General features: G+C 70.1%; 55 protein-coding genes (1 of these 55 running past the window's edge). 46 read left to right on the forward strand and 9 right to left on the reverse strand.

Features of this window, described 5'->3' with window-relative positions; all coding sequences use genetic code 11:
- Positions 1-335 precede the first annotated feature (335 nt).
- The 3 genes from HPO96_RS34375 (at position 336) to HPO96_RS34385 (ending at position 5,556) form a co-directional block, all read left to right on the forward strand.
- Positions 336-2,897, forward strand: coding sequence for a preprotein translocase subunit SecA (locus tag HPO96_RS34375; protein WP_171678650.1), 2,562 nt, complete (start codon positions 336-338; stop codon positions 2,895-2,897).
- Positions 2,898-3,568: 671 nt separating this feature from the next.
- Positions 3,569-5,224, forward strand: coding sequence for a replication-associated recombination protein A (locus tag HPO96_RS39960; RefSeq protein WP_420371484.1), 1,656 nt, complete (start codon positions 3,569-3,571; stop codon positions 5,222-5,224).
- A 5-nt stretch (positions 5,225-5,229) separates the two neighbouring features.
- On the forward strand, positions 5,230-5,556 hold the full coding sequence (locus tag HPO96_RS34385; RefSeq protein ID WP_202886779.1) for a DUF4440 domain-containing protein: 327 nt from the start codon (positions 5,230-5,232) through the stop codon (positions 5,554-5,556).
- Here HPO96_RS34385 and HPO96_RS34390 read toward each other — a convergent pair.
- Complete coding sequence (locus HPO96_RS34390; RefSeq protein WP_171678653.1) at positions 5,553-5,951, reverse strand: SitI3 family protein; 399 nt, start codon at positions 5,949-5,951, stop codon at positions 5,553-5,555. The two genes, HPO96_RS34385 and HPO96_RS34390, sit on opposite strands and share 4 nt — an antisense overlap.
- 65 nt (positions 5,952-6,016) lie before the next feature.
- On the opposite strand from HPO96_RS34390, the gene HPO96_RS39350 reads away from it, so the two are divergent.
- Entirely contained in the window at positions 6,017-6,142 is a 126-nt protein-coding gene (locus tag HPO96_RS39350; RefSeq protein WP_272954774.1) for a hypothetical protein, read from the forward strand.
- Here HPO96_RS39350 and HPO96_RS34395 read toward each other — a convergent pair.
- On the reverse strand, positions 6,139-6,561 hold the full coding sequence (locus HPO96_RS34395) for a SitI3 family protein (protein WP_171678654.1): 423 nt from the start codon (positions 6,559-6,561) through the stop codon (positions 6,139-6,141). The two genes, HPO96_RS39350 and HPO96_RS34395, sit on opposite strands and share 4 nt — an antisense overlap.
- 134 nt (positions 6,562-6,695) lie before the next feature.
- Here HPO96_RS34395 and HPO96_RS34400 point away from each other — a divergent pair, with 134 nt between their 5' ends.
- The 12 genes from HPO96_RS34400 to HPO96_RS34455 all read left to right on the forward strand — a co-directional run bounded on the left by HPO96_RS34400 (position 6,696) and on the right by HPO96_RS34455 (position 18,489).
- The gene (locus tag HPO96_RS34400) at positions 6,696-7,106 is read left to right on the forward strand and encodes a DUF948 domain-containing protein (RefSeq protein ID WP_171678655.1); all 411 of its coding nucleotides are present in this window, start codon (positions 6,696-6,698) and stop codon (positions 7,104-7,106) included.
- Positions 7,103-7,342 (forward strand): DUF6167 family protein, encoded by a 240-nt coding sequence (locus tag HPO96_RS34405; RefSeq protein ID WP_171678656.1) that lies wholly within the window; start codon positions 7,103-7,105, stop codon positions 7,340-7,342. Before HPO96_RS34400 ends, HPO96_RS34405 begins: the two co-directional genes overlap by 4 nt.
- A gap of 4 nt (positions 7,343-7,346) precedes the next feature.
- Positions 7,347-10,016, forward strand: a complete 2,670-nt coding sequence (gene alaS, locus HPO96_RS34410) for an alanine--tRNA ligase (RefSeq protein WP_171678657.1) — start codon at positions 7,347-7,349, stop codon at positions 10,014-10,016.
- Between the two features lie 3 nt (positions 10,017-10,019).
- Positions 10,020-10,478: a Holliday junction resolvase RuvX gene (gene ruvX, locus HPO96_RS34415; RefSeq protein ID WP_171678658.1), complete on the forward strand. Its 459-nt coding sequence runs from the start codon at positions 10,020-10,022 to the stop codon at positions 10,476-10,478.
- The gene (gene mltG, locus HPO96_RS34420) at positions 10,475-11,668 is read left to right on the forward strand and encodes an endolytic transglycosylase MltG (protein WP_171678659.1); all 1,194 of its coding nucleotides are present in this window, start codon (positions 10,475-10,477) and stop codon (positions 11,666-11,668) included. Before ruvX ends, mltG begins: the two co-directional genes overlap by 4 nt.
- A gap of 1 nt (position 11,669) precedes the next feature.
- On the forward strand, positions 11,670-12,494 hold the full coding sequence (locus HPO96_RS34425) for a shikimate dehydrogenase (RefSeq protein WP_171678660.1): 825 nt from the start codon (positions 11,670-11,672) through the stop codon (positions 12,492-12,494).
- Complete coding sequence (locus HPO96_RS34430) at positions 12,481-13,932, forward strand: FAD-binding protein (protein ID WP_171678661.1); 1,452 nt, start codon at positions 12,481-12,483, stop codon at positions 13,930-13,932. The genes HPO96_RS34425 and HPO96_RS34430 overlap by 14 nt, the downstream gene beginning before the upstream one ends.
- A gap of 16 nt (positions 13,933-13,948) precedes the next feature.
- A complete protein-coding gene (locus HPO96_RS34435; protein WP_171678662.1) occupies positions 13,949-14,986 on the forward strand; it encodes a DUF2330 domain-containing protein in 1,038 nt (345 codons plus the stop codon).
- Positions 14,976-15,677, forward strand: a complete 702-nt coding sequence (locus tag HPO96_RS34440; protein WP_337796925.1) for an A24 family peptidase — start codon at positions 14,976-14,978, stop codon at positions 15,675-15,677. The genes HPO96_RS34435 and HPO96_RS34440 overlap by 11 nt, the downstream gene beginning before the upstream one ends.
- 89 nt (positions 15,678-15,766) lie before the next feature.
- A complete protein-coding gene (locus tag HPO96_RS34445) occupies positions 15,767-17,353 on the forward strand; it encodes an FAD-binding oxidoreductase (RefSeq protein WP_171678664.1) in 1,587 nt (528 codons plus the stop codon).
- A 47-nt stretch (positions 17,354-17,400) separates the two neighbouring features.
- Complete coding sequence (locus HPO96_RS34450; RefSeq protein ID WP_171678665.1) at positions 17,401-17,865, forward strand: hypothetical protein; 465 nt, start codon at positions 17,401-17,403, stop codon at positions 17,863-17,865.
- Between the two features lie 3 nt (positions 17,866-17,868).
- On the forward strand, positions 17,869-18,489 hold the full coding sequence (locus tag HPO96_RS34455) for a hypothetical protein (protein ID WP_171678666.1): 621 nt from the start codon (positions 17,869-17,871) through the stop codon (positions 18,487-18,489).
- On the opposite strand, the gene HPO96_RS34460 is transcribed toward HPO96_RS34455, so the two are convergent.
- Positions 18,433-19,629: an ADP-ribosylglycohydrolase family protein gene (locus tag HPO96_RS34460; RefSeq protein ID WP_171678667.1), complete on the reverse strand. Its 1,197-nt coding sequence runs from the start codon at positions 19,627-19,629 to the stop codon at positions 18,433-18,435. The two genes, HPO96_RS34455 and HPO96_RS34460, sit on opposite strands and share 57 nt — an antisense overlap.
- A 124-nt stretch (positions 19,630-19,753) precedes the next feature.
- Between HPO96_RS34460 and HPO96_RS34465 the strand changes: the two genes are divergently transcribed.
- The 6 genes from HPO96_RS34465 to HPO96_RS34490 all read left to right on the forward strand — a co-directional run bounded on the left by HPO96_RS34465 (position 19,754) and on the right by HPO96_RS34490 (position 24,351).
- Positions 19,754-19,954, forward strand: coding sequence for a hypothetical protein (locus tag HPO96_RS34465; protein ID WP_171678668.1), 201 nt, complete (start codon positions 19,754-19,756; stop codon positions 19,952-19,954).
- A gap of 84 nt (positions 19,955-20,038) precedes the next feature.
- Positions 20,039-21,244, forward strand: a complete 1,206-nt coding sequence (aroC, locus tag HPO96_RS34470) for a chorismate synthase (protein ID WP_171678669.1) — start codon at positions 20,039-20,041, stop codon at positions 21,242-21,244.
- Entirely contained in the window at positions 21,241-21,741 is a 501-nt protein-coding gene (locus HPO96_RS34475) for a shikimate kinase (protein ID WP_171678670.1), read from the forward strand. The genes aroC and HPO96_RS34475 overlap by 4 nt, the downstream gene beginning before the upstream one ends.
- Complete coding sequence (gene aroB, locus HPO96_RS34480) at positions 21,738-22,838, forward strand: 3-dehydroquinate synthase (RefSeq protein WP_171678671.1); 1,101 nt, start codon at positions 21,738-21,740, stop codon at positions 22,836-22,838. Before HPO96_RS34475 ends, aroB begins: the two co-directional genes overlap by 4 nt.
- A 117-nt stretch (positions 22,839-22,955) precedes the next feature.
- Positions 22,956-23,393: a type II 3-dehydroquinate dehydratase gene (aroQ, locus tag HPO96_RS34485; protein ID WP_171678672.1), complete on the forward strand. Its 438-nt coding sequence runs from the start codon at positions 22,956-22,958 to the stop codon at positions 23,391-23,393.
- Between the two features lie 292 nt (positions 23,394-23,685).
- Positions 23,686-24,351 carry a helix-turn-helix transcriptional regulator gene (locus HPO96_RS34490; RefSeq protein WP_171678673.1) on the forward strand — a complete coding sequence of 222 codons (666 nt, stop codon included), beginning with the start codon at positions 23,686-23,688 and terminating at the stop codon, positions 24,349-24,351.
- Between the two features lie 53 nt (positions 24,352-24,404).
- Here the strand turns inward: HPO96_RS34490 and HPO96_RS34495 are convergent, their stop codons facing one another.
- Entirely contained in the window at positions 24,405-30,224 is a 5,820-nt protein-coding gene (locus tag HPO96_RS34495) for a choice-of-anchor D domain-containing protein (RefSeq protein WP_171678674.1), read from the reverse strand.
- Between the two features lie 89 nt (positions 30,225-30,313).
- Here HPO96_RS34495 and HPO96_RS34500 point away from each other — a divergent pair, with 89 nt between their 5' ends.
- The 15 genes from HPO96_RS34500 to HPO96_RS34570 all read left to right on the forward strand — a co-directional run bounded on the left by HPO96_RS34500 (position 30,314) and on the right by HPO96_RS34570 (position 45,838).
- The gene (locus HPO96_RS34500) at positions 30,314-31,000 is read left to right on the forward strand and encodes a Pvc16 family protein (protein WP_171678675.1); all 687 of its coding nucleotides are present in this window, start codon (positions 30,314-30,316) and stop codon (positions 30,998-31,000) included.
- Entirely contained in the window at positions 30,997-32,997 is a 2,001-nt protein-coding gene (locus tag HPO96_RS34505) for an ATP-binding protein (RefSeq protein WP_171678676.1), read from the forward strand. The genes HPO96_RS34500 and HPO96_RS34505 overlap by 4 nt, the downstream gene beginning before the upstream one ends.
- A 129-nt stretch (positions 32,998-33,126) precedes the next feature.
- Complete coding sequence (locus HPO96_RS34510; protein ID WP_171678677.1) at positions 33,127-34,683, forward strand: phage tail sheath family protein; 1,557 nt, start codon at positions 33,127-33,129, stop codon at positions 34,681-34,683.
- A gap of 27 nt (positions 34,684-34,710) precedes the next feature.
- On the forward strand, positions 34,711-35,160 hold the full coding sequence (locus HPO96_RS34515; RefSeq protein ID WP_171678678.1) for a phage tail protein: 450 nt from the start codon (positions 34,711-34,713) through the stop codon (positions 35,158-35,160).
- Positions 35,160-35,597, forward strand: a complete 438-nt coding sequence (locus HPO96_RS34520; protein ID WP_171678679.1) for a hypothetical protein — start codon at positions 35,160-35,162, stop codon at positions 35,595-35,597. The genes HPO96_RS34515 and HPO96_RS34520 overlap by 1 nt, the downstream gene beginning before the upstream one ends.
- Entirely contained in the window at positions 35,543-35,752 is a 210-nt protein-coding gene (locus tag HPO96_RS34525) for a DUF6760 family protein (RefSeq protein WP_171678648.1), read from the forward strand. Before HPO96_RS34520 ends, HPO96_RS34525 begins: the two co-directional genes overlap by 55 nt.
- A 2,090-nt stretch (positions 35,753-37,842) precedes the next feature.
- Positions 37,843-38,133 (forward strand): hypothetical protein, encoded by a 291-nt coding sequence (locus HPO96_RS34530; protein ID WP_171678680.1) that lies wholly within the window; start codon positions 37,843-37,845, stop codon positions 38,131-38,133.
- A gap of 16 nt (positions 38,134-38,149) precedes the next feature.
- A complete protein-coding gene (locus HPO96_RS34535) occupies positions 38,150-38,587 on the forward strand; it encodes a phage tail protein (RefSeq protein ID WP_171678681.1) in 438 nt (145 codons plus the stop codon).
- A 452-nt stretch (positions 38,588-39,039) separates the two neighbouring features.
- On the forward strand, positions 39,040-39,753 hold the full coding sequence (locus HPO96_RS34540; RefSeq protein ID WP_171678682.1) for a LysM peptidoglycan-binding domain-containing protein: 714 nt from the start codon (positions 39,040-39,042) through the stop codon (positions 39,751-39,753).
- A gap of 1 nt (position 39,754) precedes the next feature.
- A complete protein-coding gene (locus HPO96_RS34545; protein ID WP_171678683.1) occupies positions 39,755-41,587 on the forward strand; it encodes a VgrG-related protein in 1,833 nt (610 codons plus the stop codon).
- Between the two features lie 26 nt (positions 41,588-41,613).
- Positions 41,614-41,889 (forward strand): PAAR domain-containing protein, encoded by a 276-nt coding sequence (locus tag HPO96_RS34550; RefSeq protein ID WP_171678684.1) that lies wholly within the window; start codon positions 41,614-41,616, stop codon positions 41,887-41,889.
- A gap of 1 nt (position 41,890) precedes the next feature.
- Positions 41,891-42,313 (forward strand): GPW/gp25 family protein, encoded by a 423-nt coding sequence (locus HPO96_RS34555; protein WP_171678685.1) that lies wholly within the window; start codon positions 41,891-41,893, stop codon positions 42,311-42,313.
- Positions 42,310-44,256, forward strand: a complete 1,947-nt coding sequence (locus HPO96_RS34560; protein WP_171678686.1) for a putative baseplate assembly protein — start codon at positions 42,310-42,312, stop codon at positions 44,254-44,256. The genes HPO96_RS34555 and HPO96_RS34560 overlap by 4 nt, the downstream gene beginning before the upstream one ends.
- A 3-nt stretch (positions 44,257-44,259) precedes the next feature.
- The gene (locus HPO96_RS34565; protein WP_171678687.1) at positions 44,260-44,805 is read left to right on the forward strand and encodes a phage tail protein; all 546 of its coding nucleotides are present in this window, start codon (positions 44,260-44,262) and stop codon (positions 44,803-44,805) included.
- Positions 44,789-45,838: a zinc ribbon domain-containing protein gene (locus HPO96_RS34570; protein WP_171678688.1), complete on the forward strand. Its 1,050-nt coding sequence runs from the start codon at positions 44,789-44,791 to the stop codon at positions 45,836-45,838. Before HPO96_RS34565 ends, HPO96_RS34570 begins: the two co-directional genes overlap by 17 nt.
- Positions 45,839-45,904: 66 nt before the next feature.
- On the opposite strand, the gene HPO96_RS34575 is transcribed toward HPO96_RS34570, so the two are convergent.
- The 3 genes from HPO96_RS34575 to HPO96_RS34585 all read right to left on the reverse strand — a co-directional run bounded on the left by HPO96_RS34575 (position 45,905) and on the right by HPO96_RS34585 (position 48,847).
- Positions 45,905-47,239: a COG1470 family protein gene (locus HPO96_RS34575; protein ID WP_171678689.1), complete on the reverse strand. Its 1,335-nt coding sequence runs from the start codon at positions 47,237-47,239 to the stop codon at positions 45,905-45,907.
- Positions 47,240-47,312: 73 nt separating this feature from the next.
- Positions 47,313-47,936, reverse strand: coding sequence for an NAD(P)-dependent oxidoreductase (locus HPO96_RS34580; RefSeq protein ID WP_171678690.1), 624 nt, complete (start codon positions 47,934-47,936; stop codon positions 47,313-47,315).
- 2 nt (positions 47,937-47,938) lie between these two features.
- A complete protein-coding gene (locus HPO96_RS34585) occupies positions 47,939-48,847 on the reverse strand; it encodes an EamA family transporter (RefSeq protein WP_171678691.1) in 909 nt (302 codons plus the stop codon).
- A gap of 72 nt (positions 48,848-48,919) precedes the next feature.
- Between HPO96_RS34585 and HPO96_RS34590 the strand changes: the two genes are divergently transcribed.
- Together HPO96_RS34590 and fxlM are read left to right on the forward strand one after the other, a co-directional pair.
- Complete coding sequence (locus tag HPO96_RS34590) at positions 48,920-49,417, forward strand: MarR family winged helix-turn-helix transcriptional regulator (RefSeq protein WP_171678692.1); 498 nt, start codon at positions 48,920-48,922, stop codon at positions 49,415-49,417.
- Between the two features lie 37 nt (positions 49,418-49,454).
- Positions 49,455-50,249 (forward strand): methyltransferase, FxLD system, encoded by a 795-nt coding sequence (gene fxlM / locus HPO96_RS34595; RefSeq protein ID WP_238355836.1) that lies wholly within the window; start codon positions 49,455-49,457, stop codon positions 50,247-50,249.
- Here fxlM and HPO96_RS34600 read toward each other — a convergent pair.
- Positions 50,215-50,931, reverse strand: coding sequence for a hypothetical protein (locus tag HPO96_RS34600; RefSeq protein ID WP_171678649.1), 717 nt, complete (start codon positions 50,929-50,931; stop codon positions 50,215-50,217). The genes fxlM and HPO96_RS34600 overlap by 35 nt on opposite strands.
- 266 nt (positions 50,932-51,197) lie before the next feature.
- Between HPO96_RS34600 and efp the strand changes: the two genes are divergently transcribed.
- Together efp and nusB are read left to right on the forward strand one after the other, a co-directional pair.
- Entirely contained in the window at positions 51,198-51,761 is a 564-nt protein-coding gene (gene efp / locus HPO96_RS34605; protein WP_171678694.1) for an elongation factor P, read from the forward strand.
- Between the two features lie 6 nt (positions 51,762-51,767).
- Positions 51,768-52,178: a transcription antitermination factor NusB gene (gene nusB, locus HPO96_RS34610; RefSeq protein WP_171678695.1), complete on the forward strand. Its 411-nt coding sequence runs from the start codon at positions 51,768-51,770 to the stop codon at positions 52,176-52,178.
- A gap of 302 nt (positions 52,179-52,480) precedes the next feature.
- Here the strand turns inward: nusB and bldD are convergent, their stop codons facing one another.
- The gene (bldD, locus tag HPO96_RS34615) at positions 52,481-52,996 is read right to left on the reverse strand and encodes a transcriptional regulator BldD (protein ID WP_171678696.1); all 516 of its coding nucleotides are present in this window, start codon (positions 52,994-52,996) and stop codon (positions 52,481-52,483) included.
- A gap of 207 nt (positions 52,997-53,203) precedes the next feature.
- Between bldD and pyrR the strand changes: the two genes are divergently transcribed.
- The 5 genes in view from pyrR to carA are tightly spaced (each overlapping or abutting the next) and all read left to right on the forward strand, a layout consistent with a single transcriptional unit that may run on beyond the window.
- Positions 53,204-53,770: a bifunctional pyr operon transcriptional regulator/uracil phosphoribosyltransferase PyrR gene (gene pyrR, locus HPO96_RS34620; protein WP_171678697.1), complete on the forward strand. Its 567-nt coding sequence runs from the start codon at positions 53,204-53,206 to the stop codon at positions 53,768-53,770.
- The gene (locus HPO96_RS34625; protein WP_202886780.1) at positions 53,770-54,711 is read left to right on the forward strand and encodes an aspartate carbamoyltransferase catalytic subunit; all 942 of its coding nucleotides are present in this window, start codon (positions 53,770-53,772) and stop codon (positions 54,709-54,711) included. Before pyrR ends, HPO96_RS34625 begins: the two co-directional genes overlap by 1 nt.
- Positions 54,708-56,000, forward strand: a complete 1,293-nt coding sequence (locus HPO96_RS34630) for a dihydroorotase (protein WP_171678698.1) — start codon at positions 54,708-54,710, stop codon at positions 55,998-56,000. Before HPO96_RS34625 ends, HPO96_RS34630 begins: the two co-directional genes overlap by 4 nt.
- Positions 55,997-56,491: a PH-like domain-containing protein gene (locus HPO96_RS34635; RefSeq protein WP_171678699.1), complete on the forward strand. Its 495-nt coding sequence runs from the start codon at positions 55,997-55,999 to the stop codon at positions 56,489-56,491. Before HPO96_RS34630 ends, HPO96_RS34635 begins: the two co-directional genes overlap by 4 nt.
- Positions 56,488-57,245 carry the 5' portion of a glutamine-hydrolyzing carbamoyl-phosphate synthase small subunit gene (gene carA, locus HPO96_RS34640; protein ID WP_171678700.1) on the forward strand. Its footprint extends 364 nt past the window's final position, so only the first 758 of its 1,122 coding nucleotides appear in the window; the start codon lies at positions 56,488-56,490; its stop codon lies off the right edge, out of view. The genes HPO96_RS34635 and carA overlap by 4 nt, the downstream gene beginning before the upstream one ends.

Consider the following 57,245-nt stretch of genomic DNA (forward strand, 5'->3'; position numbering starts at 1 on the left):
CACTCGGCGGGCGCCTCGCTGCACCGGAGCCGAGCCCACGATGCTCCGCATCGCCGCCTCGTCTCCAGCGCACCGATGCACTCCGCCGAGCACCTGCTCGCGACGGCACGGGACGAGACACGCTGACTTAGGCCAACGCGTCTCGCCCCGCGCCTACTGCGCGGCACTCGGCGGGCGCCTCGCTGCACCGGAGCCGAGCCCACGATGCTCCGCATCGCCGCCTCGTCTCCAGCGCACCGATGCACTCCGCCGAGCACCTGCTCGCGACGGCACGGGACGAGACACGCTGACCTGAGTCTCGGAACGACACGGGGAGCCTGTACGTTGCCGTCATTATGGCTCTGAAAATCACCTCGCGCTTCCGTCGGCTGCTGCAGCGCCCCGGCTCGATCGACCTCGGCCCGTACGAGCGGCTCTCGCAGCTCGTGCTCGAGGCGGAGAAGACGGTCGAGCCGCTGACCGACGAGGAGCTGACCGAGTCCGTCGGCGAGCTCCGGACCACCGGCGGCCTGCACGAGGACGAGCAGATCGAGTTCCTGGCCCTGGCCCGGGACGCCGCCCGGCGGACGCTGGGCGAGTCGGCGTTCGACGGCCAGATCGTCGGCGCGCTGGCGATGCTGCAGGGCCGCGTGGTCGAGATGGCGACCGGTGAGGGCAAGACGCTGGCCGGCGCGTTCGCCGCGGCCGGGTATGCGGTCGGCGGCCGCAAGGTGCACGTGCTCGCGGTCAACGACTACCTGGCCCGCCGGGACGCCGAGTGGATGGCTCCGGTCTACGAGCTGCTCGGTGTGACCGTGGCGCACGTGGGGCAGGCGTCGACACCGGAGGAGCGGCGGGCGGCGTACCAGGCCGAGGTCTGCTACGTGCCGGTGAGCGAGGTCGGCTTCGACGTCCTGCGGGACCGGCTGGTCGCGGACGTCGAGGAGCGGGTCACCGCCGAGCCGGATGTCGCGCTGGTCGACGAGGCCGACTCGGTGCTGATCGACGAGGCCCGGGTGCCGCTGGTGCTGGCCGGTGCGACACGGACGGAGGAGCTGGACGACGACGTCGTACAGATCGTCCGGACGCTGCGCGCGGGCGTGGACTACGAGATCGACGGCGACGGCCGGACGGTCGCGCTGACCGATGCCGGCACCGACAAGGTCGAGAAGCTGCTCGGCGAGCGGGCCACCGCGGCTGCGGCCGAAGCGCCGGCCGAGACCGAAGCTGAGGATGAGGAAGCCGGCGAGGTTGAGGAGAAAGCCGAGCCGGAGGCCGTGCAGGTCAACCTGTACGACGACGAGAACCTGGACCGGCTGACGCAGATCAACGTCGCGCTGCACGCCGAGGTGCTGCTGCGCAAGGACGTCGACTACCTGGTCCGCGACGGCAAGGTCAGCCTGATCAACAACAACCGCGGCCGGATCGCCAAGCTGCAGCGCTGGCCCGACGGGCTGCAGGCCGCGGTCGAGGCCAAGGAGGCCGTGCCGGTCAGCGACTCCGGCGAGATCCTGGACAGCATCACCGTGCAGGCGCTGATCAAGGGCTACAAGTCGCTCTGCGGGATGACCGGTACGGCGGTCGTGGTCGGCGAGTCGCTGCAGGAGTTCTACGAGGTCGAGGTGGCCGTCGTGCCGCCGAACAACCCGAACATCCGCAAGGACGACGTCGACCGGCTCTACCTGACCGTCGACCAGAAGAACGCGGCGCTCGTCGAGCACATCGCCGAGGTGCACGAGACCGGCCGCCCGATCCTGATCGGCACCCACAGCGTCGAGGAGTCCGAGCAGCTGAGCGACAAGCTCGAGGCGGCCGGGATCCCGCACGTGGTGCTGAACGCGAAGAACGACGCCGAGGAGGCGGCGATCATCGCGGAGGCCGGCGTCCCGGGCACGGTCACGGTGTCGACCCAGATGGCCGGTCGCGGTACCGACATCCGGCTGGGCGGCAAGGACGAGTCGCACGACAAGGAGAAGGCGCTCGAGCTGGGCGGCCTGTACGTCGTCGGCACCGGTCTGCACGCCTCCCGCCGGCTGGACGACCAGCTCCGCGGCCGCGCGGGCCGGCAGGGCGACCCGGGCGGCTCGCTGTTCTTCGCCAGCCTCGGCGACGAGCTCGTCACCCGGTACTCCGTCTCCTCGGGCCTGCGTCCGCACCCCGACAAGACCGGCCGGCTGACCGACCGGAAGTCGATCGGCATGCTCGACCACGCCCAGCGGGTCGCGGACGGCGCCAACGCCGAGCTGCACCGGACGACGTGGCAGTACCACCGGCTGACCGGCCAGCAGCGCGCGATCCTGCTCGACACCCGCGAGCAGGTCCTGACCGAGGGGCTGGCCGCGACCGAGCTGTCCGAGCGGGTCAAGGAGCGCTACGACGAGCTGGTCGAGGAGCACGGCGAGGACGTCGTCAAGGACGCCGCCCGCCGGATCGCCCTGCACCACCTGGACCGGCGCTGGACCGACCACCTCGCCTACCTGGCCGACCTGCGCGAGGGCATCCACCTGCGCTCGCTGGCCGGCGGCATCGTGCACATGAAGCCGATCGACGAGTTCAACAAGTCCGCGATCGCGTCCTTCGACACCCTGGTCGCCGACGCCTGGACCGACGCCGCCGAGACCTTCGCCACCGCCGAGATCTCCGCCGCCGGCCTCGACGAAGCCGCCTCCGGCGTCCCCCGCCCCACCGCCACCTGGACCTACCTCGTCAACGACAACCCCTTCGGCACCGAAGCCGACCGGATCCTCGGCCGCCTCCGCAACGCCCTCCGCCCCCAGTCCGGCGCCCAGCCCGAAGAAATCCCCGACGAGCACTTCGACGAAACCGACCTCCCCGAAGAACTCCGCGACGCCGCCGACGAAGACCTCCCGGAAGAACTCCGCGAAGCCCCCGACGACGAAGACCCCAAGAAGAAGTAACCCCGCGCAACCAGGCCCCCTCGCCCCCGGCGAGGGGGCCTTCGCACGCCCACCCACCCACGCCTGGCACCCGACCCGAGCCCGACACCCAACCACCCGCCCACGCCTGGCACCCGACCCGAGCCCGGCACCCCGCCGTCGGTTGTCGGGCCTGGACGACTTCTTCTTGCGGTCGCCGGGGAGGTGAGCACCGGCGAGGTCTCCGGCCGCCGGTGCCTGCGTGACCACTGGCTGCTGGTGGAGTGCGGTGGTGGTCGGGTGGCATGTGGCGGCCGAGGGCTCGGTTGGTGGTCGAGTAGCCGGCGGCCGGAAGGCGTAGTTCGTGAGGCCTGCGAGCTGGTGGTTGGGTGCCGGGCTCGGGTTGGGTGCGCCTGCCGCCTGCCGCCTGCCGCCTGCCGCCTGCCGCCTGCCGCCTGCCGCCTGCCGCCTGCCGCCTGCCGCCTGCCGCCTGCCGCCTGCCGCCTGCCGCCTGCCGCCTGCCGCCTGCGAGGCGGACCTCAGGCACTCAGCAACTGGTGCTGAGCGTGGCGACGCAACTGGTGCTGAGCGTGGCGACCACGCCGTGGGGGCGGCGTGTCGGGGTGGGTTTGGGGAGTTGGTGAGTGGTGGGGGTTCGGGGTGCGGGGGTGAGGTCGGCTCGGGGTGTCGGTGGGGGTGGGTAGGGTTCGGGTGTGAGTGAGGGCTTGTTCGAGTTGCCGGGAGCTGCTGCGCCTTCGCGAGGGGGCGGGAGTCTCGCGGATATGGACCATACGGCGGCGCCGCTGGCGGTGCGAATGCGGCCGCGGAGTCTGGACGAGCTGGTGGGGCAGCAGCATCTGCTGGCGCCGGGCTCGCCGTTGCGGCGGCTGGTCGAGGGGGACCAGCCGATGTCGTTGCTGTTGTGGGGCCCGCCGGGGACGGGGAAGACCACGATCGCGGCCGTGGTGTCACACCAGACCAACCGGAAGTTCGTCGAGCTGTCCGCGGTGACGGCCGGCGTGAAGGACGTCCGGCAGGTGATCGACGGCGCCCGGCGCGACCTGGCCCGCGCCGACGGCTCGGTCGAGACAGTCCTGTTCATCGACGAGGTGCACCGCTTCACCAAGGCCCAGCAGGACGCCCTCCTGCCCGGCGTCGAGAACCGCTGGGTCACCCTCGTCGCCGCCACCACCGAGAACCCGTTCTTCTCCGTCATCTCCCCGCTCCTGTCCCGCTCCCTCCTCCTCACCCTCGAATCCCTCACCGACGACGACATCGCGCTGCTGCTCGACCGGGCGCTCGTCGACGAGCGCGGCCTGGCCGGCGAGTTCACGCTCGCGGACGATGCCCGCGACCACCTCCTCCGCATGGCCGGCGGCGACGCCCGCCGCGCCCTCACCTACCTGGAAGCCGCCGCCGGTGGCGCCCGCGCCAAACACCCCACCCGCGCAACCGGCACCCCCGCCTCCACTGAAGCGAAGTCGGCCGCCTCCGGCGCACCCGACACGTTAGCTTCCGGTGGCATCGGCCCGTCCGCCTCCGGTGCAGGCGACTCGGCCTCGTCCGCTGGAGCCGGCTCGGCCGCCTCCGGCACTTCCACCTCTGGGGAATCCGGTGCGGCTGCCGCCGGAGTCTCCGGGGCGTCGGCTTTCGGTACGTCCGGTTCTGGCGAGGTCGGCTCCGGTGGAGCGGCGAGCTCAGGGGGAGGGGTGGCGGACGGCGGGGGCGTGGCGGTGATCGATCTGGAGACGCTGGAGACGGCGGTGGATCGGGCTGCGGTGCGGTACGACCGGGCGGGGGATCAGCATTACGACGTGGCGTCGGCGCTGATCAAGTCGATTCGCGGGTCGGATGTGGATGCGGCGATGCATTACCTGGCGCGGATGATCGTGGCGGGGGAGGACCCGCGGTTCATCGCGCGGCGGCTGGTGATCTCGGCCAGTGAGGACATCGGGATGGGGGATCCGGCGGCGCTCGGGGTCGCGGTGGCGGCGGCCGAGGCCGTGCAGCTGATCGGGATGCCGGAGGCGCGGATCAACCTGGCCCAGGCGGTGGTCGCGCTCGCGCTCGCGCCGAAGTCGAACGCGGTGATCACGGCCGTCGACGCCGCGATCAGCGACGTGAAGGCGGGCAAGATCGGGCCGGTCCCGGCCCACCTGCGCGACGCGCACTACTCGGGCGCCAAGAAGATCGGCCACGGCGCCTCGTACCAGTACTCGCACAACGACCCGCGCGGCGTCGTCAGCCAGCAATATGCCCCCGACGTCATCGACGGCACCGACTACTACACCCCCACCCGCCGCGGCGGCGAAGCAGCCTACGCCGACCGCGTCGAGGCCATCCGCAAGATCCTCCGCGACCGCAAATGACGCCGATGAGCCGCGCAGCCGATCACGTCGAGGCCTTCAACCGCGCGGTGACCACCGGCGACTGGCCCGCCTTCGCCGAGCGGTTCGCCGCCGACGCGCGGATGGCGTTCGTCGGCGTCCCGGCCGGCCCGTACGTCGGCCGCCCGGCGATCCTGGCCGCCTATCAGGCAAACCCACCGGCCGAGACGATGGTCCTCATCGGTGCCGGCAAGCAGGCGGAGGCAGCAGCCGAGGCGGTGCGATTTCGGTGGGCAGGTGGCGGGACGGGAACGATGAGCATCGTGTGGGGGACCGACGGGCACGTGCAGGAGCTGACGGTCGCGTTCGACTAGCAGTCCTCGGGGTAGGGCATCGGACGGCGGGTGTAGGGCGAGGGGATGAGCGCGAGCCACTCGGGGTTCGACCAAAGCCAGATGTCGCCCAGTTGGACGTCGGTGCCGCGGCGCAGGAGCAGGATGCGTTCGAAGTCCTGTTGGAGCATGGCGTCGCCGGGCTCGTCGGCGAGCAGCCGGACGACGGTGCGGACGAGTTCGGCGTACTGCGGTTCCGGCTCGGCGATCTTGTCGAAGCGGAAGCCGACCGAGAGCTCGGGCTCGACGAGGACGAGGTTGGCGCGGCCGTCGGGGCGCACGGTGGTGAGCAGGCCGGTCGACGACTTGCCCTCGAGATGGGCGAACGCCTGGACGGGCGTCGTCGTGCACAACTGGAAGACGTACTCGATGGCCACGGGGGCACCGTAGGGGTTGAAAGGGGCTGGACAGGCTGCAGGCGGCCTGGGGTGAGAGGTGCTTTGTGTTCAACCTCGGTCGGCATGACCGCAGGAACGGCCGGCGGCAGCAGGATGCGTGCGCTGGGGTGATCGCCGCGGGGGCGGTCGCCGACGGGCTCGTGCAGGAGCTGACGGTCACCTTCGGCTAGTCCTCGGGGTAGGGGAGGTCGCGGCGGGTGTAGGGCCAAGGGATGAGGGCGAGGAGTTCGGGTTTCCACCAGTACCAGGAGTCGCTGAGCTGGAGGTCGGCGCCGCGGCGGAGGAGCTGGATGCGCTCGTAGTCCTGTTGCAGCATGGCGTCGCCGGGTTCGGCGGTGAGGATCCGGACGACGATCGACACGATCTCGGCGTACTGCGGTTCCGGATCGGCCACCTTGTCGAGCCGGAAGCCGACCGAGACGTCGGATTCGCCGAGCACCAGGTTGGGCGAGCTCTCGGGGTGCACGGTGATCAGGAGCCTGGTGGCGGTCCGGTGGTGGGTGAGGTACCAGACGTCCGGCGCGATCAGCCAGCTGATCACCTGCGGGTGCGTCGGCGTGCACAGGTGGAGGGAGTACTCGATCGCCATCGCCTCAGCGTAAGGGCGGGCGGGTTTGGTGGGGGACTGTTATGTGGGGGATGGTGTCCTGAGGGAATGTGCGCTATGAGCGCGCGATAGGGTCGCGGGGTCCACGAGTCGCAACGGAAGGTGGAGCTTTTTCCATGAGCGTCGGTGAAGTCGCAGGGCTGATAGCGGCCTGCGCACTGCTCATCCTGGTCGGGCTGCTCGCCTATCCGATCCTCAAACTCGGCAAGGTGCTCGACGAGACCCGGATCATGGTCAAAGGCGTCTCCGACTCCAGCGTCCCGCTGCTCGGCGAGGTGACCACGACCGTGGCCACCACCAACGCCCAGCTGGCGAAGGTGGACACCATCACCGACAACGCGGCCACCGTGAGCACCAACGCGGCGGCCCTGGTGTCGCTGTTCTCGGCGACCGCGGGCGGTCCGCTGGTGAAGGCGGCCGCGTTCACGTACGGCGTCCGCCGGGCGCTCGGTGAGAACCAGCGGCGCGACGTGGCCCGCCGGGTGAAGGACGAGATGAAGGCCGAGCGGAAGGCGCGGAAGCGATGAAGCGGATCTTCTGGCTGATCATCGGGATCGCCGTCGGCGTCTACGCCGTGACCAGGCTGAAGAAGCGGGCCCAGGTGCTCGCGCCGGAGAGCGTCCAGGAGTCGGCGGCCAAACTGGCGGCCGCCGTCCGGCACTTCGGCGACCAGGTCCGCGAGGGCATGGCCGAACGGGAAGCAGAGCTCAAGGACGCGCTGGGTATGGACGCAGCGCCGAACGAACGTGAGGACTACCGGTAACACCATGGAAACCAGTGAGATCAGGCGGCGGTTCCTGAGCTACTTCGAGGACCGCGGCCACACCGTGGTGCCGAGCGCGCCGCTCCCGTCGCCGGACCCGAACCTGTTGTTCAACGTGGCCGGCATGGCCCAGTTCGTGCCGTACTTCGTGGGTCAGCAGACCCCGCCGTACCCGCGGGCCACCAGCGTGCAGAAATGCGTCCGGACGCTCGACATCGACGAGGTCGGCAAGACCACCCGGCACGGCACGTTCTTCCAGATGAACGGCAACTTCTCCTTCGGCGACTACTTCAAGGAGCAGGCCGTCCAGTACGCCTGGGAGCTGGTCACCAAGCCCCAGAGCGAAGGCGGCTACGGCTTCGACGAGTCGGTCCTCTACGCCTCGGTGTACTACGAGGACGACGAGGCGATCGACATCTGGAAGCGGGTCGCCGGCCTGCCCGACGACCGGATCGTCCGGCTCGGCATGAAGGACAACTTCTGGTCGATGGGCATCCCCGGCCCGTGCGGCCCGTGCTCGGAGATCCTGATCGACCGCGGCCCGGAGTTCGGCGCCGACCGGGACTGGGAGGCGGGCGACCGCTACCTGGAGTTCTGGAACCTGGTCTTCATGCAGAACATCCGCGGCGAGGGCGGCGGCAAGGACGGCTACCCGATCCTCGGCGAGCTGCCGAAGAAGAACATCGACACCGGCCTCGGCCTGGAGCGGGTCGCGTACCTGCTGCAGGGCGTCGACAACATGTACGAGATCGACGAGATCTTCCCGGTGATCGAGAAGGCCTCCGAGCTGACCCAGCGCAAGTACGGCGCCGAGCACGTCGACGACGTCCGGTTCCGCGTCGTCGCGGACCACGTCCGCAGCGCGCTGATGCTGATCGGCGACGGCGTCACCCCGAGTAACGAGCAGGGCGGGTACGTCCTGCGCCGGCTGCTCCGCCGCGCGATCCGCTCGATGCGCCTGCTCGGCTACGAGGACCCGTCGCTGGTCGAGCTGCTGCCGGTCAGCCTGCAGCAGATGAAGAAGTCCTACCCCGAGCTGGAGTCCGACTTCGGCCGGATCAGCCAGGTCGCGTACGCCGAGGAGGAGGCTTTCCGGCGCACGCTGACGGCCGGTACGACGATCCTCGACGTCGCCGTCAAGGACGCGAAGGCCGGCGGCGCGCACCAGCTCGAGGGCGCCAAGGCGTTCCAGCTGCACGACACCTACGGCTTCCCGATCGACCTGACCGTCGAGATGGCCGCCGAGCAGGGCCTGAACGTCGACACCGAGGGCTTCCGCTCGCTGATGAAGGAGCAGCGCGAGCGGGCCAAGGCCGACGCGCGCGCCAAGAAGGCCGGCCACGCCGACACCTCGGGCTACCGGGAGCTGCGGGAGAAGGGCGCCACCGAGTTCACCGGCTACCAGGAGCTCAGCACCGACTCGCAGGTCCGCGGCCTGCTGCGGGACGGCGTCGTCGCGAGCTCGGCCGAGCCGGGCGAGACCGTCGAGGTCGTGCTGGAGAAGACCCCGTTCTACGCCGAGTCCGGCGGCCAGATCGCCGACGAGGGCCTGATCGTGGCCGACGGCGTGAAGCTGAAGGTGCTTGACGTCCAGCGGCCGGTCAAGGGCCTGATCGTGCACCGGGTCGAGGTCGTCGAGGGCGTGCTGCGCCCGGGGCTCGACGTCCAGGCCGAGGTCGACCACGAGTGGCGGGTCCAGGCCTGCCAGGCGCACTCCGGCACCCACGTCGTGCACGCCGCGCTGCGGCAGGTCCTCGGGCCGAACGCGTTGCAGAGCGGCTCGTACAACAAGCCCGGCTACCTGCGCCTCGACTTCGCGTGGACGTCGGCGCTCGACCAGGCCACCCGGTCCGAGATCGAAGAGGTCGCGAACCTCGCCGTCCGCCAGGATCTGCCGGTCGCCGCGCAGTACATGACGCTGCCGGAGGCCCGGGAGTGGGGCGCGCTGGCGCTGTTCGGCGAGACGTACGACGAGCAGGTCCGCGTGGTCGAGATCGGCGGCCCCTGGTCGCGTGAGCTCTGCGGCGGTACGCACGTCAAGCACTCGTCGCAGGTCGGGGCGCTGACCATCACCAGCGAGTCCTCGGTGGGCGCCGGCGTCCGGCGCGTCGAGGCCTTCGTCGGGATGGAGGCGCTGCACTACCTCGGCCGCGAGCGGTCGCTGGTCCGGCTGCTCAGCGAGAACCTGAAGACCCGCCCGGAGGAGCTGCCGGCCAAGGTCGCCGACCTCGCCGAGCGGCTGCGGGTGGCCGAGAAGGAGCTGGAGAAGGTTCGCGCGGCCCAGGTGCTGCAGGCGGCGGGCGAGCTGGCGGCCGCGCCGAAGGACGTCTTCGGCGTCCAGTACGTCGGCCACCGCGCGCCCGACGGCGTCAACGGCGGCGACCTGCGCAAGCTGGCCCTCGACGTCCGCGGCCGGATGGCGAACGACAAGCCGGCCGTGGTCGCCGTCCTGAGCGTCAACGACGGCAAGCCGGGCATCGTGGTCGCGCTCAACGACACCGCGCGCGAGTGGCGGCTGAAGGCGGGCGACCTGGTCCGCACGGCGGCCGAGAAGCTCGGCGGCAAGGGCGGCGGCAAGGACGACGTCGCGCAGGGTGGCGGCACGGACGCGGCCGGTGCGGACGACGCGCTGGCGGCGGTCGAGCACACCATCGGTCAGCTCGTCACGGGCTGACACATGAGAACCGGCGTGCGGATCGCACTGGACATCGGAGACGCCCGGATCGGCGTCGCCCAGAGCGATCCGCACGGAATTCTGGCCACCCCGGTGGAGACGATCCGCCGGGGGCCCGGTGATCTGGGTAGGATCGCCGCACTCGTCGCCGAACTGGAGGCGGTCGAGATCGTGATCGGGCTGCCGCGGTCCCTGAACGGGGGCGAGGGGCCCGCCGCGGCGAAGATCCGGGAGACGGCGGGGCAGGTGCGGCAGCTGGTGCGGAAGGACGACGCGGGGCCCGCGGTGCGGCTGGTGGACGAGCGGTTCACCACGGTCACCGCCGAACGGGTGTTGCGTGAGCGCGGTAAGAAGGGTTCGAAGCGGCGCGCGGTGGTCGATCAGGCCGCGGCGGTCGTGATCCTGCAGCATGCGCTCGATCTCGAGCGGGAGACCGGCAATCCACCGGGGAGGCCTTTGTGAACCGACCGACGGTGGACGACGACCGGACCGAGGGCGAAGACCTCGGCACCGGCCTCGGGCTGCGCCCGGAGAGCCGGGTGGAGCGCCGCGAGCTGCGCCGCAAACAGCGCGCCCGCCGCGGCCTGGGCTGTTTCGCGGTGATCATCTCGCTGCTGGTCGTGGGCTCGCTGGTCGCCGGCGCCGTGATCGGCTTCGGCAAGGGCAAGGACGCGCTGGAGAAGGTCTTCGCCGCCCCGGACTACGAGGGCAACGGCGAGGGCACGGTCTCGGTGGAGATCACCAAGGGCCAGGCGACGGCGTCGATCGCCGACACCCTGGAGAAGAAAGAGGTCGTCAAGAGCGCCAAGGCGTTCGAGCGGGTGGCCCGCGAGGATCCGCGCTCGCGGCAGATCCAGGCCGCGACGTACACGCTGCGCAAGCACATGTCCGCGAAGGCCGCGTTCGAGCTGATGCTGAACACGGCCGAGTCGATCCGGGTGCTCCGGGTCAGCGTCCCGGCCGGTAAGACCAAGGCCGAAGTGGTCGCGATCCTGCAGAACCCGCGGTTCAAGCTGCCGGCCGGGTCGGCCGCCAAGGCGATGGGGAACCCGAAGGGCCTGGGCCTGCCGGCCTACGCGCACGCGAACGCCGAGGGCTTCCTCGCCCCGGGGACGTACGACGTGCCGAAGGGCGCCGACGCGACCGCGATGATCAAGCTGATGACCGGGCAGTACGCGAAGAACGCCGCCGCGGTGAACTTCGTCAAGACCGCGCAGGCCAAGGACATCGACCCGTACCGCGCGCTGATCGTGGCCAGCATCATCCAGAGCGAGACCAACCGCCAGCAGGACTACGGCAAGGTCGCCCGGGTGATCTACAACCGGCTGGCCGCCGGGATGCGCCTGCAGATGGACTCGACCGTGCACTACGTGGCCGGCCGCGACGGCGGCGTCTTCACGACCGAAGAGCAGCGCGACATCGACTCGCCGTACAACACCTACAAGTACAAGGATCTGCCGCCGACGCCGATCAGCTCGCCGACCAAGGACACGATGCGGGCCGCGGTCAACCCGACCAAGGGCGGCTGGCTGTACTTCACGCTGGTCAACCTGGACACCGGCGAGACCGCGTTCGCGCGGACGGCGTCCGAGCACCAGGCGAACGTGAACAAGCTGCGGGCCTGGTGTTCGGCGAACAAGGGCCGCTGCTGACATGACCCGTTGTGCCGTGCTGGGTTCGCCGATCGCGCACTCGCTGTCCCCGGCCATGCACCGGGCCGCGTACGCCGCGCTCGGGCTCGACTGGTCGTACGACGCGTTCGAGGTCGGGGAGGACGAGCTGCGCGGGTTCGTCGCGTCCCTGGGCGACGACGTCCGCGGGCTGTCGCTGACGATGCCGCTGAAGCGGGTCGCGCTCGACCTCGTCGACACGGTCGATCCGGTCGCCGAGCTGATCGGCGCGGCGAACACGATGCTGTTCGAGCCCGACGGCTCCCGGTCCGCGCACAACACCGACGTCCCGGGGCTGGTCAGCGCGTTCGCCGAGCGCGGGATCACGGTCGCCGACTCGGCCGTCGTCCTGGGCGGGGGCGCCACGGCCGCCTCGACGCTGGCGGCGCTGCGCGGGATGCGGGTCAGCGAGGTGACGGTCGTCGTCCGCGACCTCGGGAAAACGGAGCGGCTGCTCGATCTGGCGGCCGAGCTAGGGTTGAAAACGTCGGTCGCCGACTTCTCCCAGGTCGAGCAGATCGGCGGGTTCGACCTGTGCATCTCGACGCTGCCCGGCGGCGCGGTGGACGCGTGGGCGGACCACTTCGCGAGTGTCGCGCCGGTGGTCTTCGACGTGGCCTACCACCCATGGCCGACGCAGCTCGCGCTGTCCGCGCACCGGATCGGTACAGAGCTGTTGAACGGGCTTGATCTCCTTGTGCACCAGGCGACCCTGCAGGTGGAGATGATGACGGGTAGGTCGCCCGCGCCGCTGGCGGCCATGAGGGCCGCCGCACGTGAGGAGCTCGACGATCGTGAGCCAGCTTGACCGCCGTACCGTTCTGAAGGCAGGCGGTGTCACCGCCGCCGTCGCGCTGACCGGCGTGACCGACGCGCTGGCGAGCAGCACCGCGGCGCCGAACTGGAACCGGTTGTCTCGCGCTCTGCAGGGCGGCAAGTTGTTCATGCCGTCGACGTCCGGGTACGCCGCGGCGCATCAGCTCTTCAACCCCCGCTGGGATGCGGTCCAGCCGGCCGCGGTCGTCCGCGCCGCCCGGACGGCGGATGTCGTCACCACGATCAACTTCGCGCGGGACAACAAACTCGTTCTGGTCCCGAAAGCCGGCGGCCACTCGTACGTCGGCGCATCCGTGCTCAGCAAGGGCATTCAGCTCGATGTCGGGGCCCTGCGTGGGATGACGTATGCGAAGAACGGCGTCCTGACCGTCGGGGCCGGGGCGCGGTTGTACGACGTGCACGCGTTCCTCGACAAGTACGGCCGCTCGCTGCCGACCGGCACCTGCCCGACCGTCGGCGTCGCCGGCCTGACGCTGGGTGGCGGGATGGGTATCCACACCCGCGCCTGGGGGCTGACCTGCGACCGGCTGGTCGGGATGAGCGTGGTGACCGCCGACGGCAAGGCGCGCGCGATCTCGGCGAACACCGATCCGGATCTGTTCTGGGCGCTGCGCGGCGGTGGCGGCGGCAACCTGGCCGTCGTGACGTCGTTCCAGTTCGCGACGATCCCGGGGCCGAAGCTCGGCTTCTTCCGGCTGACCTGGCCGGAGGCAAAGGCGGCCGCGGTCGTGGCCGGCTGGCAGGAGTTCGTCCAGAAGGCGCCGGGCACGGCCTGGGGCAACCTGCATCTCAATGCCAAGAGCAACGGAACCCTCTCGGTGCACGTACTCGGCATCTCCACCACCGGTAACGCGGCCGCCGCGGCCGCCCAGCTGGAGTCGTTCGTCGGCGCGAAAGCGTCGTCCCGCTCGATCACCGTGAAGACGCATATGGAGGCGGTGAAGTACCTCGGCGGCGGCACGACCAGCCCGCGGACGGGTTTCCTGGCCGGCTCCGACGTCCTCCGCGCCCCGCTGAACGCCTCTTCGATCAGCGCGCTGATCGCCGCGGTGAAGGCCGCGGCCCGGGCCAAGACGCCGGCCGCCGCGATCATCGACCCGCTCGGCGGGCAGGCCGCGAAACAGCCGGCCGGTGGCGCGGCCTGGCCGTGGCGCTCGGCTCTCGGCGTCATCCAGTGGTACGTCGGGACGGCGCCGAAGCCGTCGTCCGCACAGCTCAAGGCCGCGCAGACCTTCATCGACAACGGTCACGCCGCCGTCCGCTCGTTCTCGGCCGGCGGCTACGTCAACTACGTCGAGGCCCGCCGCGGCGTCTCCACCTACTACGGCGCCAGCCTGCCCCGGCTGCGCGCGGTCAAGAAGAAGTACGACCCGGCCGGCTTCTTCCACACCCCGTACACCTTCGTTTAGGCGTTAGTCTCCCGCCATGAAGTTTTGGCGGGGGATCGCGGGAACACTCGCGCTCGGGTTCGTCGGCGCCGGGGTGGTTCCGGCGTGGGCCTGCGCGTGCGGCGGCTATCTGTCGGACGCCGATTCCCGCGCGCGGGCGTACGGCGAGCAGGCGCTCGTCCGGTACGACGATGCCCGGCGGACCGAGGAGATCACGCTGTCGATGGCGATCACCGGGTCGTCGAAGAAGGCGGCCTGGATCATGCCGACCCCGGGGCCCGCGAAACTCGAACTCGGGGACGAGAACCTGTTCCCGCGGCTCGATCGGATCACTCTGCCGAAGGTCGTGATCCGCAAGACCTACTGGCCGTTCCGCGGCCTCGACCTGCTGCAGCGCGACGGTGCGTCGGCGGGTGCCGCGCCCGGCGGGGTGAACGTGCACGAACAGATGCGGCTCGGGCCGTTCCAGATCGCCCGGCTGGGCGGCGGCCCGGCTGGTGTCACCGACTGGCTCGATGCGAACGGGTACGTCGTCCCGGACGGGCTCGCAGCCAACCTCGCGCCGTACCTGACCGAGGGCTGGGAGATTGTCGCGGTCAAGCTCGCGCCCCAGCAGACCGGCGGCCAACTCGCCGGGGAGACACCGCCGCTGCGGCTCACGTTCGGGTCGGAGCAGATCGTCTACCCGATGCGGCTCAGCAAGGGCGCAACGACCGCGCAGAAGGTGACCGTGTATGTCGCCGCCCAGCACCGCGTCGACGCCAGCACCCTCCCGGTCGCCGGCGTCCAGCCCGAGCTCCTGTACGCCGGGCGCGCGCTCGACCCGGCGCTACCGGCCCCGGCCGACTACCTGACGGCGTACCGGGTGAGCTATCCGGAGCCGGCCCGGATCACCTCTGATTTCACCTTCACCAGAGCGGCATCTGATGAGCCGTTCCAGCGCATCAGGTACGTGACGCGGAACGAGCCCGGCTGGAGCACATTCGGGGTGCTGGCGGGTGGGGTGCTGCTGCTCGTCGGCGGCGGTTTGGCGCTGTTCCGGCGGCGGTCTAGGGTGCAAGACCGTGTCGAGTGAGTGGCTGGCCGCGGCAGCGGGAGTGGTCTGCTGCGGGGCGGCGGCGTCCGTACTCGCGCCCTGGCTGTTGCGGCGGATTCCGGAGCCGGTGCTCGACGAGGGTGACACGAAGGTGCTGTACGCCGAGCTGGCTGGGCCGCGGGCGGCGTACTGGTGTGGTGGCCTGGCTGCGGTTGCTGGAGGAGTGCTGGGCTGGCTGCTGGCTGAGGACGCCGCACTGATCGCCTGGCTGCTGCTGGCCGTTTCGGGTGCGGTGCTCGGGTACATCGACGCGCGGACGCGGTTCCTGCCGTCGGCGATCATCTGGCCGACGTACGCCGTGGTCGGGCTCGCGCTGGTCGGTGCGGCGCTGATGTCGGGGGAGTGGGATGCGCTGCGCCGGGCGGCGATCGCGGGGGCGATCGGGTTCGGGGTGTTCTACGTGCTGTGGTTCGCGTTTCCGCGTGGGGTGGGGTTCGGTGATGTGCGGTTGTCGGGGCTGCTCGGGCTGGCGCTCGGGTGGCTCGGCTGGGGTGAGTTCGCGGCCGGGCTGTACGGCGGGTTCTTCCTCGGGGCGGTGGTCGGGATCGTGCTGATCGCGGCGCGGGTGCTGACGCGGCGCGAGATGGTGCCGTTCGGGCCGTTCATGCTGGCCGGGGCGCTGGCCGGCGTCGTCGTCGGCGAGCCGCTCGGCCGGCTCTACGCCGGATAGGGGATAGGTCGACTCAGCCAGACGGCTGATGTGGGCGCAGGCGGTCTCTTCATAGGTTCGGGGCAGTCGAACCACGTGGGGAGAAATCGATGCCGATCAGCCGTCGAGGTCTACTGGCCGGAACCGCCGTCGCCGGAGCGGGGCTCGCCGTCCCGGTCACCACCGCCAGCGCTGCGCCGCTGTCCGTTGCTGCTGGGGAGAAGATCCGGCCGGGCGACAACCGGTACGCCGATCTGGTCCAGCGCGGCCAGAACAAACGCTTCACCGCGCGGCCGGAGTACGCGCGGGTCATCCAGTCGACCGAGGACGCCGTCCGCGCTGTGCAGGAGGCGGTTCGGGGTGGCAAGAAGATCGCCGTCCGCAGCGGCGGGCACTGTTTCGAGGACTTCGTCGACAGCTCCGACGTCCAGGTGCTGCTCGACCTGTCGACGTACGACGACGTCAGCTTCGACGAGCGGTATCGCGCGTTCTCGATCGGGGTCGGCGCGACGCTGGAGAAGGTCTACAAGGAGCTGTTCTACGGCTGGGGTGTGACGATCCCGGGCGGCGGATGTCTCGGGGTCGGCGTCGGCGGGCATTTCGCGGGCGGCGGGTACGGGCCGCTGTCGCGCAAGCACGGCTCGGTCGTCGATCACCTGTACGGGCTCGAGGTGGTCGTCGTCGACGCGCGCGGCCGGGCGCGGGCGGTGGTCGCGACGCGGGACAACGCGCACAAGGACCTGTGGTGGGCGCATACCGGTGGCGGCGGCGGGAACTTCGGGCTGGTCACGCGGTACCTGATGCGGTCGGCCGGCGCGACCGGGCGGGAGCCGGGCGATTTGTTGCCAAAGGCACCTACCAGCTTGTTGTCGAATATCATCGTCTACGACTGGAAGACGATCGGGAAGGCCGGGTTCGCGCGGGCGGTGCGGAACTTCTTCGACTTCTTCGAGGCGCACAACACGGCCGACTCGCCGTACGCCACGCTGTACAGCCCGTTCATCCTGTCGGCGTCGTCCGCGGGGAGCTTCCTGATGTCGAACCAGCTCGACGCGTCGGTGCCGAACGCGGCCGGGCTGCTGGAGACGTTCACGAAGGCGATGGTTGCCGGGCTCGACCCGGCGCCGGCGGTCTATCCGGTGCCGGAGGGGCCGTTCCTGGGGACGACGATCCAGCGGTCGATCCCGGCCGGGCCGAGCGTGACCCGGAACAAGTGGAAGGCCGGCTACCTGCGCAAGGGCTACAGCGACGCGCAGATCGAGACGATCCACGCGATGCTGACCGATACCGCGAACACCGCGCCGGAGACGTCGCTGCTGCTGATCCCGTACGGCGGCAAGGTCAACACGGTCAAGCCGGATGCGACCGCGACCGCCCAGCGGGACGTGGTCGCGAAGATGGTCACCACGGTGAGCTGGAACGACGCGGGCGAGGATGCGAAACATCTCGGGTGGGTGCGGAAGTGGTACGCCGAGCTGTATCGCGACACGGGCGGCGTACCGGCGCCGAACGCGGTCAACGCCGGGTCGTACATCAACTACCCGGATGTGGATCTGGCCGATCCGGCGTACAACAAGTCGGGCGTGCCGTGGCACGACCTGTACTACCTGGGCAACTACCCGCGGCTGCGCCGGATCAAATCGGCCTGGGACCCGCGGAACGTCTTCACCCACAAACTCGGGATCGAACCGCTGTGAAACGGCCGTGAGAGCCCGGTGAGATGCCGCCCGGCGAGAGTCGTCGTATGAACTCTCGACGGATCCCGCTCGCGGCCGCGGCACTCCTGGCCCTCACGCTGACAGGCTGCTCGGACTCCGGCACCGCCACCGAGCAGCCCACCACCCGGCAGTCCGCACCGGCACCGGACAAGGACGAACCTGCTGCCGGCGCGGGGACCAAGGAGGGGTTCTGCGCCGCGATCGCGGACGGCGGCGGCGTCGACCTCGCCCAATGGAACCAGCCCCAGGCCGACCCCGCCCTGCGCGAGAAGCTGGCCAAGCGCTTCACCGCGCTTGTCGACGCCGCTCCGGACGACCTGAAACCGGCGATGCGGGACGTCGCCGCGGGCTACGAGCTCGTCTCCGCCGGCAAGGTCGCTGAGAGCGACCAGGCCACGATCGCGAAGTATGCGACCGCCATCCAGAAGCTCAACCAGTGGATGCACGCGAACTGCCCGAACCTCAAGCTCCCGACTCCCGCGGCGGGCTGACCGATGCGGCTCAATCCCGTCCTGGTGGCCGGCTTCGAGCTCGGCCTGCTGATCACGCTCCTCACCGCCTGCGCCGACGACCGGCCGCCGGCGCCTCCGACGACGTCCGGCACACCAGCCGTCGTCCAACCGGCCACCACCGCGCCGACCGGCGCGACCCCGACCACGCCGTCCGGCACCGGCCCTGCACAGGGGAACGGGCCGTTGCCGGCGGCGTGCACACCGCAGTCCGTGCCGGCCCTCTGCGTCACCTTCAACCTGACAGGAGCCGCCACTGTGACCGGCTCGAACTGGGTGTACGCCGAGATCCCCGACCCCGATCTCCCCGACGCCACCTGCGCCGAATACGGCGCCAGCACCCTCGAGTCCGAGACCCCCGGCCTGCCCAAGGTCACCAAGGTGATCGGCGCCCAGGCCGTCGAAGCCACCTTCACCGCCGACCGCGCCGGCCCCGACGCTCCGGCCACCGGCTCCCTGACCGTCGACGACGTCACCTACGAAGCCGAAGACGCCACCCTCACCCTCAACCCCGACGGCTCCGGCAAACTCCTCATCCCCCGCCTCACCTCAGGCTCCGGCAGCCTCGCCGGCGCCATCACCTGGCGCTGCCTGGACCCCAAGTAACCCCTCCGCCAGCCCCGCCAAAACCCCCCGCCCCTCCACCCCCGCCCCCAACCCCACCGGCAACCATCCCTCCCCATAAAGCGCCCCCAAAACATTCCCCGCAATCGCCCCCGTCGAGTCACTGTCCCCACCATGCGAAACCGCCAATGCCAACCCCTCAAGCACGTGCTCCGGCCCCGGGACCACAAGCGCCGCATAAACCCCGATCGCCAACGCCTCCTCCCCAACCCATCCACCCCCCAGCTCCTCAACCCGTCCAGCAGCAAGCTCCCCAACCAACGCCGAAGCCGCGCCGTCCAGCCCGGGCCCCACGGCGTCCTGTCCGGCCGACGCCGGAGCCGCGCCGCCCACCTGCTCAACTGCGATGGGAGCCTCGTCATCCACCTGCTCTTCGGGCGCCGCTGGGTACTTGAGCCCGGCGAGGTGGCCGGCGCCTGCGGCGGACGCGACCTCAGCGGCCAGTTCTCGGGCGGCGAGTAGGGCGGCGGTGGTTTCTTGGTGGTTGGGGTAGGTGGCGAGCAGGGTGAGGACTGCGTCGAGGGCTGCGTCCAGGGGAGTGCCTGCGGTGAGGTGGTTGAGGAGAGCGGCGAGGGCGCCGGAGGACAGTTGGCCGGTGGGGTGGCCGTGGGTATAGGCGGCGGCTTCGACCGCGCCGTCGAAGGATTGGCGAGGGGGGATGTCGAGCAGGCCGTAGGGCGCGACCCGCATGACGCCGCCGCAGCCCTTCGAATCGTTCACGGCGGGGGAGCCGATGCGGCCGTCGGCGCGGGCCGTGCTGAGCGCCGAGAGGCAGGTGTTGCCGGGGGCGCGGCGGGCGTAGAGCCAGGGCTCAGCAGCCAGGCCGGACGCCGAAGCGGGCGGAGCGGGGAGGAGCTGGGTGTCGAGCCAGCGGTCGTAGGCCTCGGCGACCGCCGTGCCGCCGCCGCGGAGGATGCCCTCGATGGTGAACAGCGTCATCTGCGTGTCGTCAGTGATCGAGCCGGCCGGCCACCCCGCCGTCCCGCTGACGAACGTCCGCAACCGCTCCGGATGCGCCGCCAGAATCGACTGCCCGCTGTCGAACTCGACCGGCGCTCCCAGCGCGTCCCCGATCGCCCCGCCCAGCAAACACCCACGCACCCGCTCCGCACGAGAAGTCATGCCAGGACCCTATCGATGGTGGTGCCAGCGCTACCCCCAAGAAGGGATCCAAGGCCAGTTCGCCGGCGTCGGAGAACTTCTACGGTCGGAGTACAGGGGAAACGACCGGCAAGGAGCGCACCAGATGAACACCGGATTCCGTCGGAACGCCGTCCGGCTGGCCGCCGCCGTACTGGCCACGACCGCGCTCGGAGGCGCCGCGATCGCCGGAGCGTCGGCGGCCACCGCAGCCACCAGTTGCGACTCGTCACCGATCGTGAAGACGTTCGACACCGTGCTCAAGGTCCGCAACGGGTTCGACGCCGAGTCGCCGACCTGCCGCTGAGCCGACGAGCCCCTGCTGCTGGGCCAGGCGGACCGCGGTGAGACCGGCGTCCGGCGGCGGGGGCGGGCGTGGGAGGATGGCGGCATGCTGCGCTGGCTCACCGCCGGCGAGTCGCACGGACAAGCGCTCGTCGCCGTACTCGAAGGTCTCCCCGCTGGGGTTCAGGTCACCACGGATGACGTGGCCGACGCGCTGGCGCGCCGCCGGCTCGGTTACGGCCGCGGCGCCCGGATGAAGTTCGAGCGGGACGAGGTGACCTTCCTCGGCGGCTTCCGGCACGGCGTGACGATGGGCAGCCCGGTCGCCATCCAGGTCGGTAACACCGAGTGGCCGAAGTGGCAGCAGGTGATGAGCGCGGATCCGGTCGATCCGGAGACGCTGGCCAACCTGGCCCGGAACGCCCCGCTGACCCGCCCGCGGCCCGGTCACGCCGACCTGGCCGGTATGCAGAAGTACGGTTTCGACGAGGCCCGCCCGGTGCTCGAGCGGGCCAGCGCGCGGGAGACCGCGGCGCGAGTCGCGCTCGGCGAGGTCGCGGCCCGTTTCCTCCGTCAGGCGTACGGCGTGACGATCGTCAGCCATGTCGTCGAGCTCGGCACGGTCAAGGCGCCGTACGGCGTGCTCCCGGCGTACGCCGACGTCGCGAAACTCGACGCGGACCCGGTCCGCTGCCTGGACGCCGACGCGAGTAAGCAGATGGTCGCCGAGATCGACGCGGCGCAGAAGGCCGGCGACACCCTCGGCGGTGTCGTCGAGGTCGTCGTCGACGGCCTCCCGCCCGGCCTCGGCAGCTACGTGCACTGGGACCGCCGCCTCGACTCCAAACTCGCCGGCGCCCTGATGGGTATCCAGGCGATCAAGGGCGTCGAGCTCGGCGACGGGTTCGAGCTGGCCCGGACGCCGGGCTCCAAGGCCCATGACGAGATCGTCGCCGAAGACGGCGCCGTCCGGCGGACGAGCGGCCGTTCCGGCGGCACCGAGGGCGGGATGAGCACCGGCGAGACGCTGCGGGTGCGCGCCGCGATGAAGCCGATCGCGACCGTGCCGCGGGCGCTGCGGACGATCGACACCAGCACGGGCGAGGCCGCGGCCGCGCACCACCAGCGCTCCGACGTCTGCGCCGTCCCGGCGGCCGGGATCGTCGCCGAGGCGATGGTGGCGCTGGTGCTGGCCGAGGTCGCGCTGGAGAAATTCGGCGGCGACTCGGTCACCGAGACGGCGCGCAACCACACGTCGTACCTGGCCGCGCTGCCGACGACGATCACACCGCGGGAGTGGACCGAGCAGTGAGCCCTGTCGTCGTCCTCGTCGGCCCGCCCGGATCGGGTAAGTCGACCATCGCCGCGCTGCTCGCCGAGCGCCTCCAGGTCCCGCACCGCGACACCGATCAGGACGTCGAAGCCGGCGCCGGCAAGGCGATCTCGGACATCTTCGTCGACTCCGGCGAAGCGCATTTCCGCGCGCTGGAGCGGGCCGCGATCGTGGCCGCGCTGGCCGGTGACGGCGAGGTCCTGTCGCTCGGCGGCGGCGCGATCCTGGACGCCGCGACCCGCGCCGACCTGATCGGCCACACCGTCGTCTTCCTGGACGTCTCGCTCGGCGAGGCCGCCAAGCGCGTCGGCCTGAGCGTCGCCCGGCCGCTGCTGCTCGGCAACGTGCGGACGCAGTTGCGCACGCTGATGGAGGCTCGCCGCCCGCTGTACGCCGAGGTCGCGAAACTCACCGTCGAGACCGACGGCAAGACCCCCGACGAGATCGCCACCGAGATCCAGGAGCAGCTCGGATGAGCGCGGAAACCACCCGGATCCGGGTCGACGCCGCGGCGCCGTACGACGTGGTGATCGGCCACAACCTGCTCGGCGAGCTGCCCGGGCTGCTGGGCGACGGCGTCCGGCGGGTCGCGGTGATCCACCCGCGGGCGCTGCGCTCGACCGGCGACGCGATCCGCGACGACCTGACCGGCTCGGGGTTCACGGCGCACGCGATCGAGATCCCGGACGCCGAGGAGGCCAAGTCGGCCGAGGTGCTCGCGTACTGCTGGACGGTGCTCGGCCAGGCCGGGTTCACCCGGTCGGACGCGATCGTCGCGGTCGGCGGCGGCACCACGACCGACCTCGGCGGATTCGTCGCCGCGACCTGGTTGCGCGGGGTCAAGTTCGTGACGATCCCGACCACGCTGCTCGGCATGGTCGACGCGGCGGTCGGCGGTAAGACCGGCATCAACACGGCCGAGGGCAAGAACCTGGTCGGCGCCTTCTGGGAGCCGGCCGGCGTGCTCTGCGACCTCGCCGCGCTCGAGACGCTGCCGCGCAACGACTACGTCAGCGGGCTGGCCGAGGTCGTGAAATGCGGTTTCATCGTCGACCCGGTCATCCTCGACCTGGTCGAGAAGGATCCGGCAGGCGCCTCGACTCCGGCGTACCCCGCGACCGCCGAGCTGATCGCCCGCTCGATCCAGGTCAAGGCCGACTCGGTCGGCGCCGATCTGCGCGAGCGGACGACGGTCGCCGGCGGCCAGATCGGCCGCGAGGTGCTCAACTACGGCCACACCCTCGGTCACGCGATCGAGCGCCTGGAGCGCTACAAGTGGCGGCACGGCGCGGCCATCAGCATCGGCATGGTCTTCGTCGCCGAGCTCGCCCGCGCGGCCGGCCGCCTCGACGACCCCACCGCCGACCGCCACCGCACCATCCTCGAGTCCCTCGGCCTGCCCACCACCTACCGAGCCGACGCCTGGTCCCACCTCCAGGACGCCATGAAACTCGACAAGAAAACCCGCGCCGACCGCCTCCGCTTCGTCATCCTCGACGCCCTCGCCAAACCCACCATCCTCGAAGCCCCCGACCCCACCCTCCTCCTAGCGGCGTACGGCGAAATCACCTGACGGTCGGTAACGACATGAGGTAGTCGCGCGGCAGCCCGGCCTCCGGTGCGCGTCCGGCGTGCGAAGGGGCTCCGTCGATGCCGACGTCATGTCCTTGCCGACGCTAGGGTGAGGGGTGTGACGGAGCGCGTGCTGGTGCTGAACGGGCCGAACTTGGGGCGGCTGGGGTCGCGGGAGCCGGAGAAGTACGGGTCGGCTACGTATGCCGAGGTTGCGGCGGAGTGTGTGCGGCTCGGGGGTGAGCTCGGGTTCGCGGTCGAGGTGCGGCAGACGGATGACGAGGCCGAGCTGGTCGGGTGGTTGCACGAGGCGGCGGACGGGAAGATTCCCGTCGTGCTGAACCCGGCGGCGTTCACCCATTACTCGTACGCGCTGCGCGACGCTTGCGCCCAGCGGACGGCGCCGCTGATCGAGATCCACCTGACGAACCCCGCCACCCGCGAGGAGTTCCGGCACACCAGCGTCGTGGCCGGGGTCGCCACCGGCACCATCGCGGGTTTCGGGCTGGACTCCTACCGCCTCGCCCTGCGCGCGCTCACCACCCTGCCTGCCTGATTCGCCGATTCCGGCACAACCAACCTGCCCGTTCGGGCATCAAGGTAGGTGACGGGCAGTTCCACACGTCCCGAACGGGATGTTTCAGCGCGTCGAAAGCCAAGAGATCGGGGTGAGACGCCGGTGAAATGCCGGTGCCGCACTCTAGGTGGCGGATCGTGCTACCGGCCGTCACCGGCTCTTAAGGCTGGCTGAAGGTGCAGGGGCACGATCGGAATCGACGATTTTGGGGGTTCGTGTGACTACGGATTCGATCCGTTCCGTTCAACAACGCTCTGGGGGAGTGACCAGTATGACGACGCAGCAACGTATTCCGGTCTGGGTGAAGGCACTTGACCCGCTGTCGCAGTTCGGGCTTGTGCACGCATTACGGCAACGACCGGAAATCGCCCTGATCAGTGACGCCGAGCTGACGGCACTGACAGCGCAATCGGATCAGCGCACCGCCCCGCCAGTGGTGGCGCTGATCGCAGTGGACGCCCTGGACGCCGGAGCGGTCCAGGTACTGCGTGCGGCCACGCAACGGGGGTGTCGCCGGACCGTGCTGATCGGCAGCACGATCGACGACGACGCACTGATGACAGCGGTCGAGCTGGGGGTGTCCGGAGTCCTGAGGCGGACCGAGGCGACAGCCGAGCGCATCGTGCATCTGCTGCAGACCGCCGCCGCCGGCGACGGGAGCCTGCCGGCTGATCTGCTGGGCCGGTTGCTCGGCCAGGTGTCGCGCATGCAGCGGCACGTGCTGGCACCGCGTGGGCTGTCCCACACCGGGCTGTCGGACCGGGAGACGCAAGTACTGCGTCTGGTCGCCGACGGCAAGGACACACAAGAGATCGCCCGGGAGCTTTCCTACTCGGAGCGGACGGTGAAGAACGTCCTCCACGACGTGACCAGCCGTCTGCAGCTGAAGAACCGCTCGCACGCAGTTGCTTACGCGCTGCGTGAGGGCCTGATCTGACCAACCTTCTACCCGCCGGCCCTCGCATCCGCGAGGGCCGGTTCCATTTGCGCTCACCACCGCAGTACAAAGTTCGGCGGCTGGTAGCTGAGCGGCATCACCAGCACTGGCTTGCTCTGCACCGGCAGCGGCACTCCGGGCACCGTCCCGGTCAGAACGCGCTGACCGAGTGAATCGCGACGGAAGATCAGCACAGCGGCCGTGAACTTCCCAGTCCGGTCGGCCACGGCCTGCTGGGTGCCCAGCCCGGTGTCCCAGCCCAGAACGACCGGCCGGCCCGGCGGGAAGTTCGTGCCGGTTGCGAGCACGATTTGCCCCGGCCGCGTCACCGGCGGGTCGACGACCAGTGTCGGAGCCAGCGTCGTCCCACTGACCTTCACTGGCACCGGGAACGGTGCCACGACGCCGGTGGTCGTTGCTGCGACCTGTACGACGCCGGCCCGCGCGCCAAGCAGCTGCGGCACGAAGCGGACCGCAATCGCACAGCTCTTGCCCGGCTGCAGCGCGGCACATGTCATCGTCGGCCGGAAGTCAGTCACGGCCGACACAGCCGACAGCGTCAGCGGAACGGTGCCCGTGTTCGTCACCACGACCGACTTCGGTGCACTCGCCGTACTCAGCACCTGTGGCCCGAACACCAGCGCCTGCGGTACGACGGTCATCGACGCGACCCCCGCGCCCGGCGTACCAGTCCCGGACAGCCCGACCGTGACAGCCGCCGGACTCTTGACCGCCGGGTCAGTGGACGCCGGAGTGAACACCACGCTGCCCTGACGCGCCCCGGCCGCTCGCGGCGCGAACGTCACCGGTACGTCGCAGCTTGCACCCGGCATCACCGTCGTACACGCCTCGAGCGTTGCTGCGAAGTCCGGGCTCTTCAACGCCGCAGTGATCGTCAGCGGCACATCACCCGTGTTCTGCAGCTTCACCGGCCGCTTCGACGACGACTTGCCTACCTCAGTCGCAGGAAAGACCAGAGTGCCCGGTACGACGCTGAATCGCGCAACCGGCGTCGCAGCGGTCCCCCTACCGGTCAGACCGACAGCCGCCGACGGACCGTCCAGATAACCCTGCTTGCTCGGCAACGTCAGGGTGCCGTGGGCCGGTCCACCCGCGGTCGGTGCGAAGCGGGCGTCGATCGTGCAGCTCTGTCCCCGGTGCAGCGTGCGCTGGCAGCGGTTGGCACCGGCAACGAACGGCGCGGCCGAAGCGGACGGCCCGGCGACGACCGGTCCGTTGCCAAGGTTCTTCACGACCATCTCGCGCGCACTCGACGACTTGCCGACCTGGACCGCGCCGAAGTCGACGGTCGTGGGCGTCACGGTCAGCTGTGCGAGCCGTCGCCGGACGAAGATGTCCCGCCGGCCGTCGTCCTCGGTGCCGGCCACCAGGTCGGAGGTCGAGGTGAAGGCGGTGAACGCGCCGTCTGCGCTCAGCGTCGGCGTCTGACTCGCGCCGTCCTCCAGCACCGCGCCCTCCTCGTTGACCGAGACGCGTTCGGTGAAGCGCTCTCCCGCGTTCTCGAAGTCCGGTTCGAGGTAGCGCACGTAGACGGCCTGCTCGTCGTTACCCGGTTCGGCGACCAGATCGGTGGCGGACGACGCGAAGCCGACCGTCGTCCCGTCGTCGGACAACGCCGGGCTGCGGCTCCAGCCGTTGCTGTCCTCGCCGGGCTTGGCCGCCGACGCCAGTACGGACTTGCCGCTCGGGATGTCCCGCACCCAGATCCGGCTCGGATGCGGCACCTGATCGGCAGCCGCCTGAGCGCCGCGCTTGGCCGACTCCGGCGGGCTGACGCCATCGGTGTGGAAGGCGACCCGGTCGCCCGTGGCCGACAAGGATGCCTCGCGAGCGTCGTCGGTACCGACCTTGCCATCGGCGAGCAGCGACACGAGTGCCAGTTGACCCGCGGTCCGATCCCGCCGATAGATCTGCGTCGTCGACGGCACCTCGGGGTCAGTGCTGAGCAGGGCGCCGGTGAACGCGAGATAGCGGCCGTCGGCCGACAGCGACGGCTCGTTGCCTATGACAACTGTCCCGCCACTGTCCTTGGTCGCGATTTCCGGCGTCTCCGCGAAGGTCGCGTCCCCAGCGGTGTCGGCGCGGGTCAGCACGACGTCCTGGTAGCTGTTCCCGACGAAGCGGAGCGGAGTCGTGTCGCCCGCGCCGCCCTTGATCAGGTACGCCGACGCGACGTCCACCGTGCTCGGCCGATAACCGACGTACGCCGTACAGCCGACACCCGCGGGCAGCATCTCGCCGTTCACACAGGCCCTGGCCTCGTTGGGATCGGCCTGCGCCGGAGTCACCATCGTGAAGTCGCAGCCGCCCAGCAGGTGCAGCTGGAAGCTGCGCTCCGCGGCGGGTACCCGGACCGCCAGGTACTTCGTGGTGCCGACCAGAGTGTCGTCGGCGTCGGCCACGATGTTCCCGCCGGTCGTCGTCGCCGTCGACGGGCTCGGTGCGCGCGCCGGCGGATCGATCGGCGTACAGTCCGCGGCCGCCTTGACCTTCGGCGCGCTCCGGAGGTGGACGCAGTTGTTGTTCGCGACCAGCGCGATCGCGCCCTGCGCCTCCGGTGTCGCGCCGTTCAGCCGCAGGACGCCGTTCCCCGGGCCGGCGCACGCGTCGTACTGGACGTCGACCGTGCAGGTCGCGTCCTTCGCGAGCTCACCGTCGCAGGTGGTCGCAGCGACCCAGAACCCGGAGCCGGTGTCGATCGACGGCTTGCTCGCGAACTTCACCGCCTTGTCCGCCGTGACATGCAGCTTCTTCGTCCCGCCCCCGTTCAGGTCGAGCAGCGTCCGGACGTTGTGCAGTTGGCCGTCGAACTCCTCCAGATGCAGGCCGAGCGCGAAGTCGGTCCGCGCGTCGAGCCGGGCCGGAATCGCGATCGTCCGCCCGTCCTGGGAGATGTCCGGCCGACAGGAGCGGTCCTGGTGGCCGAAGTAGCAGGGGCGCTGGTAGCGCAGGTCGGAGGCCGTTCCAGTGACCTGGCGGCTCCCGGCCGGCGAGGCGACGAAGGTGACGTCCGACCCCAACTCGTCCGCGTTGTACACGATGCGCGTCCCGTCCCCGGAGATGCGCGGCGGACCGACCTTGAAGTGCCGCCCGACTGTGCGGATCTCACTGGTCGCCTGGTCCCGCACGTTGATCTGCGTCGGCACCGAGTCGCCCGTCGCCGTCCGCGTCCGGTACGCCGTCAGCCGGCCCGAATCGCTGATCGCCGGATCGAGATGATCGGCGCTGTTCGTCGACACATGCCGCGTCTCACCCGCCACCCGCGCGTCACTCGCACCCCGGCCGCGCAAAGAGAGCGCTATCCCGTCCGACGCCGACGTACTTGCCTGTGGCAACGACCCGCTCGACGACCGGAGCCCGATCGCCGACGGCGTGAACTTCAGCAGGAACGTACAACTCTGCCCGGGATGAATCGTCGTCCGCGTGCACTGCTCCCCGGCCAGCGCGAACTGCTTGTCGTCGTAGATGTCGGCCCGGTCGTACCGCACCGCCGTCGTCCCGGTGTTCGTCACCGTGAACGGAACCGGCGCGGACGACGTCCCCACCTTGACCGTCCCGAAGTCCACCGGCTCCGGCGCCCCTACCGCAACGCCCCGCCGCTGCGACCAGTAGACGTCCGACTCGTCATCCGCATCGTTGAACTCGTCCACCCGATCATCACTCGCAAACGTCGCCAACGCTCCGTCCTGCGTCAACGAGACAAACCGATCCGCCCGCCCCGACCCACCGCCCGACGACCGAGCCGAAACCAGCTCGTTCACCCCACGCCCGCCGGCGAAGTCCTTCGTCAGATCCCGCCCGATCACCCGCCGCCCAGCCAACGCCCCGACGCCCAGATCATCGGCAGACGAGATGTACGCAACGGTGTGCCCGTCACCCGACAACTCCGGCGCCTCCGAGCCGCCCGAGGAGGCGGCCCCGGTGGGCGTGGACGAGGCGCGGATGCTCTTCTTGGCGATCAGATCGCGGACCCAGACCTGGTCGGACTCGTTGTCGCTCCGGTTCAGACCGAACGCGATCCGGCTCCCGTCGTCGGAGATGGAGGGCTCCCAGGCTGATCCCTCCAGAGCGCCGGCGCCGTTGAACGAGACCACCGTCGTCTCGCCGGGCTGGTAGGTCCGATCGCCCGCGGCATCGGTGTCGTGCACATAGATCTGGCTCGACCGGAAGAACGGGCGCGGGTCGCCGGCGGGCCGGCCCAGGTAGCTGGTCGAGGAGTAGCCGACCCAGCGGCCGTCGGCCGAGATCGTGGGCCCGCGACCGTCCATCGGTACGCCGTTCGCTCCCGTCGTGCTGATGATCTTCGCGGGTCCGAAGTTGCCCGAGGCACTCACATCGCGCCAGGCCGCGACGACGTCGCGGGCGGCGTGACCGCCGATCCGGGACACCGTGTCGCCGAGCCGGAAGGTGCCGGCGAACGGCTCCACCTCGGCGAAGTCGTACTCGACGTAGGCCCTGCAGTTCGTCTGCGGCGCGATCGGCTGGCCGGGCCGGCAGGTGTCGTCCGGCGCTCCGTCGGGGAGCACGAACTTCAGCCGGCAACCCGGTGAGCTGAGGGTCGGGATCAGCGGTACCGACCATTCGTTGCGGATCTGCAGCGCGCGGATGCCGGGCTGACCGGCGGTGATGGAGTTCAGGACGAACCACGGCTGCGGGTGACCGGGGCCGGACTCGTTCGACGGCTCGGGCAGCGGCAGCGGGCCCTGGTACTGGCTGGGCCCGGTGCAGTTCGCGGCCGCGGCGGCTCTGGGCGGGAACGCTGAGAGCCGCGGGCACTCGCCGCCGGCGGCCAGCCGGACCGCCGTCTGCCCAGGGGCCGCGGCGGCCGGGAACCGCAGTACGCCGCTCGACTCGACGGTGCAGTCGGTTCCCGTGTACTTCACCGTCGCCGAGCAGGACGCGTTCGGGCTCAGCGTGCCCGCGCAGGTACTGGAGAGCACGGTGAACTGCGAGTCGCCCTCGAGCACCGGCCCGGTGTCGGGGTAGACCATCGGCTGGCTGCTGACGTTCTGCACCGTGACCGTCGACTCGCCCGAGGTGTTGAACGCTCCGAAGTCCATGACCGGGTAGGTCCCACGGCTCGTGTTCGTGTTCGCGCCGTCGATGGTGACCTCGAGGTCGGGGGAGTCGATCGACTGGGTGACCGGGGCGACCAGGGTCGTGCCGTCGCGGGAGAGCTTGGGGGCGCACTCGGTGTCGTCGCCGTCGTTGCTGATCTCGCAGCTCGGGAACCGTTGGTAGGGCAGGTCGTTCGGGGCGCCGGTGACCGGCTTCAGGACCGGGGCGTCCGGCGTCCGCCGATTCACGACGTACAGCTGGGGTTCGTGCAGCGGGTCCGACCAGCCACTGCCGAAGCGGCCGCCGGCGAAGGCGATCAGGCCGGCATCGCCCGACATCGTCGGCATCGCCGCGCTCATGTCCTCCAGGCCGGGCAGCCGAATGGTCTGCTGCTCGTCGAGAGTGCGCAGGAAGATGCTCCGCGTCTCGCCGACCTCGGACTCGAACGCTGCCCAGCGGCCGTCGCTGCTGACGCTGGAGCGGTGCGCCGAGCCCTGGTTGGCGTCGGCCGAGACGAGGTGGACGATCGGCGGATCGCCGTCCGCGGCGGAGGCGTCACGGCCGAGGGTCAGCACGGCGAGGCCCGCCGTGAGGACGGCGGTGACGGTGATGATCGCGGTCGGGACACGCGGGATACGGCTCACGCCGTCCAGCAAACTCGCTGCGGCGGCCGGACGGCAGAGCGCGACGTGCGGCTCGGCGGGCAGCACCGCATGCCCGAGCGCGCATCCCGGCTCCTCGGCGCCGCGAGCTCTGGAAACGACATTCGGACTGGCTGCAGCCGATCCGGCCACGATGCTGCCTGAACGGGCAGCCCGGAGGGCCCTCGGTACGGCGCGTGCGCACCTGCCGGCGCCGTCGTCACCGAACCTACCGTGGCTGCGTGATCTCCGAAGCCGATGCCGCCCTCGCCGCGCTCCTGCGCCGCGAGCTGCTCGACGCCTCCCGGGTGCAGGTCGTCTTCGACCCGCCCACCAAGGAATGGGCAGCCAAGCGCAATGGCCCCGCGGTCAACCTGTTCCTCTACGACATCCGCGAGGACACCCGCCGCCGCTCCAGCGGCCTGGTCGCCCGCTTCAACACCGACGGCCGAGTCATCGCCCGCCAAACCCCGCCCCGCATCTTCCGCCTCTTCTACCTGCTGAGCGTCTGGGGCCAGCGCGCCGAGGACGAACACCGCCTCCTCGGCCAGCTTCTGGACACCCTGCTGACCCACGACCAAATCCCACCCGATCTGCTACCCGAGGCCCCTTCCCCCGTAGGCCTCTCCATCGGCCTGCCCCCCGAAGACGACCGCTCTTTCGCCGACGTCTGGTCCGCCCTCGGCGGCGAACTCCGCCCCTCCCTCGACGTAGTCCTCTCCCTCCCCATCGAAGCCGGCCACCCCACCCCCGCCGGTGCCCTCACCACCACCCCCCTCCACGTCGACCTCGCGGACCGAGAGAGAACACCAGAGAGCGCTCCCCGGGGTGTTTCCGAGCCGGCCGATCCGCCTGGCGGTTCCGGGTCGGGTAAATCGCCTGGCGACGCGGGGCGGCGACGTGGGCGGAAGCGGTCTGCGGGCGAATGAGCGCGCAGCTGCGGCATCTGCTGGGGCGGTTGAGCCTGGTGGAGGAGCGGGTTCGGGTGCTGGTGGAGTTGCGGCGGCGTACTGATCCGGCGCCGGATGATGCGTTCCGGGGGTTGTATCTCAGTCCGGCTGTGATTGACGGCATCCTGGAGGGGCGCCCGACCGCGCCGCCGGATCTGGCCGACCGGCTGGCCGAGCTCGAAGCCGCGGCTGATGCGGCCGAGGTCGACGGCTCGGTACTGCGACTGCGGCGGCTCGTGCACGCCTTCGAGCTGTCCGACCTCGACACCGAGATCCTGCTGACCGTCCTCGCACCAGACCTCGACGCCCGCTTCGAACAGCTCTATGGCTACCTCAACGACGACGTCTCACAGCGACGCGCGACCCCGCGGCTCATCTTCGACCTACTCGGCCTACCGCCCGCGGACCCGACCGCCCGCGGGCGGTTCGACCTCTCCGCGCCGCTGATCGCCGGCGGGCTGATCGAGATCGAGTCGCCGACCCGGCCGTTCCTCGGCCGCTCACTCCGGGTGCCCGACCCGGTCACGGCGTACCTCGTCGGCGGCCACGCGACCGAGCCGCTGCTGCTCGACACCACCCTGCCGGCGCCCCCGATCGTGTACGGCGACCTTGAGGAACAGATCGCCCGCGGACTCCAACCCGGCCGACCGGTCTACCTGCGCGAACGCCCCGGCAGCGCCGGCTCCGGCCTCGCCGCGGCCGCCTTCGCCAAACTCGGCCTCGGCGTCCTCGCGCTGGACCTGACCAAGCTGGCCAAGGACGTCGACCCGACCGCCTTCGCCCGGACGGCAGCCCGGCAAGCGCGCCTCCGCTCGTCCGGCCTGCTCGCCGGCCCAGTCGACTCCGCGCCGATCGACATCCTCCGGGCACTCGCGGCCGCGCCGGTCCAGGTCGTGCTGACCGGCGCCACGACCTGGGACCCAGCCTGGGCAGCCGTCGTACCGGCAACCCTGGACGCTCCCGCCCTGACCGAATCGCAACGCGCCGCGCTCTGGCAAACCGTGTTGCCCACGGCAACACCCGGCCTCGACCCGGCCGCCGAGACCGCGACCTTCCGGCTCGGCGTCGACCAGATCGCCCGGACGGCGGCGGCCGCGACCACTCGCGCCGAGGTGGACGGCGTACTGGTCAGCGGCGCCGTCCTGCGCGCCGGAGCGCGCTCTCAGAACGGCGCCGGTCTCGAACGCCTCGCCCGCCGGATCGAGCCCGCCGTCACCTGGCATGATCTCGTGCTGCCCGGCGAACCGCTCGATCGCCTGCGTGAGCTGGCGATCCGGGCCAGGCACCGCGAACAGGTGATCCGCGGCTGGGGGATGCGCCCGGGCGGCGGCCGCGGCGCCGGGGTGTCGGCGTTGTTCACCGGCGAGTCCGGAACGGGGAAAACGCTCTCGGCCGAAGTGATCGCCGCCGAGCTCGGTGTCGATCTGTACGTCGTCGATCTCGCCACCGTTGTCGACAAGTACATCGGCGAGACCGAGAAGAACCTCGAACGCATCTTCACCGAGGCGACCCGGGTCAACGGCGTCCTGCTGTTCGACGAGGCCGACGCGATCTTCGGCAAACGCTCCGAGGTCTCCGACGCGCGCGACCGGTACGCGAACGTGGAGGTCGCCTACCTGCTGCAGCGGATGGAGAGCTTCGACGGGCTGGCGATCCTGACCACCAACCTGCGCGCGAACCTCGACGAGGCGTTCAGCCGCCGGCTCGACCTGATCATCCACTTCCCGCAACCGGCCGAGCCCGAACGTCTCCGTCTCTGGGACCGCTGCCTCGGCCGCGCAGTACCCCGCGACCCCACCCTCGACGTGACCGCCGCGGCGCGCTTCGAGCTCTCCGGCGGCGACATCCGCTCCGCCGCCGTCACCGCCGCCTACTCCGCAGCCGCCGAAGCACGGCCGGTCACGTCGACAGACCTGCTCACTGCCATCGACCGCGAGTACACCAAACTCGGCCGTCTCCCACCCGCCACTCCCTGACTGCCGCACCCGCTGCTGCCCTTAGGTACACGGCATCCTTCCCCCGGCCTCGTCCGGGTGGACGTACCGGGGAGCGCTCTCTGGGGTGAGGCTGGACGGCGAGAACCGGACAATCCTGAAGGAGTGACGATGCCGACCTACCTGTCGCCCGGCGTGTACGTCGAGGAGGTGGAGGCCGGGCAGCGGCCGATCGAAGGGGTCGGCACCGCGGTCGCCGCGTTCGTCGGCTTCGCGGCGAAGGGCCCGCTGAACACCCCGACGCTGATCACCAACTGGACGCAGTTCACGCAGACCTTCGGGGACTTCGTCGAGGGCTCGTACCTGGCGCACGCGGTCTTCGGCTACATCCAGAACGGCGGCTCGGCGGCGTACATCATCCGGATCGGCGGCGAGTCGGCCGGGAACGGGCAGGCCGTCAAGGAGCTGCCGGCGGGACCGCCGCAGACCACCCTCGGCCACTACAAGGTGGTCGCGATCGAGAGCCCGAACGGCAAGAGCCCCGACGTCACCGTCGAGGTCGGAGAGAGCAGCACGGAGAGCGCTCCCGAGGGCGCGATCAAACTGACCGTCCGGGCGAACGGACGGCCGACCGAGGAGTACGACCCCGTCGTACCGGACCGCCGCGCCGACAAGGCGAACAACGTCGCCACCGTCGTGAACGCGAAGTCCAAACTGGTCAAACTCGAGGAGCTGGCCCAGTCGGCCGTGCTGGAGCCGGTTGCCAAGGGCAAGAAGTCGCTGGTGGCGCCGCCGTCCGCGGTCGCGACCGGCGCCGGCGTGGGCGCCGCGGACTACGTCGGCGACGTCGCCGAGCGGACCGGGTTCTCCGGGCTGGAGGCGATCGACGAGGTGACGATCGTCGCGGTGCCGGACCTGATGAGCGCCTATCAGAACGGCGCGATCGACCTGGAGACCGTGCACGCCGTCCAGCAGTCCGTGATCACGCACTGCGAGCTGATGGGCAACCGGATGGCGATCCTCGACCCGCCGCCCGGGCTGAACGCCCAGCAGATCAAGGACTGGCGGCTGAACCAGGCCGGGCACGACTCGAAGTACGCCGCCTTGTACTGGCCGTGGGCCAAGACGTTCGACCCGGCGTCCGGGCGGAACATCCTGGTCCCGCCGTCCGGGCACGCGGCCGGGATCTGGGCACGCACCGACGAGTCGCGCGGCGTCCACAAAGCTCCGGCGAACGAGGTCGTCCGCGGCGCGATCGCGCTCGAGACCACGATCACCAAAGCTGAGCACGACCTGCTGAACCCGATCGGAGTGAACGCTCTCCGGGCGTTCCCGGGGCGCGGCATCCGGGTGTGGGGCGCGCGGACGCTCGCGTCGGATCCGGCCTGGCGCTACATCAACGTCCGCCGGCTGTTCAACTACCTGGAGGAGTCGATCCTCAACGGCACCCAGTGGGTGGTGTTCGAGCCGAACGACGACGCGCTCTGGGCGCGGATCCGGCGGACGATCAGCGCCTTCCTGGTGAACGAGTGGCGCAAGGGCGCGCTGTTCGGGCTGACGGCCGAGGAGGCGTTCTACGTCAAGTGCGACCGCGAGACCAACCCGGCCGAGGCGATCGACGCCGGTCAGGTGACTTGCCAGATCGGGATCGCGCCGGTCAAACCCGCCGAGTTCGTCGTCTTCCAGCTGTCCCAGTTCTCGGGCGGCGCCAGCCTCGTCAACGAGTAACCACCCTAGAGAGAAGAGGAGAGGCTCATGCCGCTCGCCGATGCCATGGACATGGCGACCGCGTACTCGTTCAGCGTGTCGATCGACGGGGTCGAAGTGCCTTATGTCATGGAGGTCTCGGGCCTGAAGGCCGAGGTCGACAAGGTCACCTACAACGAGCAGTCCAAGGACGGGAAGTTCATCGCCCGCCAGGTGATGGGCCGGATGAAGACCGGCGAGTTCAAGGTCAAGCGCGGCCTGACGGACTCCAAGACCGTCACCGACTGGCTGAAGTCCGTCATGCAGGGCGATATCAAGGGCGCCCGCAAGACCGCCGAGGTCTGCATCTACACCTCCGACGGCCAGCCGCTGAAGCGGCTGAACTTCCGCAACTGCTGGATCAAGGACGTCGAACTCGGCGGCACCCTCAAAGCCGGCTCGACCGAGGCCCTGACCGAGCAGTTCACCGTCTGCTGGGACGAGATGGAGTACGCGTGATGCGGCGCGCCAACCCCCAGACCCTGGTGGCGGACGCGGCTCCCACCGAGCCCGCGCCCGCCCCGGCCCTGCGCACCGAGTTCGACTTCGAGCTCCCGCGCGGGTTCGTCGACGCGGACGGCGTCCTGCACAGATCCGGCCGCATGCGGCTGGCGACCGCGCGCGACGAGCTCCTGCCGCTGTACGACGCGCGCGTCCAGGAGAACCCGGCGTTCACCACCGTCGTCCTGCTCGCCCGCGTGATCACCCGGCTCGGCGACCTGACCCGCATCGACGCCCAGCTCGTCGAGAACATGTTCGCCTCCGACGTCGCCTTCCTGCAGGACCTCTACCGCCGCATCAACTCCGAGGGCCACACCCGCGCCGCCGTCACCTGCCCGTCGTGCGAGCAATCCTTCGCCGTCGACATCGCCGGTGGCCGCCTGGGGGAATCCTGACGTACGCGACCGACCGCCTGCACGAGGAGATCGCGTACATCGCCTACCACTTCCACTGGCCGCTCGACCAGATCCTCGACCTCGAACACCCCCAGCGCCACACCTACCTCACCCAGATCTCCACCATCAACCGCCGCATCACCGAAGGAACCTGATGCCAGGCCAACTAGCCCAAGGAACCCCAGCCACCCTCCGCCCGCCCACCGGCGACTGGATCCCCTCCTGGCGCACCCCCACCTTCACCGGCCCGATGGCACACCACCTGACCCCGACCGCCCCCGCCGGCCTCCTCACCAACCTCGCCACCCCAGCCCACCCCCACTCCCACGCCGACACCACCCCACTCGACGTCCGCCCCCGCACCCCCCTCCCCGGAGCCAACCCACTCACCCGCCTCCTCCAAGCCGCCCGCAACGCCTTCACCCCGACGACCGCTCCACCGCCGGAGGCCCCCGCGACTCCGACATCGCCCTACGAGCCGACATACGCCGAACTCCTCGCCGCGACACCGGCCGACCTACCCCACGACGCCGGCCGGACAAGCTCTGTAGGTACGGACTCCGCCGACCGATCACCCACTGATCTCTCGGCGTCCGATCGATTGCCCTTAGCAACCAGCCCTGCGGAACCGCGTAGAGCGCTCTCCGTCCCAACGCTTCAGGGTCTGCTGCCGCTCGACACCGCCGACGCCACCTCGACGCCCCGCTCCACCATCGCGGACGCCGCCTCGACAGCCGACCTTGACGTCGCAGGCCCCGTCGCACTCGCTCTGCCGGCCGTCGTCCCCAGCGCGCCCGCTGATACCGCGCCGGAGACAGCCGTCGACGGACCAGCCCTTGCCATGACTGCGGCGTCCTCTCAACCCGCCGGCCCGACGGCTCCACCGCTCCCGCCCGCAGGCCCCTCCCGCCGCCGAGCCGGCCTAGGCGCCCCGCTCTCCGGCCCGCTCCCGATTCAATCTCTACCCGTGGTCACCGCCCCCACGCCCTCCCGCGCAACCGCTGAGCCCATTGCCAAGAGCAACCAACTGTTCCCCGCCAGCCCGGTCGTCGCAGGTGCCTTCCAAGACCCGCCAGAGCTCGGCGCCACTGTTCCCCTCCTCGGCAACCGCTCCCTGACCACCGACCTCACCGACCTCCTCCCACCACCCGCCACCCCCACACCCGCCCAACCCGTCACCTACCTCCCGCCCCACGCCGTCGACACCAACGGCCCCACCCACGACACCGGAGCCACAGCCCACCCGGCCCGCAGCGCCAGCACCCGAGCCACCACCCCAAGCCCCAGCAGCCCGACCACGCACGCCGTCCGCACGCCAGCCGACAGACCGGCCGCACACACAGGCGGCCCCGAACACGCAGTCCGCTCACCAACCAGCGGACCGGCCGCCCACGCAGTCGACACCCCAGCCAACAGTCCGACCATCCGCGCAGTCGGCGCCCCAGCCAACGGCCCGACCGTGCGCGTCGGCGGCACCGCCCAAGCAATCGACACCCGAGCCAACAGCCTGACTACCCGCACCGGAGGCACCGCCCAAGCAGTCCACGCCCCAGCCAACAGGCCGACCGCGCACGTCGGAGGCACCACCCATGCAGTCCACTCTCGCGCCAACAGGTCAACCGCCGACGTCAGACGCTCCTCGCAGGCAGCCCGCCCGCTAGCCGACAGGTCGGCCGTGCACCCCGGAGACACCGTGCAGGTACTCCGCCCACTCGCTGACTTGCCTACTGCCTTCGCCGGAGCTGCTGACCGAGCAGTCCGTTCACCGGCCAGCGGGCCGACTGCATACCCCGGAGGTGCGGTCCAGACAGGCGGGAGTGCTGGTGCCGGGCCGCGCGGCGCATACGCCGGAGGCACTCGGTCTGACACTGGTGTGGCAACTCGAATGCTCGACGCGTACGCCCCCACATGGAGCACCGATACCGGAGGTGCTGGCTGGGCGGACGTCGGTGCTTATGCCGGACGTCCGGCAGGCGCTGGGTTGGGCCGCGATGCAGGCGGGTTGGGGTACGGCGTGTTGGGTGCTTATGCCGGAGGTGCGGCGAGCCCTCATGCCGCAGGTGTTGGCGGGGCGAGCGGTGGCACAGATGTCGGCGGTTCGGCTGTCGGTTGGTTGGAGACACACGCCGGTGGGGACGGCGGGGGAGTGGCCGGCGGCCGGCTTGGGGTGGGTGCCGCGGGCGGGCCGACGAGTGCGGGTGTCGGCGTACCGCTCGCGGTGGCCCGGCCCGCAGTTGAGGGCAGTTTGATTGAGAGCGTACGAGCGGACGACGGTGCGACGTCCGTCGAAATCCCGTCCACCCCGTCCACCCCGTCGGCGCCGTCCACGCCGTCCGCCCCGGCTGTCGGGCTGCCTGCGGCCGCCGCGGCGCCTTCGGTGGTGGCGGGAACGGGCGTGGGGAACGGGGGAGCGCTCTCTGCGGCGGAGGTGGACGGGTTGGCGCGGCGGTTGTACGAGCCGATCGCGCGGCGGTTGCGGGCCGAGTTGGTGGTGGATCGAGACCGGACCGGGACGCTCATGGACCGGCCGTGGTGAGGGGAAGGAGTTGGGGATGAGCGGGGTCGAGTTGATGCCGGCGGTGGGGGTCCGGTTTCTGGTGCAGGTGGACAGCGTGGACCTGGGGTTGTTCACGAGCTGCGAGGGGCTGGGGGTGGAGGTCGTCGTTGAGCAGCGGAACGAGGGTGGGAACAACGCTTACCTCGTGCAGATCCCGTCGCGGCTGAAGTTCCCGAACATCAAGCTCACCCGCCCGTTGACCCGGGAGACCGAGCGGGTCGCGAAGTGGATCTCGGGGCTGGCGTCCGGCGTCCAGCGGCGGACCGGTCAGATCACGGCGATGACCTCCGACGGGACGGTGGTCGCGCGGTGGGGGCTGATCGACGTCATCCCCGTGCGCTGGACCGGGCCGACCTTCGCCAAAGGCCCCGCCGACGCCCTCACCGAGACCATCGAGATAGCCCACCACGGTTTCATCGACACCGGCGTCTAACCCTTGCAATCAACCTTGTACAAGAGATCTTGTCTAATCGCCGGGAGTCGCGTCCCTGGAAAGGAAAGCCAAGGGCGAGCTGGTGGGCTGCAGGGGTGATGCGCGGCTGGTTCGGCCTGCAGACGGAATCCGGCCGGCGTCCGCTCCAGGGCCGCGGCATGTTCGCCGCCAGACCGAGCCGGACCGCGAGCGCGCGGCTGAGCGGCTGCCGGACCGGAACCGGTACGCCGGACGGGCGTCACCAGCTCAGCTGGACCGAGCACGTCGATGTGCAGAAGCGGCTGGACCGTCGCTCTCACCCCCAGTGGAGAAACGTCGTGGAACTCCGTGCCCTTTCGGGAAGAGCGTAGGTCCCTCGGTGCGGCGCTGGCGCACCTGCCCGCGCGGCGGAGCGCTCCCTAGCCTCGACAGCAAGGCCCGGAAGGACAGCCCGGCCGGTCGACGAGGGGCGGGTGAGTGCGGTGACGCGGGGGAATCTGGCCAAGGCCTACCTGGAGATTCACGAGGCGATGCCGAACAAGGGCGCGGGTGCGGCGCTCGGGGCGTCCAGGGGTGCCATCGCGTTCCAGTTCAACCCCAATGAACTGACTGTTCGCAAGGCCGCGAAGTGGAACAGCGAGCCGGGCCGCGGTGCGAAGAAGGCCGCGCCGCCGGAGTTCCAGGGGCCGGAGCCCGGCAAGCTGACCGTGGAGATGTTCTTCGACGCGACCGACACGATGAACGACGCCGTCGTGAAAGCTGTGAAAGCGCTCTTCGAGTGTTGCGCGCCGACCGACACCAGCATGGGCAAGAACAAGCCGGTCCCGCCGCTGGTCGTCTTCCACTGGGGCGCGCTGGACTTCTTCCCGAGCTTCATCACCTCGGTGACCGCGAAGTACACGCTCTTCACCCCCGAAGGCACCCCGGTCCGCGCGACCTGCACGGTCGATCTCCAGGAGATGCCGGCGCAGACGGCCAAGCAGAACCCGACGTCGGGCAGCCTGACCGCGCGCCGTACGCATGTCCTGCTGGAAGGCGAGTCGCTGGCAACGGTCGCGTACGCCGAGTACGGCGATCCGGCCATGTGGCGGCCGTTGGCCCGGGCCAACGACATCGACGACCCGCTGCGGCTGACGCCGGGCAGCACGCTGCTGCTCCCGGCGGCGGACGAGCTGCTGGCGGGCTGAGATGGCCAACGCCAACGTCGCCAGCACGCTCGGGATCAGCGTCGCCGGGGGAGCGCTCTCCGAGGATCTTCTCGCGCTCGTCGCCGGCGCCTGGGTCGACGACAACCTGCACCTGCCGGACATGTTCACACTGCGCTTCCGGGACCCGGACCGGCTGGTGCTGGCGAAGGCGCAGCTCGCGATCGGCGTCGAGGTCAAGCTGTCCGTGCACGCGCTGCAGGAGAGCGCTCCCCGCGATCTTCTCACCGGTGAGGTGACCGCGCTCGAGGTCGAGGTCGACGGCACCGGCACGTTCACCGTCGTCCGCGGGTACGACGCCGCGCACCGGATGCTGCGTGGGACGCGGAGCATGACCTACCAGCAGTCGACGATCAGCGACATCGTCCAGAAAGTTGCCAAACGCAACGGAATCCGGACGGCGACCATCGACTCGACCGGAACCGTGCACGAGCTGATCAGCCAGGCGAACCAGACCGACTGGGATTTCCTGCGGCAGTTGGCCGACAACGTGGGCTACCACCTCGCCGTCGAGAACAAGTCGCTGAGCTTCACCAAGCCGGTCGACGCCGCGACCGCGCCGAACGGATCCGACGGCACTCAGCCGCAGACCCTCGAACTCGGAGCCGATCTGCTCCGGCTCCGCACCGCGGTCACGGCCGCCGGTCAAGTGCCGTCGGTCGAGGTGCGCGGCTGGGACGACGCGGGTCAGCGTGCGGTCTCGGCGTCCGCGCCGGTTCGGACCAGGTCGGCCGAGATCGGCGCGACGCCGGCCGAGCTGGCCGGTTCGTTCGGCGCGCCGCCCTGGGTCGTGACGCACGTCCCGCACCGGACCCAGGCCACTGCCGAGGCGGCGGCCAAGGCGCTGGCCGAGCGCATCGCCGGGACGTTCGCCGAGCTCGAAGGTGTCTGCCGCGGCAACCCCAACCTGCACGCCGGCACGGCGATAGCCCTGAGCAACCTCGGAGCGCCGTTCGACGGCAAGTACACGCTCTCTCGGGTTCGGCACGTTTTCGACCCGGACAGCGGGTACACGACGCTGATCTCGGTCACCGGCCAGCAGGACCGCTCGATGCTCGGCCTCGGCGGGACGCCCGGCAGTCAGCGGCACGGCATCGTCACCGGCGTCGTCACCGATATCAAGGACCCCGATCAGCTCGGCCGGGTGAAGGTCCGGCTGCCCTGGATGCATGACGACTTCGGCACCACCTGGTCGCGCGTCGTCCAGGCCGGCGCCGGCAGCAACCGGGGAGCGATGGTGATCCCCGAGGTGAACGACGAAGTCCTGGTCGCGTTCGACCACGGTGACATCGACGCGCCGTACGTGCTGGGCGGTCTCTACAGCGCGAAGAACCAGCCGTACGCCGGGCAGACGGCGACTGTGGACGCCGGGGCGGGTCAGGTCAGCCGGCGGGCGCTGGTCAGCCGGACCGGCCACTCGCTCGAACTCCTCGAAGCCGCCGCCCAGAACGGCATCTGGCTGCAGACCGGCGACGGCAAACTCAAGGTGTCGATGGACGCCGGGCAAGGCCCGCTGATCACCGTGCACAGCGACGGCCGGGTCGTGATCGAGGCCAAGGACGGGATCGACATCAAGGCGGAGACGGGCGCGGTGCAGATCACCGGCGGCGACAAGATCGCGCTCTCCGCGCGTTCCGGGATCACCCTGGATGGCGGGGCCGGGAACGTCGACGTCAAGGGCGTCAAGGTCGCCTTGCAGGGCACGGCGGAGGCGACGCTGTCGGCCGCGAAGGTCGGGGTCAGCGGCCAGGCCGCGGCCGAGATCAGCGGCGGCGCCGCGCTGACGCTGCAGGCCGCCCTCGTGAAGATCAACTGAGCCGGTGCCGATCAAGTGGAGGGGTCATGCCAGGACCAGCCGCCCGGGTGGGCGACCCGACCGGACACGGCGGCGCGCTCGGTCCGCCGGGAGTGCCGACGGTGCTGATCGGCGGGATGCCGGCCGCGACAGTCGGTACGCCGCATGTGTGCGCGATCCCGCTGCATCCGCCGTCCGCCGTCGTGCCGCCGGGGTCGATGACCGTGCTGATCGGTGGCCTGTCGGCCGCGCGGATGGGCGATCTGACCGCTTGTGGCGCGCCCATCGCGATGGGCGCGCCGACTGTGCTGATCGGAGGCTGAGGTGAGCTCGGAGTTCGTCGGGGCCGGGTGGGCGTTCCCGCTACGCACGGATGCGACCGGCCGGATCGCGCTGGTCCGCAGCGACCGGGAGATCGAGGAGAGCATCCGGCTCATCCTCGGCACGTCGCCGGGGGAGCGGCCGATGCGGCCGGAGTTCGGCTGCGGGATCCAGGACCACATCTTCGCGCCCGCGAACGCGACGACGGCGGGCAAGATCGTCGCCGACGTCCGGATCGCGCTGGACCGCTGGGAGCCGCGGATCGAGCTGCTCGACGTGCAGGTGCACTTCGACCGGGTCGACGAGGGAGCGCTCTATATCGAGCTGCGGTACGCGATCCGCGGCAGCAACGACCCGCGCAACCTGGTCTTTCCCTTCTACCTGATCCCCGAGCATCCCGAGCTCGACGCCGGAGTGACCTCATGACGCTGACCGCCCCGAACCTCGACGACCGCCGCTTCCAGCAGCTGGTGGACGACGCGAAGCGGATGATCCAGCAACGCTGCCCGGAGTGGACGGACCACAACGTCTCCGATCCGGGCGTGACGCTGGTCGAGGCGTTCGCGACGATGGTCGATCAGCTGATGTACCGGCTGAACCGGGTGCCGGAGCGCAACTACCTGCGGTTCCTGGACCTGATCGGCGTCCGCCTGTTCGCGCCGGCCGCGGCGCGCGCGGACGTGACGTTCTGGTTGTCGGCCGCGCAGCCGGAGACGATCACCGTCCGGGCAGGGACCGAGGTCGCAACGCTGCGCACCGAGCACGACGAGGCGATCGGGTTCAGCACGGTGGCCGACCTGCCGATCGTCTCGACAACTCTGCAAACCGTTGCCACTGGCAACATCACCGGCAGTGCGGTGGACCGGACGGTCGAGTTGCAGGACGGCGTCGGCTTCGACTGCTTCCCGGAGCCGCCGACCCCGGGGAGCGCTCTCTACGTCGGTCTCTCGGAGGCGGCGCCGTCCTGCGCGATCCTCTTGCGGATCGACTGCGAGGTCCAGGGCATCGGCGTGGACCCGCTCGACCCGCCCCTGCGCTGGGAGGCGTGGAACGGCGCGGAGTGGGTCGCCTGCGAGGTCGACCGCGACGGCACCGGCGGCCTGAACCGTGCGGGCGACGTCGTCCTGCACCTCCCGCCGGGCCACGTCGCGTCCGTCCTCGCGCAGCAACGGGCCGGCTGGCTGCGGTGTGCGTTGATCGAGCCGGACGCCGATCAGCCGTTCTACAGCGAGTCTCCGAAGCTGCGTGCGATCGAGGCGTCGACGATCGGCGGTACGGCGACTGCTGAACACGCGGAGGCCGTCCTGTTCGAGGAGGTCGGCCGCAGTGACGGCAGCGCCGGTCAGCGCTTCAGCCTGGAACGCAGTCCGGTCGCGCTCTCTGCCGATCCCGAGGTGCTGCGGGTCAGCACCGACCAGGGCTGGCAGGCCTGGACGCTCGTCGACAGTTTCGCCGCCTCGACGGCGACTGATCAGCACTTCGTACTCGATCGCCAGACCGGCCAACTGTTGCTCGGCCCGGCGGTCCGGCAACCCGATGGCACGCTGACATCGTACGGCGCGGTTCCGCCGAAGGGCGCCGTGCTGCGGCTGGACCGATACCGCATTGGCGGAGGCGGAACCGGGAACGTGGCTGCACACGCTCTGCGCGTTCTCAAGACCTCCCTGCCATTCGTCTCCGAGGTGGACAACCGGCGGCCGGCTATTGGTGGTGTCGACGGTGAGCAGGTGGCCGATGCGATGCAGCGCGGACCGCTGTCGCTGCGGACGGCGTCCCGGGCGGTCACTGCTCAGGATTACGAGCTGCTCGCACGGGAAGCGACTCCCGAGCTCGGCCGCGTGCACTGCGTCCCTGGTGACGAGTCGGAGCTCAACGTCGTCCGTCTACTGGTGATTCCGCGGCTGCCTGGCGACCCGCAGGCGCAGACTGACTTCGGTGCGCTGAGACCGTCGGACGACGTACTGCGGCGCCTGGCTGAGCACCTGGAGCCGCGGCGGATGCTTGGAGCCCGTCTGCTGATCGAGCCGCCGTACTACCGCGCAGTGACGGTGGTCGCGCGTCTGAAGGCCGCAGCGGATGCCTCGACCGAACGGATCCGGCCGGAAGCGCTCTCGGCGCTCTACCGGCTGCTGCACCCGCAGGTCGGTGGGCCGCGGGAGGAGGGCTGGCCGCTGGGCCGCGCGGTGCAGACGGGTGACATCCATGCCTGTCTGCAGCGAGTGCGTGGCGTCGAGTCGGTGGAGGACGTGCGCCTGTACCTGGCGGACCCGGTCCTCGGGACGCGCAGCGAGACGCCGGTCGAGCGCATCGACCTGGCTCGGACGGAGCTGGTGTTCTCGTTCGAGCATCAGGTCCTGGTGCGGAGGTAGCCGATGCGCGGTTTGATCGAGGGGCTGCAGAATCCCCATCAGTTGTTGACGATTCTGCCCGGCCTGTACGGCGAGGACGACTTTGCGGCCAGGCTGACCGGTGTCTTCGACGACGCGCTCGCACCGATCGTGTCGACGCTGGACAACTTTCCGGCGTACCTGGACCCGGAGCTGGCGCCGGAGGACTTCGTTGAGCTGCTCGGGTCGTGGGTGGCGGCGTTCACCGATCCGCGGGTTCCGGCCGAGCGGCAGCGACTGCTGGTCGCAGCCGCGGTCGATCTGCACCGCCTCCGTGGTGCGGCGTCCGCGCTGCGCGAAACGCTCCGACTGGCCTGCGGAGTCGACGCCGAGGTGACGGAGTCCGGCGGTACGAGCTGGTCTGCGCAGGCGCAGTCCGCGCCACCGGGCTCGGATGTGCCGCGCCTCGTCGTACGGGTGCCGGTGGGGGCCGACGAAGCGGTCGTACGCCGCATCGTCGAGGCGTTACGGCCGGCCAACCTGCCGGCCCGGATCGAGGTCAAGGAGGTCGGCAATGATCCTGTGCAATGACTGTGGTGAACAGAACGAGGACGGCGTCGTCTTCTGTGCCCGCTGTGGGGTTTTCCTGGAGTGGGAAGGCGAAAAGGTCGAGAAGCCGGCGGTGACCCCGGTTGTCGTACCGCCTCGGGCTGTTCTGCAGGAGACACCTGCCACGCATCAGCCGGTGCCGGTGCCAGCTCCCGAGGAGCCGCAACAGCCGCAGCCGCCGCAGCGGCAACAGCCGGAGAGCAGGCAGCCGCAGACGGTGAAGCGGAAGCTGCCGCGGCGGTCGAAGTCACCGGTGATCATTCCGACCGGCTCGCGGATCTGTGGCGGCTGTGGAATGCCGAACGAGGCCAGCAGGCGGTTCTGTGCGAAATGCGGTTACAGCCTGGTCGACGCGAAGGTGATCCGGAAGACCGCGTGGTGGCGACGGCTGCTCGGTCGGGAGCGCATCTACGCCGCAGGTACGCGTTTTCGGCCCGGCAACGCGCGGCGCAAGTTCCGCGGCGCGACCCGCGTTGGCGTCGTACTGGCGTTGCTGGCCGGTGCTGGTGTACTTGCGTTCCCGCAGCGGCCGCTGGTGATGCGGGCCGTCCATGCGGTGCAGAACGCCGTACAGAAGCCGCAGCCGGTGCATCTGACTCAGGTGAAGGCCAGCGGAGCAGTAGGTAAGCAAGTGGCCGCGCTGGCCGTCGATGGCGCCAACAACACCTTCTGGGCCGCACCACGCGTCGGCCGGGGCGGCCGCAACGGTCCGTACGTCACTGGGACCTTCCAGCAGCCGGTGAAGCTTGCCGAGTGGGGCATCTGGCCAGGAGTCTCCGACCAGACACCTGCGTTCGTCGCCGGCCCGCGTCCGGCTGAGATCGAGGTTACGGTGTTCACCAGCGGCAAGCCGGTGATCAAGCGGTTCCAGATCGCCGACAGCTCGAAGTTCCAGAAGTTCCGGCTGAAGGTTGACGACGCCCGCGGTATCCAGGTCGCCGTCGTCCGTTCGACCAACCCGAGCAAGTCGACGCTGACCGCGATCGCCGAGCTGGAATTCTTCGCCCGCCGCTGACAACGACGAAGCGCCCGGGGCCTCGGACGATCCGGGGCCCCGGGCCTTCTGGTGGGGGAGAGAGGCTCAGCTGGGCTTGGCCGGTTTGGCCGGCACAGGCGTGACGATGTTGCCGCCGACGAAGATCGCGTTCACGCAGGTGGTCGCGCCCGGCGCCGGTGCGTCGCACCTGAGATGGACGACGACCTTCTGACCCGGGGTGAGCACGGCCAGCGGCGCGATGTAGCGGAAGTCCTGGATGTTGCGGAAGTACTGCGGTGCGACGCCGCCCAGTGAGTCGCTGTTACGGCGCAGGTCGAGGTAGCCGGTGCTGCCCTGCGACTCGAAGTTCACATCGGTGATTCGCAGGTTCTTACCGTCAGGCACCGTGAACGACGCCTGGTCGGTCCTACCTGGCCGCGCACTGAGCTGGAACCGCCGGGAGAACGGTTCGCCGACCGCAGCTGCCGCCGCAGCCGCCGCCTCCTTGTCCTTGGCAGCTTGGACGACGTCCTTGTTGTTCTGACCCTTCGCAGTGTTGTTCGACTGCGTCTGCGCCGTTTCGGCGGTGTCCTTCGCTTCGCCCGCGGTGGTCTTCGCCTCTTCGGCCTTCTTCGCCACCGCCTGCAGCGGCTTCTCAACTGCGTGCTGTGCGGCGGACTCGACCTCTTTCTTCAGTACGGCGAACCACAGGCCGGTCAGCAGCGCGGCCGCGGCCAGTACGCCGGCGATCGCTTTGCCGGTCCAGGACGGCAGGATCGGGTCCTGCACCATCATTCCGTCGACAGTGGTGATCGTGGCGCCCGGACGGCCGCCGTGCGCGACCTGTGTCACGACAATGCTGAATTGGCGCGTCTTCGGCGCACCGCGCCAGATGCGGTCCAGTGGACGTGCTTTCACCTTGGCGAAGGCCGCAGCGCCCGGCTGCACCTCGACAGTGCTGGGAGAGAAGCGGAACTCGACCACTGCATCCGGGTCCTTGCCGGTCAGCTCTACAGTCACCGGTTGGTTGCCCCGGTTATCGATCGACAACGTGTGCCGACCAGTGCGCGAACCATGCGACGTACGCGGCGTCAGCTCGGCACTCAGGTCACTGAACGGCTGTACGTGTACCAGTGCCTCTGGAACCGCGGTGTCAGCCGGGTGCTCTTTCGGTTCGACCAGTACGCCGAACGGCACGTCACCAGCCTGGACGACGGCCTCCTGCGGCACTGTGATCGTCACAGTCGCGTTGCCCTCGGCATCCGGGTACAGCGAGAGTGTGGCCGGTTCGATCACGGCGTACGCGGCCAGATCGCCCACCGGCGTCAGTGTGTAGGCCTCGACCACCGACCCCCGGTTCGCCACCGTCACCCGGCATGTAGCCGGCACCCCCGGCACCACGACCAGTTCCGCAACATCCAACCGCGCTGAAGTAGACACCTCTCCAGCATCGAGTGGCACGCCCTCGAGCGCAGCGAGCCGCCGTACAACCGATCGGGCAGCCGGTGCGGCCCTAGTAGCCCGCCGTGAACCGCTGCTGCCGGTACTTCGCTCGCTCGGCCTCATCCACGAGTGCGATCGCGAAGTCAGCCAGCGAGATCGACGACCTTCCGTCTACTGCGATCACCAGCTCATCCGTTCCTAGTCGGTAGCTGCCGGTGCGGGCGCCGGGCTCAAGGAGGTCGGGGGGACTCGCATACGTCCAGTCGACCTCGTCGGCAGCTCGCACCAGGTCGAACTGCGCGTTGCAGGCCTCGGCGATCGGACGGTACTCGGCCGGGAAGCCCGGCTGCTCCAGCACAGTCAGCCCGGTCCCGGGGACGATCAGACTCGCAGCGCCGCCGACCACGATCAGTCTGACGCCGCTGGCGCGCAGTCCGTCCAGCAGGCCCTTGGTGACGCCGACCAGCTCGTTCTCCTGCCCTGGCTGCGGTCTGGTCGCACTGATCACCACATCGTGGTCTGTGGCCAGTTGGGCTACGGCGGTGGAGTCAGCGGCGTCGGCCTGGCGGAAGTCGGCTGGCGACGTACTACGAGAACTTCGGCTGACCGCAGTGACCTGGTGGCCGCGGTTCAGGGCTTCTTGGACGACGTGACTGCCGACCGCGCCGGTGGCGCCGAAAACCAAGATGCGCATGGTCAGGACCGTCCAATCGCGGGGACGAGGACCGGGACGGTCGGCTTGGGAGCGGGAGGGCGGCGGCGGAGCTGGGCCGTGACCAGGGCTGCCAGGACGATGAGGCCGCCGAGCAGCTGGGCGGTGGAGAGGGTCTGGCCGAGGACCAGCCAGCCGAGGAGGGTGGCCACGACCGGGCTGAGCAGGCCGAGGAAGGTGGCGTCGGTCGGGCCCAGGGAACGGAGGCCGCGGAACCAGAGCGCGTAGGCGACTGCAGAGCCGATCAGCGTCAGGTAGGCGTAGCCGGCAACGTTGGCCAGCGTCAGCGTGGCCGGGGGTGCGCCTTCGACCAGGTAGGCGATCGGGAGCAGTACGAGGCCGCCGGCGACCAGCTGCCAGCCGGTGGTGGCCAGCAGGGGAGCGGGCGACGTCCAGCGCTTGCTGAGCACGATGCCGAAGCCCATCACGATCGCACCGCCGAGCGCGGCCAGCACGCCCCAGAGGTCGAGCCGCGCGTCAGCTCGCAGTACCAGCAGACTCACGCCGAACACACCCGCTACGGCGGCCAGCACCTTGCGGGTGGAGAGGCGCTCCTTGAGCAGGCCAGCGGCTAGGAAGGCGACCAGCAGCGGCTGGATCGCGCCGATGGTGGCAGCGACGCCGCCGGGGAGCCGGTAGGCGCCGACGAAGAGGAGGGCGAAGAACGCGCCGATGTTGAGCGTGCCGAGCACCAGCGAGCGCCACCACCAGCTGCCGCGCGGCAGCGTCCGGGTGATCGCGACGAGCAGCAGACCGGCCGGCAGCGCGCGGATGACGGCCGCCAGCAGCGGACGGTTGGGCGGAAGCAGCTCCGTCGTGACCAGGTACGTGGTTCCCCAGATCAGCGGCGTAATCGCCGTGACGAGGATCAAGGTGAGTCGATTGCTTAGCACTAAGCAAAAGTATCTCACCGCTAAGCAACTTGCAATCCCTCAGCGCTAAGCAATCTGGACTACGCTGGGGACATGCCCGATCACGTCGACCTGATCCTCGAGCAGTGGAGTGAGCAGCGTCCGGACTTGGACGCCTCCCCGATGGCCGTGATCGGCCGGCTCAAGCGACTCGCTCAGCTGGCCGACACCGAGCTCAAACGCAACTTCGCCCGCCACGACCTGGACTCGGCGTCCTTCGACGTCCTGGCGACGCTGCGCCGCAGCAACTCCGCCCACAGCCTCACTCCGGCCGGGCTGATGCGTTCGTCGATGGTCACCTCCGGTGCGATCACGCAGCGGCTGGACCGGCTCGAGGCGCGCGGTCTGGTCAGCCGCAAACCCAGTGTGACCGACGGACGCGGCGTTGAGGTCACACTGACCCAGGAGGGCCTCCAGCTCATCGACGCCGTCCTGCCGACCCACATCGACACCGAAGAGCAGCTGCTCGCCGCACTGTCCAAACCAGAGCGAGAACAACTCGCCAACACCCTGCGGACCCTCCTCGAGTCCCTAGGCGATCGACAGGGATGACCCGATGCCGCGCGTAGACGACCCCGGACGAGCGGGCATGCTGCGCGCCGACCTGGTCGACCACCTGCAGCGCACCGGCGCGATTCGCGACGAGCGGATAGCCGAGGCGTTCCGCGTAGTGCCCAGACACCTCTTCCTCCCGCAGATGCCCCTCACAGCCGCGTACGCCGACGACGTCGTCCTCATGAAGCGCGACGATGCCGGAGTCCCCATCAGCTCGGTCTCCCAGCCCAGCATGATCGCCCTGATGCTGGACCAAGCAGCCGTCCGCCCCGGCGACCACATCCTCGAAATAGGCTCCGGCGGCTACAATGCCGCCCTCCTCACCGAACTGACCGGCCCCACCGGCTCCGTCACCACAGTCGACATAGACCCCGACGTAACCACCCGAGCCCGCGCCGCCCTCACCAGAGCCGGCTACCCCAACGTCCACGTCGTCCAAGCCGACGCCGAATACGGCGTCCCCCAGCACGCGCCCTACGACCGAGTAGTCGTCACAGTCACCGCCTGGGACATCCCACCCGCCTGGGTAGACCAGCTACGCCCAACCGGCCGCATAGTCGTCCCCCTCCGCCTCGGCGGCGAAACCCGCTCCATAGCCTTCGACGACCACCACGGCCACCTCGAAAGCCACTCCTCCATCCTCTGCGGCTTCGTAGACATCCAAGGCCAAGGCGCCCACCACGCCCCCGACGTCCCACCCCCCAACGCCCCCATCCCCCACCCCACCTTCCAAGCCCACCGAACCGGCACCCCACTGCCAGCCGGCTTTCACATCGCCCGGAAGCACTACACGTTTACGGTGTGCCGGGTGGGCGGGGTGGGTTTTTGACGGTTTGCCAGAGTTCTTCGATGTCGGAGCGGTCTTCGGGGGCGGGGGTGTCTACCCAGCCGGAGGCCCAGGTGTTTTCTTCGCGGTCCAGGTTGAAGAGGGAGTCGGCGAAGGCGGCGGAGCCGGTGTAGCGGGTTTCTTCGTCTTCAGGGATGGGGGTGGCGGTGGGGGTGGCTGCGGTGGGTGGGGCGACGAGGTTGCGGGCGTACTGCTGGGCTTCGAGGATGCCCATGTCCTGCTCGTCGGAGAGAAGGCGGATGGCGCCTACCTCGTTGTTGGCGGCCATCAGGTCGCGGACGCGCTGGTCGGTGTCGCGGCGCGGGGTCGGCTGTTTGGGCAGCGGAGCGGCCGGGTGGTACGGCGCTGTTTGGTAGGGGGCCGCTTGGTAGGGGTCGGGCTGGTAGGGGCCGGGCTGGTACTGCGGGGGCGCGAACTGGACCGGGGGCGGCGGGTACTGGGGTTGCTGGGGCTGCCCGTACGGCGGCGGTGCGGTCTGCTGCCCGGCGGCCTGGGTGAACTGGCCCTGGAACTGGATCGGCACGTTCCCGCCCTGCTGGGCCTGGATGCGTTCGAGCATCTTCTGGACGCGCTCCGTCCGGCCGCCGTCGGGGCCCTTGCCCTTCTGCAGCTTGGCCACGACGCCCAGGATCGCCAGGATCACCACGAAGATCGCGAACTCCATGGCAGCAGGGTACGGGCCGCGCGGCCCACGAATCGAGCAAATGGGCAGGTGAGGGCTACAATCTGGCTCAGAGCGCGTCCGAGGACCCAGCGCCTACTGCGCGGCACTCGGCACGGCACCTCGCCGCACGGGTACGAAGGCCAAGATGCTCCGCATCTAGTCCTCCGCCCCCGCACGCCGATGCACCGCACCGAGCACCTGCTCGCTACGGCGCTGAGTCCTCGGACGCACTCTTACCGCTGATCGATTTCGAAGGGTATACCCGCGTGGCTTCGACGAACGACCTCAAGAACGGCATGGTGCTCAACCTGGATGGGCAGCTGTGGTCTGTCGTCTGGTTCCAGCACCACAAGCCCGGTAAGGGCGGCGCCGTGATGCGCACCAAGCTGAAGAACGTGCTGAGCGGCAAGGTCGTCGACAAGACCTTCAACGCCGACGTCAAGGTCGAGGTGGCCAACGTCGACAAGCGCGACATGACGTACCTGTACAACGACGGCACGTCGTTCGTGTTCATGGACAAGTCGACCTACGAGCAGCTGAACATCCAGCCGGACGTCGTCGGCGAGGCCTCGCACTTCCTGCTGGAGAACCAGGACGCGATCGTCGCCGTCCACGAGGAGACCCCGCTGTACGTCGAGCTGCCGGCCTCGGTCGAGCTGCTCGTCGAGTACACCGAGCCGGGTCTGCAGGGCGACCGCTCCACCGGCGGCACCAAGCCGGCCAAGCTGGAGACGGGCTACACGATCCAGGTGCCGCTGTTCCTGACCACCGGCGAGAAGGTCAAGGTGGACACCCGGACGGGCGACTACCTCGGCCGCGTCTCTTCCTGACGCCGGATGTCGGCCCGGAGCAAGGCACGGAAGCGGGCGCTCGACGTCCTGTTCGAGTCCGAGGTCAGGGGGCTGCCGGTCGGCGGCACCCTGCCGGACCGGATCGAGGACAACGACCCCCCGGTCAACGAGTTCACCGTCGCGCTGGTCGAGGGCGTCGCCAAGCACATCGGCGCGATCGACGACCTGCTGTCGGCGCATTCGGTCGGCTGGACGCTCGACCGGATGCCGGCCGTCGACCGCAACATCCTGCGGATCGGCGCCTACGAGCTGCTGTACGACGACCAGGTGCCGGATGTGGTCGCGGTCAGCGAGGCGGTTGCCCTCGCGCGGGATCTGTCCACCGACGAGTCCCCGGCGTTCGTGAACGGGTTGCTGGCCCGGCTGTTGCAGCTCAAGCCGACGCTCGGCGTCTGAGGCGAGCTGACGAAAATCGATCGACCCGTAAGGGGTGAGGGGGGCGAGCCCTCTGGCACTCCTTCGGGTCCTTCTGTCGTGCGTGGGGAAGATCACTCATGAGGTGGTGATCAAGGCCCGGTGACCGTCTCGGTACGGTCCCGGGCCGGCGCTTGCGTCCCCGTGTTCTGCGGCGCGGGGGGAACGGCCCCGGCCTCGGTCGGCAGGTGAGGTGATTCCTGCCGTAGGTGGTGCTCTGTTCGATCGATGAGCGAGCGGGCGGCCGCGGGCAAGCTGCTACGAGCCCCGACCGTCACATCCGCTCAGGCGCCGGCGGCCTCGGCGGACTCCTCGACGTCGCCCTTCGCCTCGGGGTTCAGGACGCCCCAGGAGATGAAACGCTCGGTCAGAGTGGTCGGCGACTCGTCGTAGATGACCGCGAGCGTGCGCATGTCGTCCTGACGGATCGACAGCACCTTGCCGTTGTAGTCACCGCGCTGAGCCTGGATGGTGGCCGCGTAGCGGGTCAGCGGACCGGCTTCGCCCGCGTCCAGGTGGTGCAGGGCCTCCAGGTCGAGGATCAGCTTCGGCGGAGCAGCGGCAGCCGCTGCGGCCTTGGCCGAGCCCGGGAGCAGTTCGCCGACCGGGACGCCGTAGAAATCGGCGAGCTCGGCGAGCTTCTGGACGGTGACCGCACGGTCGCCGCGCTCGTACGAGCCGACGACGACGGCCTTCCAGCGGCCCTTGGACTTCTCTTCGACGCCGTGCAGCGACAAGCCCTGCTGCTGGCGGATGGCGCGTAGCTTGCCGCCCAGTGTCTTCGCGTATTCGCTAGGCACTCTGGTACTTCCCTCCGACTAGTTTCGTGATGGCCGGAATCGTTGGAAACGACCCGGTCGGTGAAACCCCCCTCGGTTACACAGAGTAACAATATTCCGGGTCAGAGGCCAGCGTCAAGACGGCGTGTCACTTCCGATACCATGTCAAGCGGTCCGAACGTCCTTTAAAGACCTGTCCCGAGAGGCAGGAAAGGAGGAACGGTAGCGATGAGCCCTGCCCCGGTACCCGTACCGCGCACAGTGCTGGATGCTTCCGACATTTCCCGGGCACTGACCCGGATCGCGCACGAGATCCTCGAGCGCAACCGGGGTGCCGACCCCGTCGTACTTCTCGGTGTCCCGACCCGCGGAGTGGGTCTGGCGACCCGCATCTCCGAGCGGATCGCCGCCGTCGAAGGGCAGAGCGTGCCCACAGGGTCACTCGATGTGACGATGTACCGCGACGACATCGGCCTCAAACCGGCCCGTGCGCTGGAGCACACCGACATCCCGCCGGGCGGGATCGACGGCAAGGTCGTCGTCCTGGTCGACGACGTGCTGTTCTCCGGCCGCACCATCCGCGCCGCGCTGGACGCGATCGGCGACATCGGCCGCCCGAAGGCCGTCCAGCTCGCCGTCCTGGTCGACCGCGGCCACCGCGAGCTGCCGATCCGCGCCGACTACGTCGGCAAGAACCTGCCCACCTCGCTGCTGGAGCGGGTCACCGTGAACCTGACCGAGTACGACGGCGCCGACGCCGTGCTGATCGCCGACAAGACGGGAGCCGCGGTCTGATGCGCCATCTACTGAGTGCCGGCGACCTGAGCCGCGACGAGGCGAACCTGATCCTCGACACCGCCGAGGAGATGCGGTCGCTGGCCGACCGCCCGATCAAGAAGCTGCCCGCCCTGCGCGGCCGCACCGTGGTGAACCTCTTCTTCGAGGACTCCACCCGCACCCGGATCTCCTTCGAGGCCGCCGCCAAGCGGCTGTCGGCCGATGTGATCAACTTCTCGGCCAAGGGCTCCAGCGTCAGCAAGGGCGAGAGCCTGAAGGACACCGCGCTGACGCTGCAGGCCATGGGCGCGGACGGCGTCGTGTGCCGGCACGGCGCCTCCGGCGCTCCGCACCTGCTGGCCACCTCGGGCTGGATGACCGGCGCGGTCGTGAACGCCGGCGACGGCACCCACGAGCACCCGACGCAGGCCCTGCTCGACGCCTTCACCATGCGCCGCCACCTCGGCTCGCTGGACGGCCGCCGGATCACGATCGTCGGCGACGTCCTGCACTCCCGGGTCGCCCGCTCGAACGTCCTGCTGCTGGCCACGCTCGGCGCCGAGGTCACCGTGGTCGCCCCGCCGACGCTGCTGCCGGTCGACATGTCCCGCTGGCCCTGTACGACGTCGTACGACTTCGACGCCGTGCTGGCCAAGAGCGACGCGGTGATGATGCTGCGCGTCCAGCGCGAGCGGATGGGCGACGCGTACTTCCCGAGCGCCCGCGAGTACACCCGGCGCTACGGCCTCGACGTGCACCGGATGGCGCAGCTGCCGGAGAACGCGATCGTCATGCACCCCGGCCCGATGAACCGCGGTATGGAGATCAGCGCCGAGGTCGCCGACTCGACCCGCTCGGTGATCGTCGAACAGGTCACCAACGGCGTGGCCGTCCGGATGGCCGTCCTTTATCTGCTGTTGTCAGGTAGTAACGAATCGACCGAGGAGCCCCCAGCATGACCGCATACCTGATCACCGGAGCCAAGATCGTCGGCGGTGAGGTGGCGGACCTGCTGATCGACAACGAGGAGATCGTTGCTGTCGGCACCGGCCTGCAAGCACCGGCGGACGCCGAGACGATCGACGCGACCGGCCTGATCGCGCTGCCCGGTCTGGTCGACCTGCACACGCACCTGCGCGAGCCCGGCCGCGAGGACGCCGAAACCGTGCACACCGGGACGCGCGCTGCGGCCGTCGGCGGGTTCACCGCGGTCTTCGCGATGGCCAACACCGACCCGGTCGCCGACACCGCCGGCGTTGTCGAGCAGGTCTGGCGCCTGGGCCGAGAGGCCGGGTACGCCGACGTCTACCCGATCGGCGCCGTCACGGTCGGCCGCCAGGGCACGCAGCTGGCCGAGCTCGGCGCGATGGCGGACTCCGCGGCCCGCGTCCGCGTCTTCTCCGACGACGGCGACTGCGTCTGGGACGCCGCTCTGATGCGCCGCGCACTCGAATACGTGAAGGCCTTCGGCGGCACGATCGCCCAGCACGCACAGGAGCCGCGGCTGACCAAGGGTGCCCAGATGAACGAGGGAGCGCTCTCCGGCGTTCTCGGGCTGACCGGCTGGCCGAGTGTCGCGGAAGAGGCGATCATCGCCCGCGACATCCTGCTGAACCACCACGTCGGCTCCAAGCTGCACATCTGCCACCTGTCGACCAAGGGTTCGGTCGAGATCGTCCGCGCCGCCAAGCGGCGCGGGCTCGACGTGACGGCGGAGGTGACGCCGCACCACCTGCTGCTCACCGAGGAGCTGGCCGCGTCGTACGACCCGGTCTACAAGGTGAACCCGCCGCTGCGCACCAAGGAGGACGTCGAGGCCGTCCGCGAGGGCCTGGCCGACGGCACGATCGACATCGTCGCCACCGACCACGCGCCGCACCCGGTCGAGGACAAGGACTGCGAGTGGAGCGCGGCCGCCTTCGGGATGATCGGCCTGGAGACCGCTCTCTCGGTCGTTCAGCACGCGATGGTCGACACCAAGCTGCTGACCTGGGCCGACGTCGCCGACCGGATGAGCTACCGCCCGGCCGCGATCGGCCAGGCCAGTGACCACGGCCGCCCGCTCGAGGCCGGCGCCCCGGCGAACCTGGTCCTCGTCGACCCGGCGGCGCAGCGCACGATCGTCCCCGAGCAGTCGACCTCGCTGTCGCGGAACACGCCGTTCGCGGGGATGACGCTGCCCGGCCAGGTGGTTGCGACCTTCCTGCGCGGGACGCCGACCGTCCGCGACGGAAAGCCGGTCCGGTGAAGACTGCTCTCGCCATTGCCGGCACCCTGGCGGTGATCGCCGCCGGGTACTACGCGATGTTCCGCGGCTGGCGCAATCGCCAGGCCCGGCAGGCCGAGCTCGCGCCGCTGCCCGCGGTGCCGGACGGCGACAAGACCAGGGGAGTGGAGGGCGTGTACGTCGCCACCACCTCCGCCGGCGACTGGATGGACCGGATCGCCGTACACGAACTGGGTGTCCGCGCCACCGCGGACCTGGCCGTCAGTGAGGCCGGCCTGATCTTCCATCGGCAGGGCGCGGCGGATGTCTTCATCCCGGCCGGCCACCTGACCGCCGTCCGGACCGACCGCGGCATCGCCGGCAAGGTGACCGCGGAGAAGTCCGGCCTGGTGGTGGTCACCTGGAGCCACGACGGGCGGGAGCTGGACACCGGCTTCCGGCCCCGGCGCAAGGCCGACACCGAACCCCTGACCGCATCCATCGCAACTCTGATCGGAGCCGAGCAATCATGAGCCAGCCCGCACTGCTGGTCCTGGAGGACGGCCGGTCGTTCGCCGGCACCTCGTACGGGGCCGCCGGCGAAACCTTCGGCGAGGCGGTGTTCACCACCGGGATGACCGGCTACCAGGAGACGCTGACCGACCCGTCGTACCACCGGCAGATCGTCACCCAGACCGCGCCGCACATCGGCAACACCGGGATCAACGACGAGGACGACGAGTCGCACAAGATCTGGGTCGCCGGGTACGTCGTCCGCGACCCTGCCCGGGTCCCGTCCAACTGGCGCGCCACCCGCTCACTCGACGACCAGCTGAAATCCCAGGGCGTCGTCGGGATCTCCGGGATCGACACCCGCGCGCTGACCCGGCACCTGCGTGAGCGCGGCGCGATGCGGGCCGCGATATCCACCGAGATCCTCGACCCGGCCGAGCTGCTGACGAAGGTTCTCGAGCAGCCCGCGATGGCCGGCTCCGACCTCGCGACCCAGGTCACCACCGAGACGGCGTACGTCGTCCCGGCCGAGGGGGACAAGCGGTTCACCGTGGTCGCTCTCGACCTGGGCATCAAGTCGATGACGCCGAAGCGGATGGCCGAGCGCGGTATCGAGGTGCACGTGCTGCCCGCCACCGCGTCGCTGGAGGAGGTGCTGGCGCTGAACCCGGACGGCATCTTCATGAGCAACGGCCCGGGTGACCCGGAGACCACCGAGCACCCGACCCAGCTGCTCAAGGCCCTGCTGGAGCAGAACAAGCCGTACTTCGGGAT

The sequence above is a fragment of the Kribbella sandramycini genome (genome assembly GCF_013131805.1).
GTDB lineage: Bacteria > Actinomycetota > Actinomycetes > Propionibacteriales > Kribbellaceae > Kribbella > Kribbella sandramycini.

Bases quoted from the DNA above. Each gene is read 5' to 3' on its own strand.
- HPO96_RS34375 (WP_171678650.1), top strand. From the start codon at position 336: ATGGCTCTGAAAATCACCTCGCGCTTCCGTCGGCTGCTGCAGCGCCCC.
- HPO96_RS34385 (WP_202886779.1), top strand. From the start codon at position 5,230: ATGAGCCGCGCAGCCGATCACGTCGAGGCCTTCAACCGCGCGGTGACC.
- HPO96_RS34395 (WP_171678654.1), bottom strand. From the start codon at position 6,561: ATGGCGATCGAGTACTCCCTCCACCTGTGCACGCCGACGCACCCGCAG.
- HPO96_RS34400 (WP_171678655.1), top strand. From the start codon at position 6,696: ATGAGCGTCGGTGAAGTCGCAGGGCTGATAGCGGCCTGCGCACTGCTC.
- HPO96_RS34405 (WP_171678656.1), top strand. From the start codon at position 7,103: ATGAAGCGGATCTTCTGGCTGATCATCGGGATCGCCGTCGGCGTCTAC.
- alaS (WP_171678657.1), top strand. From the start codon at position 7,347: ATGGAAACCAGTGAGATCAGGCGGCGGTTCCTGAGCTACTTCGAGGAC.
- ruvX (WP_171678658.1), top strand. From the start codon at position 10,020: ATGAGAACCGGCGTGCGGATCGCACTGGACATCGGAGACGCCCGGATC.
- HPO96_RS34425 (WP_171678660.1), top strand. From the start codon at position 11,670: ATGACCCGTTGTGCCGTGCTGGGTTCGCCGATCGCGCACTCGCTGTCC.
- HPO96_RS34435 (WP_171678662.1), top strand. From the start codon at position 13,949: ATGAAGTTTTGGCGGGGGATCGCGGGAACACTCGCGCTCGGGTTCGTC.
- HPO96_RS34445 (WP_171678664.1), top strand. From the start codon at position 15,767: ATGCCGATCAGCCGTCGAGGTCTACTGGCCGGAACCGCCGTCGCCGGA.
- HPO96_RS34450 (WP_171678665.1), top strand. From the start codon at position 17,401: ATGAACTCTCGACGGATCCCGCTCGCGGCCGCGGCACTCCTGGCCCTC.
- HPO96_RS34455 (WP_171678666.1), top strand. From the start codon at position 17,869: ATGCGGCTCAATCCCGTCCTGGTGGCCGGCTTCGAGCTCGGCCTGCTG.
- HPO96_RS34460 (WP_171678667.1), bottom strand. From the start codon at position 19,629: ATGACTTCTCGTGCGGAGCGGGTGCGTGGGTGTTTGCTGGGCGGGGCG.
- HPO96_RS34465 (WP_171678668.1), top strand. From the start codon at position 19,754: ATGAACACCGGATTCCGTCGGAACGCCGTCCGGCTGGCCGCCGCCGTA.
- aroC (WP_171678669.1), top strand. From the start codon at position 20,039: ATGCTGCGCTGGCTCACCGCCGGCGAGTCGCACGGACAAGCGCTCGTC.
- aroB (WP_171678671.1), top strand. From the start codon at position 21,738: ATGAGCGCGGAAACCACCCGGATCCGGGTCGACGCCGCGGCGCCGTAC.
- HPO96_RS34490 (WP_171678673.1), top strand. From the start codon at position 23,686: ATGACGACGCAGCAACGTATTCCGGTCTGGGTGAAGGCACTTGACCCG.
- HPO96_RS34505 (WP_171678676.1), top strand. From the start codon at position 30,997: ATGAGCGCGCAGCTGCGGCATCTGCTGGGGCGGTTGAGCCTGGTGGAG.
- HPO96_RS34510 (WP_171678677.1), top strand. From the start codon at position 33,127: ATGCCGACCTACCTGTCGCCCGGCGTGTACGTCGAGGAGGTGGAGGCC.
- HPO96_RS34515 (WP_171678678.1), top strand. From the start codon at position 34,711: ATGCCGCTCGCCGATGCCATGGACATGGCGACCGCGTACTCGTTCAGC.
- HPO96_RS34520 (WP_171678679.1), top strand. From the start codon at position 35,160: ATGCGGCGCGCCAACCCCCAGACCCTGGTGGCGGACGCGGCTCCCACC.
- HPO96_RS34535 (WP_171678681.1), top strand. From the start codon at position 38,150: ATGAGCGGGGTCGAGTTGATGCCGGCGGTGGGGGTCCGGTTTCTGGTG.
- HPO96_RS34545 (WP_171678683.1), top strand. From the start codon at position 39,755: ATGGCCAACGCCAACGTCGCCAGCACGCTCGGGATCAGCGTCGCCGGG.
- HPO96_RS34550 (WP_171678684.1), top strand. From the start codon at position 41,614: ATGCCAGGACCAGCCGCCCGGGTGGGCGACCCGACCGGACACGGCGGC.
- HPO96_RS34560 (WP_171678686.1), top strand. From the start codon at position 42,310: ATGACGCTGACCGCCCCGAACCTCGACGACCGCCGCTTCCAGCAGCTG.
- HPO96_RS34565 (WP_171678687.1), top strand. From the start codon at position 44,260: ATGCGCGGTTTGATCGAGGGGCTGCAGAATCCCCATCAGTTGTTGACG.
- HPO96_RS34570 (WP_171678688.1), top strand. From the start codon at position 44,789: ATGATCCTGTGCAATGACTGTGGTGAACAGAACGAGGACGGCGTCGTC.
- HPO96_RS34580 (WP_171678690.1), bottom strand. From the start codon at position 47,936: ATGCGCATCTTGGTTTTCGGCGCCACCGGCGCGGTCGGCAGTCACGTC.
- HPO96_RS34590 (WP_171678692.1), top strand. From the start codon at position 48,920: ATGCCCGATCACGTCGACCTGATCCTCGAGCAGTGGAGTGAGCAGCGT.
- fxlM (WP_238355836.1), top strand. From the start codon at position 49,455: ATGCTGCGCGCCGACCTGGTCGACCACCTGCAGCGCACCGGCGCGATT.
- HPO96_RS34600 (WP_171678649.1), bottom strand. From the start codon at position 50,931: ATGGAGTTCGCGATCTTCGTGGTGATCCTGGCGATCCTGGGCGTCGTG.
- nusB (WP_171678695.1), top strand. From the start codon at position 51,768: ATGTCGGCCCGGAGCAAGGCACGGAAGCGGGCGCTCGACGTCCTGTTC.
- pyrR (WP_171678697.1), top strand. From the start codon at position 53,204: ATGAGCCCTGCCCCGGTACCCGTACCGCGCACAGTGCTGGATGCTTCC.
- HPO96_RS34625 (WP_202886780.1), top strand. From the start codon at position 53,770: ATGCGCCATCTACTGAGTGCCGGCGACCTGAGCCGCGACGAGGCGAAC.
- HPO96_RS34630 (WP_171678698.1), top strand. From the start codon at position 54,708: ATGACCGCATACCTGATCACCGGAGCCAAGATCGTCGGCGGTGAGGTG.